At 62.0% G+C, this 54,031-nt stretch carries 35 protein-coding genes and 1 tRNA gene; 26 read left to right on the top strand and 10 right to left on the bottom strand.

Annotation, left to right across the window (positions count from 1 at the left end; translation table 11 throughout):
* Positions 1-224, top strand: a 224-nt coding sequence (locus tag P5205_18580) for a hypothetical protein (protein HSA12369.1), incomplete at its 5' end; no start/stop codon positions are given.
* An 889-nt stretch (positions 225-1,113) separates the two neighbouring features.
* Here P5205_18580 and P5205_18575 read toward each other — a convergent pair.
* On the bottom strand, positions 1,114-2,748 hold the full coding sequence (locus P5205_18575) for a phage/plasmid primase, P4 family (protein HSA12368.1): 1,635 nt from the start codon (positions 2,746-2,748) through the stop codon (positions 1,114-1,116).
* Positions 2,749-2,762: 14 nt separating this feature from the next.
* Positions 2,763-3,284 (bottom strand): hypothetical protein, encoded by a 522-nt coding sequence (locus P5205_18570; protein HSA12367.1) that lies wholly within the window; start codon positions 3,282-3,284, stop codon positions 2,763-2,765.
* Between the two features lie 1,235 nt (positions 3,285-4,519).
* Here P5205_18570 and P5205_18565 point away from each other — a divergent pair.
* The 8 genes from P5205_18565 to P5205_18530 all read left to right on the top strand — a co-directional run bounded on the left by P5205_18565 (position 4,520) and on the right by P5205_18530 (position 13,842).
* Positions 4,520-5,134: a hypothetical protein gene (locus P5205_18565; protein ID HSA12366.1), complete on the top strand. Its 615-nt coding sequence runs from the start codon at positions 4,520-4,522 to the stop codon at positions 5,132-5,134.
* Positions 5,135-5,464: 330 nt separating this feature from the next.
* Positions 5,465-5,539, top strand: a tRNA-Met gene (locus P5205_18560).
* Between the two features lie 524 nt (positions 5,540-6,063).
* Positions 6,064-7,089, top strand: coding sequence for a rod shape-determining protein (locus tag P5205_18555; protein ID HSA12365.1), 1,026 nt, complete (start codon positions 6,064-6,066; stop codon positions 7,087-7,089).
* 105 nt (positions 7,090-7,194) lie between these two features.
* Positions 7,195-7,998, top strand: coding sequence for a rod shape-determining protein MreC (gene mreC, locus P5205_18550; GenBank protein HSA12364.1), 804 nt, complete (start codon positions 7,195-7,197; stop codon positions 7,996-7,998).
* Positions 7,995-8,546: a hypothetical protein gene (locus tag P5205_18545; protein ID HSA12363.1), complete on the top strand. Its 552-nt coding sequence runs from the start codon at positions 7,995-7,997 to the stop codon at positions 8,544-8,546. Before mreC ends, P5205_18545 begins: the two co-directional genes overlap by 4 nt.
* Positions 8,547-8,661: 115 nt before the next feature.
* A complete protein-coding gene (locus P5205_18540) occupies positions 8,662-10,659 on the top strand; it encodes a penicillin-binding transpeptidase domain-containing protein (protein HSA12362.1) in 1,998 nt (665 codons plus the stop codon).
* Between the two features lie 5 nt (positions 10,660-10,664).
* Entirely contained in the window at positions 10,665-11,870 is a 1,206-nt protein-coding gene (locus tag P5205_18535) for an FtsW/RodA/SpoVE family cell cycle protein (protein HSA12361.1), read from the top strand.
* 4 nt (positions 11,871-11,874) lie between these two features.
* Positions 11,875-13,842, top strand: coding sequence for an Rne/Rng family ribonuclease (locus tag P5205_18530; GenBank protein ID HSA12360.1), 1,968 nt, complete (start codon positions 11,875-11,877; stop codon positions 13,840-13,842).
* 171 nt (positions 13,843-14,013) lie between these two features.
* On the opposite strand, the gene P5205_18525 is transcribed toward P5205_18530, so the two are convergent.
* A complete protein-coding gene (locus P5205_18525; GenBank protein HSA12359.1) occupies positions 14,014-15,567 on the bottom strand; it encodes a DUF1846 domain-containing protein in 1,554 nt (517 codons plus the stop codon).
* Between the two features lie 247 nt (positions 15,568-15,814).
* On the opposite strand from P5205_18525, the gene P5205_18520 reads away from it, so the two are divergent.
* The 6 genes from P5205_18520 (at position 15,815) to P5205_18495 (ending at position 31,859) form a co-directional block, all read left to right on the top strand.
* Positions 15,815-20,323, top strand: a complete 4,509-nt coding sequence (locus tag P5205_18520) for a cadherin-like domain-containing protein (protein HSA12358.1) — start codon at positions 15,815-15,817, stop codon at positions 20,321-20,323.
* Positions 20,324-21,141: 818 nt separating this feature from the next.
* Positions 21,142-22,671 carry a DUF2961 domain-containing protein gene (locus P5205_18515; GenBank protein HSA12357.1) on the top strand — a complete coding sequence of 510 codons (1,530 nt, stop codon included), beginning with the start codon at positions 21,142-21,144 and terminating at the stop codon, positions 22,669-22,671.
* 3 nt (positions 22,672-22,674) lie between these two features.
* Positions 22,675-24,258, top strand: a complete 1,584-nt coding sequence (locus P5205_18510; protein HSA12356.1) for a twin-arginine translocation signal domain-containing protein — start codon at positions 22,675-22,677, stop codon at positions 24,256-24,258.
* Between the two features lie 251 nt (positions 24,259-24,509).
* Positions 24,510-25,835, top strand: coding sequence for an endo-1,4-beta-xylanase (locus P5205_18505; protein ID HSA12355.1), 1,326 nt, complete (start codon positions 24,510-24,512; stop codon positions 25,833-25,835).
* The gene (locus P5205_18500) at positions 25,832-28,498 is read left to right on the top strand and encodes a hypothetical protein (GenBank protein ID HSA12354.1); all 2,667 of its coding nucleotides are present in this window, start codon (positions 25,832-25,834) and stop codon (positions 28,496-28,498) included. The genes P5205_18505 and P5205_18500 overlap by 4 nt, the downstream gene beginning before the upstream one ends.
* Before the next feature lie 184 nt (positions 28,499-28,682).
* Entirely contained in the window at positions 28,683-31,859 is a 3,177-nt protein-coding gene (locus tag P5205_18495; protein ID HSA12353.1) for a hypothetical protein, read from the top strand.
* Between the two features lie 283 nt (positions 31,860-32,142).
* Here P5205_18495 and P5205_18490 read toward each other — a convergent pair whose 3' ends face one another.
* The 7 genes from P5205_18490 to P5205_18460 form a co-directional block, all read right to left on the bottom strand.
* Positions 32,143-33,168 (bottom strand): uroporphyrinogen decarboxylase family protein, encoded by a 1,026-nt coding sequence (locus P5205_18490; GenBank protein ID HSA12352.1) that lies wholly within the window; start codon positions 33,166-33,168, stop codon positions 32,143-32,145.
* 133 nt (positions 33,169-33,301) lie between these two features.
* Positions 33,302-34,204, bottom strand: a complete 903-nt coding sequence (locus tag P5205_18485) for a transporter (protein ID HSA12351.1) — start codon at positions 34,202-34,204, stop codon at positions 33,302-33,304.
* Positions 34,205-34,252: 48 nt separating this feature from the next.
* Entirely contained in the window at positions 34,253-35,554 is a 1,302-nt protein-coding gene (locus P5205_18480; GenBank protein HSA12350.1) for a TrpB-like pyridoxal phosphate-dependent enzyme, read from the bottom strand.
* A 126-nt stretch (positions 35,555-35,680) separates the two neighbouring features.
* A complete protein-coding gene (locus P5205_18475; GenBank protein ID HSA12349.1) occupies positions 35,681-37,153 on the bottom strand; it encodes a DUF4070 domain-containing protein in 1,473 nt (490 codons plus the stop codon).
* A 168-nt stretch (positions 37,154-37,321) separates the two neighbouring features.
* Positions 37,322-39,310 carry an NPCBM/NEW2 domain-containing protein gene (locus tag P5205_18470; protein HSA12348.1) on the bottom strand — a complete coding sequence of 663 codons (1,989 nt, stop codon included), beginning with the start codon at positions 39,308-39,310 and terminating at the stop codon, positions 37,322-37,324.
* Between the two features lie 491 nt (positions 39,311-39,801).
* On the bottom strand, positions 39,802-41,694 hold the full coding sequence (locus P5205_18465; protein HSA12347.1) for a PQQ-binding-like beta-propeller repeat protein: 1,893 nt from the start codon (positions 41,692-41,694) through the stop codon (positions 39,802-39,804).
* A gap of 100 nt (positions 41,695-41,794) precedes the next feature.
* Positions 41,795-43,012 (bottom strand): hypothetical protein, encoded by a 1,218-nt coding sequence (locus tag P5205_18460; protein HSA12346.1) that lies wholly within the window; start codon positions 43,010-43,012, stop codon positions 41,795-41,797.
* 134 nt (positions 43,013-43,146) lie between these two features.
* Between P5205_18460 and P5205_18455 the strand changes: the two genes are divergently transcribed.
* The 11 genes from P5205_18455 to P5205_18405 all read left to right on the top strand — a co-directional run bounded on the left by P5205_18455 (position 43,147) and on the right by P5205_18405 (position 53,909).
* Positions 43,147-43,542 (top strand): VOC family protein, encoded by a 396-nt coding sequence (locus P5205_18455; protein ID HSA12345.1) that lies wholly within the window; start codon positions 43,147-43,149, stop codon positions 43,540-43,542.
* 72 nt (positions 43,543-43,614) lie between these two features.
* On the top strand, positions 43,615-44,403 hold the full coding sequence (gene folP / locus P5205_18450) for a dihydropteroate synthase (protein ID HSA12344.1): 789 nt from the start codon (positions 43,615-43,617) through the stop codon (positions 44,401-44,403).
* Positions 44,403-45,275 carry a diadenylate cyclase CdaA gene (cdaA, locus tag P5205_18445; protein ID HSA12343.1) on the top strand — a complete coding sequence of 291 codons (873 nt, stop codon included), beginning with the start codon at positions 44,403-44,405 and terminating at the stop codon, positions 45,273-45,275. The genes folP and cdaA overlap by 1 nt, the downstream gene beginning before the upstream one ends.
* On the top strand, positions 45,272-45,673 hold the full coding sequence (locus tag P5205_18440) for a CdaR family protein (protein HSA12342.1): 402 nt from the start codon (positions 45,272-45,274) through the stop codon (positions 45,671-45,673). Before cdaA ends, P5205_18440 begins: the two co-directional genes overlap by 4 nt.
* 12 nt (positions 45,674-45,685) lie before the next feature.
* On the top strand, positions 45,686-47,068 hold the full coding sequence (gene glmM, locus P5205_18435; GenBank protein HSA12341.1) for a phosphoglucosamine mutase: 1,383 nt from the start codon (positions 45,686-45,688) through the stop codon (positions 47,066-47,068).
* A gap of 306 nt (positions 47,069-47,374) precedes the next feature.
* On the top strand, positions 47,375-48,154 hold the full coding sequence (locus tag P5205_18430) for a response regulator transcription factor (GenBank protein HSA12340.1): 780 nt from the start codon (positions 47,375-47,377) through the stop codon (positions 48,152-48,154).
* A gap of 176 nt (positions 48,155-48,330) precedes the next feature.
* Complete coding sequence (gene htpX, locus P5205_18425) at positions 48,331-49,236, top strand: protease HtpX (protein HSA12339.1); 906 nt, start codon at positions 48,331-48,333, stop codon at positions 49,234-49,236.
* Positions 49,237-49,352: 116 nt separating this feature from the next.
* The gene (locus P5205_18420) at positions 49,353-50,216 is read left to right on the top strand and encodes a prepilin-type N-terminal cleavage/methylation domain-containing protein (GenBank protein ID HSA12338.1); all 864 of its coding nucleotides are present in this window, start codon (positions 49,353-49,355) and stop codon (positions 50,214-50,216) included.
* A 152-nt stretch (positions 50,217-50,368) separates the two neighbouring features.
* A complete protein-coding gene (locus tag P5205_18415; protein HSA12337.1) occupies positions 50,369-50,707 on the top strand; it encodes a hypothetical protein in 339 nt (112 codons plus the stop codon).
* A 212-nt stretch (positions 50,708-50,919) separates the two neighbouring features.
* Positions 50,920-52,713 carry a M20/M25/M40 family metallo-hydrolase gene (locus P5205_18410; protein ID HSA12336.1) on the top strand — a complete coding sequence of 598 codons (1,794 nt, stop codon included), beginning with the start codon at positions 50,920-50,922 and terminating at the stop codon, positions 52,711-52,713.
* 5 nt (positions 52,714-52,718) lie between these two features.
* Positions 52,719-53,909 (top strand): Gfo/Idh/MocA family oxidoreductase, encoded by a 1,191-nt coding sequence (locus P5205_18405; protein ID HSA12335.1) that lies wholly within the window; start codon positions 52,719-52,721, stop codon positions 53,907-53,909.
* Positions 53,910-54,031: the final 122 nt, after the last annotated feature.

Below are 54,031 nucleotides of genomic sequence, written 5' to 3'. Positions count from 1 at the left end.
CCATCGCTCCCCGCAATCCAGCTCGGGGCGTCCTCACCTTCGTGGTCACCCTTACCACCTTCAAGGACGTCCGCAGTTACCCGTGCCGCTCCCTGGAGAGTGCCACCAAGCTGGCCGAGCGGTTCATCGCCGGCGTCACCAGGCCCCGCCCCGCCGCTGGTGGCCCGTCCGGCACGGACCCCGAGACCACCCCCGCGCCCGAACCCCAGCCGGTGGCCGCATAGGTCTCACATCCCTGGCTCCGGTCAGGGATTTTTTTCGCTCGCGAACACAGCCCACCCATCCCCAATGCTAGACCCCTTCCGCATGCCCAAGGGGTCTTCGCCAGAGAACGCGCAAAACGCGCTACAGCGCATCGGCATTCCGGCGGCTACCGAGGTAGCCACCCGCCCAAAACCGCTATCGATAACCCCTCCACGGCCCTTCCAGCTCGATTACTGGCCTATTAGCGGCCCAGAACTCCATTCTCGACCAAATGCCAGATCGCACGATTCCGAGACTCACACACACGGCCCAAAGGCCCGTGTGTGTGAGTCTCATTCTCAGGCTCCCGGCGCGATGGTGCACTTTCAGTCAACTTTCGGTCCACCGCCAAACACCGAACTTTCACCGAACTCTTGCCCCCCCATCGCCTGCTGCATTTGTGGCGGCACCAGAAAGTGCGCACAAACTACCGCCTCCCTGGTTTCACCCTACTTTTACCCCACTCTTGCCTAACCATCCCGGATCCCAGGCTTGGCCATTAACTACTGTCTGAGCAGCCACTTCCGCACATTCCAGCTTCAGGCAACGCTGGCCAACTGTTCGACTCTCCATTTTTGACTAAACGCACGCTCCAAATCACCAGGTCATTAGCCTCCGTTTCCATCCCCGGACGATCCGGACGCATCTTTGGTACACAGTTCTATAAGAAAAATAAACTTCTCCCAATTTCTATGCAGCCGTGTACAAAAGATCCGTCCGAATCGTCCGGAAACCACGCCACTGGTTTGCCCACTTCTCACACCGACTGGAGAACATCCGTCCGGATCGTCCGGCACACCTCCCTGGTCCAACCTCCCCCCTGACTTCAAAAGATACGTCCGAACCGTCCGAGCCAACCAACTGGTCAGCTCACACATACACCTCCGTCTTGTCTGGCCCTGTCCCCATGCATATCAGCCCTCGCCAGCCTCGCTGGTTCTTCCCATTGTCATCCGAAAGGTCATGCCGCAGCGTTAGGCCAAACTGGCGCGTTACTGTGTCCCCAATCACGTTGCTGAACCGTTTCCGTGGCATCGTCACCCATCCACGCTCGTTGCAGAAGGCGACATAACCCTCATAACACTTCGCTACGGTCAGCGACGCGCCTTCTTCTCGATGCAAACACTCCCGGGCAAACACAACGTCGCCCTCAGATTCGAGCAGCAGATCATCTACAATACGTTGCTGTCCATCACTCAATTGCAGGTTCCACCCATCCGCCCGCAGCTTTTCTAGCCCTTCCAACATCCAGTTGAGCACACCCGGAGCCTCCTTGGTCAGGATTTGCTCGCTCAGGTCCGTGATCACCTTCTGCGGCTTCGGGTTCTTGTACTCCACGATCGCCAGGCGCCGTCGCCACGCCTCGGCATCTCCTTCCAGATGCACTGTCAGCCGTGAATTGCACGTCACAATTGCGTTAAACCGGCACACGATTTCCGGTCGTTCATTACTCCCCTTGAACTCCAGGGTCATCGGGTCCCCACCAATCAACGACTTGAGCGATGAGGCTCCCTTGCAGCTCAGGAAGTTCTCCGGCACATCCGCACCGTAGAGCAGTGACTTGCCCAAAAACCTCCCAACCTCAAACCGCTCGCCCAGCAACATCGGGCGCAACGTCGCCAGGTTGTCGGCTCCGATAATTCCCCGCAGCACCCGGATGAACGTGCCCTTGCCGCCACCAGCCGTCCCCGTTAGCACCATCATGCGCTGTGCCAGGTTCACCCCAATCAGCGCCAGCCCACACCAGCGTTGCAGCAGGTCCAGTTCCTCTGGACTGAGCGCCGGCCGCATCAGCAAATCCAGAAACATCGGGCAACTGGCCCCCTTCACATAGTCAACTGTTAGCTTGTTGCGCCGTCGGTATGACGCGTTAAACGGCAGCACCTCCCGATCGGCCAGTCTTAGCATTCCATTGTGGCAGGCGATGTACTCCTGCAGGCTGGTTTCAAAGTAGTCATTGCCCACCTCCAACAGCCCACGCGCCCGATTCACCACTCCCCGCAGATCCGCAGTATCCCTGAACCTGAATTTCAGATTCGTCGTGTCGCACTGTTCTGAGCAATCATTCGCGCACATAAGCAACTCCTGGCTCAGCCGTGCGATCAACTTCGGCTCGCGCACCTCCGCGAAAATGCCCGCATTGGGGTCGTAGGTGTAAAACCGGTTCTCGACCGCCATGAACACTGTCGGTGCCATGGGGGTGCCCAGTTCACCCAACGTCGCTGCCAAAAAATCCTCACACAGGTCCTTGACCAGCGGCATAGTCTCTTCATCGTCTTTCTGCTTGGGCGGAAAACCAAGCAACACCGCCGGACCATACTGCTCCCGCAAGCCCGGGAACCTCTCGTCAAACCAGGCGTCAGGCATTCCCGGCAGCGCCACCGGCACCACCACCCCGTTACCCTCAGCCCAGGCCTTGAAACCCGCGACCTGAGGATCGCTCCCGTTGGCTCTAACGTCGTGGTCGGCAACCGTCGTGGTTGTCGTCTCAACTGATGTCGTCATTGCTTCACCCATAATCACGTTCTGAAACCGGCCAGCCACCTCTCATGCACTTCCCGTCGCGTAACCCGCTTCCAGATCGGAGTCAGGTCTGGGTTGGGATTGAGGTAGAACAACTCCTGCAATTGCCCTCCTGTCCAAAGATTCGTTGGCAGCTCGTCGGCGCGCACGGGCGGCGTCCAAATCGGATCACCCGCCTCATCAAATTCCAACGGCTCATCCACCCAGCGCTTCCTGGGAACAGGCCCCTTAGGCCCCGGTGGTCCCTCCTGCTCCCGATAGCACCCCGGCAGCCGGCTCAACTGCACCGCCTTCATCGCCTTATGGTCACCACCCAGCACCATCATAAATGGCTTGAGTTGCGAGGCCATCTCATCCCACTCGGCCTTACTCCTCGCATCCACCTCTACCAGCGCATGAATTGAACGCCTGCCCGAGCTGTAGATCGCCACAATCCGCAGCGGCATCTGCACCAGCGCGGCCAGCCATTCCCGCGCCGTCGCCTCGTCCGACTCGAGCAACAGGAAACGCCATGCCACAACCGCCTCCTCGCTTCGGCAGGATCCTTTCCCACCCGACCTGGGGTTTGGATGAAACCTCCCGTCGACTGGATTGACCAGGAATAAGACCCCGTTTTGTCGCCCGTTCACGAGATAGTCCAGACAGCCCGCGTCGTAGGGCCCCTCAGTGCGTTCCACAATCACGCCCTGAGAATCCCTTCGCTCTAGAACGACAACGCACTCTCCAGGGCGGTACAAATGGTGCAGGAAACTCGCCGGCGTCTGCGTCTCCGGACACAACGGCGAACGCTCCTCCACAAAGGTTGCATCCACATTCGGCGTCAGGGCTGCTACGCGCCTGAGTATCTCCGGCACGAAAACCACCTTGGCGGGACGCGCGGCTGCAGAAACGGTCGTCACCGGCCTACGACCATTGGCTTGCCGACGAGCAACTGCCGCGCGACACCCACTCCCGCTCCCGTGGAGAAGATAACCCCGAGGTTTGCCCGAATTGCTCGCCATTGCCGACACAACCTTGTGACGCAATTCCGCTTCCGACCACGGCGGCAGACAGGTCTGGTTCCATACCCGCAGCAACCCCAGCGCCTCCTCGGCCGACAACGCGAAACCATGTACGAGCTTGCACGCAACTCGAAACGTGGTTTTGTGTCCTTGTTGCCCGCTAATGGCCGGCGGGCACTTGCTCAGATACCGCTGCGCTCGCGCGAAAACGGTCATCCCGGTGCAGCCCTTCGGTGCTATCAAAACGGGCTTGGCTAATGCCAGCGTCATTGTGCGTCCCTGTTGCCTGACGGCACCATTCGTCCCCTCACCAGGTTCCGTGCGGCCAGTGCGCTCCTTACCATCTCCAAGTCGAAGAACACCAGGTGACCAAGGCGAATATGCGGGATCGCTCTTGCCTTCGTCTGGGACCGCAACCATCGCATGCTGGGCCGACACTCCGTTTCGAACAACGCATCCAGCAACTGCTGTGCGTTGAGCAGCTTTCCCCTCACGTCATTTTCACTTACCATCTTCTGCATCACTTTCCTTTCCATCATTTTGACGGCCGACTTCACCGGCCTTCCACCGGGCGGCACCCGGTTCCACGGAACCGCCCACGTCTTCTCAAAACATATCTCGTTTGCATATTCCTTCCAAGAAAAATGTTGATCGACTTTGCGTACATGCTATTCTTTCACCATATGCGTCCATCATCCCGTTTGCACACGTTGGCTGTCCTCAGAACATTCTTGGGACTCACACAAAAGGAGATGGCTGACTTGGCCGAGTGTTCTCGGCCAACGATTCAGGCCATTGAGCTCAACAAGTTGAAACTTAGCGAGAAACTCGCCGTGTGCTTGGTGACCAAGACCGGTATCTCCCTGGACTGGTTGATGCGCGGCGACGTCGCCGCTCCGCCGATTGACACGGCCGGCAAACCTTACACTGTGGAAACCTTCGAGCGCACCCGGGCCAACGACCAATCCGATCCTGACCGGTTCATCCCGAACTATTTCGACGCCGGGAAGACCGTTGCTCTCTGTTTTGCCCTTATGCTCCGGGCGGCCTTGGCCGCGCACAAGAGCGGCCAAGTGCAGTTGCTTAGCTATCGCCTGACTTCCGCCATCACTGAGGTTGCGCAGAGATTTCCCGGCTACGAGGACCTGCTCCAGAAATGGAAGGCTTTGCTGGCCCAAGCGGCAACTGATAATCGCCGGGAAGAAGCGGTTGGCACGATGTACTTCGACTTTCTGCGCCAGCTCAACGCTGAACTCTCAGGGAGAGTCCGCATCCATGAAGCTCGGAGCACCAAAATTATCCCGATGCCACACCGCGCCAAACCAGCCCCTCATCCGCGCAAGACGACCAAGGGCCTCAGGAAATAGGCCCCGGCAACTTTCCCGCTGGCGGCAAAGAGGCGCAGATACCGCACCCGCTGCCGGTGTCCCCACCTGCGTCGGCATCGCTCGGCCTCTCCCGCGGCCTTTGCCGATACCCTTCATGACCCGTCATAGCCCCGGTCTCGATCCCTCCTAGGATTTGCCAAATTATTTGCCAAATTCGCCGTTCTGGTTTCTTTTGCCTTCCTCCGCCTGCACTTTGTTGCAGTCGCCAAGAGCCCTCGACGGCTTTTCATAAACATCGAAAAAACCCTGTAAAATAAGGCTATTCTCGCATTGACAAACACTTGGAATTTACGGATACTATCGTTGGTTGCCAGAGTAGCTCAGGGGTAGAGCAGAGGACTCATAAGCCTTTGGTCGGGGGTTCAAATCCCTCCTCTGGCACCAGCTTCGAAGGCTTCGAAGACCTCATAGAATTGAGGTCAAGCTTCACCAAGGTTCGTCCCGGGATGCAGTTGGACTCATGGCAGGGGCGCAGGTGCAACGGCTGTGCGGATTGCTAGCCTCCGGAAGCCCCGTCTGTGTCGTATTGGATGTAAGCGCCACAAGGACAACGGGTTGCGCCGGAATTCCCCAAGGATGTCAAGGCTGTATCCACGGTGTGGAGACGGTGTGGATATTGCGTGTATACGGTGAGGCTCCCTTGCGCGGCGTAGTACGGTTCCAGGTGACGTCGATCCAGATTGCCAGGCTTTCGGCAGGACTGCGAAGGACGGCACCGGTGGCCCCAGCGTTTTAGAGGTTCCCAGCAGGGTTGGCTACCGGACTAGTTCCTAACCTCTACACAGGCTTGCCGGAACAATGCGAAGTGCGGGCAACTGCGAAACCAAGGGCGGTGCAAAAAGGTTGGTTAATACTCTTGACTGCGGGGGAGGGTTACCCATAATCTCGCGGCTTGTTAGGCAGAATTCATGTTTGCGCAACTTAAGAGCCTGTTTTCCAATGACATTGGGATAGACCTGGGGACGGCCAATTCTGTCGTTTACGTGCGGGATCGGGGCATTGTTTTGCGAGAGCCCTCGGTCGTGGCAATTCAAGCCGGGACGACCAACGTCCTGGCCGTAGGCGAAGAGGCCAAGCGGATGCTCGGCCGTACCCCGGGGAATATCGTGGCCATTCGGCCCATGAAAGATGGCGTGATCGCTGATTTCGAGATTACCGAAGCGATGCTGCGCCATTTCATCCAAAAGGTCCATCATCGGAAACTGATTGCGCCGCGCGTCGTCGTCGCGGTTCCCTCAGGTATTACCGAAGTGGAAAAGCGGGCGGTTAAGGACTCCGCGACTCATGCCGGCGCCCGGGAAGTGTATTTGATCGAACAACCGATGGCTTCGGCCATCGGCGTCGGGTTGCCGGTGCATGAGCCAGCGGGGAACATGATCGTAGATGTCGGCGGCGGGACTTGCGAGATTGCAATCATTTCCCTGGCCGGCATCGTCTTCAGCCGCAGCCTGCGGGTGGGCGGAGACGAATTCGACGAGACGATCGTGGCGCATATTAAACGGGCCTATAATTTGATGATAGGCGAACGCACAGCGGAAGAAATCAAGATGCGAATTGGCTCAGCTTTTCCGCTGGAGCAGGAACTAACAATGGAAGTCAAGGGACGCGATTTGAGCGCTGGTCTGCCGAAAACGCTGACCATCCGCTCCGAAGAGGTTCGCGAAGCCTTGCAAGAGCCGCTGTCGAGCATTTTGGAGTCTGTACGCATCACCCTCGAACGCTGTCCGCCGGAGCTGTCCGCCGATTTGGTGGACCGCGGCATAGTCATGGCGGGTGGCGGATCGTTGTTGCGCGGCGTTGACCGTTTGGTGGCCGAAGAAACCGGCCTGCCGGTCCACATCGCCGACGACCCGCTCAGCGCGGTTGCTGAAGGCACCGGCCGGGTGTTGCAGGAACTCCAGTTTCTCAAGCGCGTCTCCTCCAATTCCAATTAGCTCCCTCCTGTCGTCATCAGTCGCTGGTAATCGGTAAACGGTGATCCGCTTTTGCGGGCCATTTGCGTCGTGCCGGCTGCGGATTGCCCACTGCCGATTGTTTAGATGTTTAGACGGCCACATTACATTGCATTGAGTCTGGTTGTGCTGCTGACGCTGCTGGTCCTGAACTTGCCAGCGCCGACGGCAGCCCGGCTCAAGTTGACTGTCGGCAGCCTGTTTGTCCCGCTGTTCGGCCTGGCCGGCTCCGCCCCACACGTAGCCGGCGCCGCGGGCGACGCTATTGTGCCGCGGCGGGAACTGCTCAAGCTCCTCGAAAGCCAACGCCGGGAAAACCAGCGGCTGAAGCTGCAGACCATGCAGGCCGAGGAGATTGCCCGCGAGAATGACCGGTTGCACCAACACGTCGGCTGGCAGCGGCAGGCGCCTTGGAAGCTCAAGCTGGCTCGGGTAGTCCTGCGCGAACCGGCCAACTGGTGGCGCACCCTTCAGATTGATCTTGGCAGCCGTGATAATGTGCGAGTGAACCAGCCAGTGCTGACTACTGAGGGGCTGGTCGGGCGGATTTCCTCAGTCAGCCTCACCCGCTCCCAAGTCACGCTCCTGGGTGATCCCAACTGCAAAGTCTCGGCCCGGGTCGAGAACGAAACCCGCGATATCGGGGTTGTCGGCGCAGCCGGACCGCTGGACACCGAACTCGTGGTGCTGGGTTATCTCTCCCGCACCGCCAATCTCAAACCGGCGCAACTGGTGATTACCAGCGGTGAGGGGGGGATATTCCCGAAGGGAATTCCAATCGGCCAGATCGTGGATGTGCAGCCGGTGGACTACGGCGCGCGCACCGAGGCGCGCGTGAAGTTGGCGGCAAACCTGAACTCGCTGGAGGAAGTGTGGGTGATGTTTCCATGAACTGGCTTCACACAGCGCTGGTGCTTGTTGCGGCCTACCTGGCCGTCTTCTGGGAAGCCGCGTTTGGCGGCATACGCCATGTATTCGGCGCACAGGTGGACTTGCTGCCGCCACTCATGGTCTATGCCAGCCTCTGCACCGGTCTCACCACCGTGACGCTGCTTGCCCTCTTGGGCGGACTCTGGTTTGACTCCCTCTCCGCCAACCCCCTTGGGGTGACGGTGTTCCCGCTATTCGCAATTGGACTGGCGCTGCACCTGAAACGCGAGCTGATTTTGCGCGACCAGATCTTTGCCCAGGTGGTCCTGGGCCTGGCCGCCAGCGCGGCGGCGCCGGTCTTGACGCTGCTGCTGTTGCTCACAATGGCCCGCGCGCCGCTGCTGGGTTGGGGCACACTTTGGCAACTGATTGTCCTGAGCCTGGGCGGGGCCATTGCGACTCCCATTTTTTTCGAGCTGTTCGGGTGGCTGCAGCGCACGCTGGTCCATCACGCCGATACGCAGAGCAGCTTCCGGCCCGACCGGGAAATCCGGAGGGGACGACTATGATCACTCGCGGCTTATCAGGATATTGGGATTCCGGAGCAATGGCCGAGCCAGCACCGGGCAGGCGCTCACCCCATCACCCAGGCATTCACTCACTGCCTCACTCCACTTCAAGCTGATGCTTATCTTCGATCAACTGAAGAAGGACGATCCGCAGTTGCGGCTGCTCGCGTTTGTAGTGCTGTGCGCCATGGGCGTCCTGCTCATTGGCCTGTGGTGGGTGCAGGTGGTGTCAGCGCGCGACTACCAGGCAAACCTGCAGACCCAGTCTTTCCGCACCGTGCGCATTCCCGCCGTGCGCGGCCGGATACTTGACCGGAACGGTGTTGTTCTGGCCGAGAATCGGCCCACCTACAATATCAGTTTGTACCTTGAGGAATTGCGCGGTGCGTTCGATGCCACCTATACGGAAAAGGCGGCGCGTGTCCGCAGCGAGCTGAAGCGGCAGCAGGAGGAATTGAGCCGGAAGCTCAATCGAGAACTCACCCGCGAAGAACGAAAGCAGTTCCTGTACACGCTGAAGGAGAAAGCCCGGGTGCGGCGGGAGGCGCGCTACGAGGTCGCCAGCAATGTGGTGCAGCAGGTCAGCCTGCGACTCCGCCAGCCGCTCTCCATTGATGCCACCAACTTCGCCCGGCATTATGAGACCCGCCTTGCCCTGCCCTACCCCGTGGTTACGGATTTGAACTCCACCCAAATCGCGCGCTTCGAGGAACAGTCCACCAACCCGATGGGCGTAGATCTGGAGGTTCAGTCCACCCGTTTCTACCCCCACGGCACTACTGCCGCCCATGTCCTTGGCCATTTGCGGCGGGATGACAGCTCGGTGGAGGGTGAGGAAGCGTTCTTCTCCTTCCGCCTTCCAGATTACCGCGGCACGGTTGGGGTCGAGTTCGGATTCGATAGAGCATTGCGCGGCATGGCCGGCGCGAAATCCGTTCTGGTGAACAACATGGGCTACCGCCAGACCGAGAATGTCTGGATTCCGGCTGAGCCCGGCTCCAATGTGGTGCTCACTCTTGACCTGCGCATTCAGCAGGCAGCCGAGCAGGCCCTGCAAGTTGCCGGACCCGCCGCCCGCGGTGCCGCTGTAGTTCTCGATACGCGCAACGGGGACGTTCTGGCGCTGGTGTCATCGCCGAGCTTCAATCCCAATTCCTACATTCCCAGCCTGTCGCATGCCGAGTGGCGGCACATCACCGAACTGGGAGCCGAGAAGAACCGGGCGACCCAGGAGAACTATGCCGCGGGCTCGATATTCAAACCGATCATCGGTTTGGCGTGCCTCGAAGCGGGGCTGAACCGCCACGCGACGGTGCATAGTCCGGGCTACATCTATGTGGGCAGGAAACGGTTTGGCGACCTGGTCACGCCGGGAGATTATGACTTCCGCCGCGCGATAAAGGCCTCCTGCAACGCCTACTTTATCCATAACGGCCTGCACGTGGCGGGCATCTCCAACATCGTCGAGTTGGGCCAGCGTTTCCAGCTTGGCAAGCGAACCGGGCTTCCCACCCGCCAGGAAGTCAGCGGCATCTTCCCCAGCCTCAAGACCGTCAGCTCGGGTTGGTACGACGGTGACACCGGCAACCTGTGCATCGGCCAGGGCCAAATGGCCGTGACGCCAATCCAAATGGCCGTGGCAACAGCCGCCATCGCCAACGGCGGCAAGGTCTTGTGGCCGCGTCTCGTGGACCGCATCGAACCCATGGACCCGATGCTCGGCGGGCCGACGAATTACTTCCCTACAGTCCGGGTGCGAAATGAGCTGCAGGTCAAGCCGCGCAACCTGGAAATCGTTCGGGAAGCGATGCTGGCGGATGTTGAGGATGCCGACGGCACCGGCGTCAAGGCCGCCGTCCCTGGCCTGAAGATCGCCGGCAAGACGGGCACCGCCCAAGTGAAGAATGCCGCCGGTGCGCTGGTGAACCACATCACCTGGTTCATATCTTTTGCGCCCTACGACCAGCCCCGTTTCGCCGTCGTGACCATGGTCGAAGGCGGCATTTCCGGCGCGGCCACCAGTGCCCCGATCGCCCAGAAGATCTACACCGCAATTCAGGCATGCTACCAGGGCGGTGATGGCAAAGTCGCAACCATGGCTCAAGCGCTTTAACGACAATGTTTGAAGTCAGCCTCAACGAACGTCCGTCGCGCATTGACCGGCTGCAGTTGGCTGCACTGCTGGGTTTGATGCTGCTGGGCGGGGCGTTCGTGTACAGCGCCACGATGGTGAGCGAATCGGCTCGGCTGGCGCCCTGGTACAATCAGAGCTGGTTCCGGCAGGTCCTCTGGTATGTGCTCGGGATGGGCGCGGCGGCGGCTCTCTGCTGCGTGGACTATCACACGCTGGCCCGGTGGTCCATGGTTGCCTATTGGATAGCCATGGCGCTGCTGGTCATGGTGCTTCTTTTCGGCACGGTGCGTTTCGGCGCGCGGAGATGGTTTGATTTCGGCCTCTTCAGTCTGCAGCCATCCGAGTTTGCCAAGCTCGCCTTCATCCTGGCCCAGGCGCATTTCCTGAGTCGCCCGGTTGAGGAGCTGCGCGTGGTGTCCATCTTCCTGAAGGCCCTCGGCCTGATGATGGTGCCGTTCATCCTGATTCTGAAGGAGCCGGATCTCGGCTCGGCCCTCGTACTGCTGCCGGCCGGGCTGGCCATGCTGTTCGTGGCCGGCATTCCAAGGCGCTACCTCCTGCGGCTGGTCGGCGGGGTCGGAATCCTGGGTGCCCTGTTCCTGGTGGATGTGCTGTTCGCGCCAAAGAACTGGCAGGTTACACTGGAAGACTATCAGCGGCGCCGTCTGCTGGTGTACTTCGGCATAGAGGAATCTCCGCCTCCCGGCGCGTCCAAGGCGGATCGAGCACGCCTGCGCCAGCAGCAGGCCGATTACACGCACAACATGCGGCAGGCATTGATCTCCGTCGGCTCGGGCGGGTTGACGGGCAAAGGCTGGCGGCAAGGCACGCAGAATGCCCTCGGCTACCTGCCGCGATCAGTGGCGCACAACGACTTCATCTTCTCCGTCATTGCCGAGGAGAGTGGCTTTGTCGGCAGCGTGGCCGTGCTCACGCTGTATGGAGTGGTTCTGTTCACAGGAATCAGAATCGCCGGCCAGGCACGCGACCGCCTGGGCAAGTTGATGGCGGTGGGCGTGGTAACCCTGCTCTTCAGCCATGTATTCATCAATATCGGCATGAACATTCGGATAATGCCCGTGACGGGCGTGCCACTGCCGCTGCTAAGTTACGGCGGATCCTCAGTGCTCGGCTCGTTGATCGCTATGGGCATCCTGCAAAACGTGTTTATCTATCGAAAGGCATATTAAACCTATGAGTGACAGAAGTTTTTCCCGGCGACGGCGCGGCATGCGTTTTCGCCCCAGCGGCGGGCTCGGCCATGGACAGCCCCACTCCGATCGCGAAGCCATGCAAGCTCGCGCCGAGGCATTGGGCAAGCCCGCCGGGCCTGAGAAGCTCTTTGAGCACCGCCATGCGCACGAAATCGAGCGCGCTGAAAACGTGGCCGCGGGCCTGCCACCTGAAGGTCTGCCGCGAGAAACGCCGGAGGCGAAAGGCCCGGGCAAAGGCCGTTTCCGAGAACCTCACCCGGGCACTCCCGCCGAGGTGCAGGAAGACAAACCCTTCTCCCCAGTGCCCGTTAAGGACCCGCCGAAGGGAATTGTGGAAACCATCCGCGCCGCGGCGAACACGCTCGTCAAGAAGGTCCAACGGCTGATCAAGCCAGTCAAACGCATCCACAAGGAAGTGGTCATCAATGCCGAGACGCTCGAAACCCGCGTCGCGGTCTCCGAAGAAGGCCGGCTGGAGGAATTCACCATCGAGCGGACGACCGAGGAACGGCTGGTCGGCAGCATCTTCAAGGGCCGGGTGCGAAACCTGGAAGACGGTCTCAAGGCCGCCTTTGTGGATATCGGATTCGAGAAAAACGCTTTCCTGCATTACTGGGATATTGTGCCCAATGCTTTCGACAGCGGCGTCGAGATTGTTGATCGGCCGGGGAAGCGGCGCGACAAACCCAAGATTACGCAAAAGGACATCCCGCGCCTGTACCCGCCCGGCAGCGACATCATCGCCCAGGTGACCAAGGGCCCGATCGGCACTAAGGGCCCGCGGGTGACAACCAACCTGGTCCTCCCGGGACGCTACCTGGTCCTGCTCCCGAACTCAGACCAAAGCGGCATCTCCCGCAAGATCGAGAACCAGCAGGAGCGCCAGCGGCTCAAGAAGATTCTTCGCGATCTGGCCATCCCCGACGGCATGGGCGTCATCATGCGCACCGCCGGCGAAGGCCAGCAAAAACGCTACTTTGTGCGCGACCTCGCCCTGCTCCTCGAGGAGTGGAACCAGATCCAGGAGCGCATAAAATCCCAACCGCCGCCCAGCTGCGTGTTCCAGGAGCCGGACCTCATCGAGCGCACCGTGCGCGACTTCCTAACCGAAGACGTCGAGCGCATTGTGGTGGACAGCCCCAGGGCGTGCGACCGGATGCGGGATTTGATCTCCAGAATCTCCAAGCGTTCCGCCGGAAAGATCATCCTTTACAGCGACCCTCAACCGATCTTTGACCGCTTCAGCATTACCCGGCAACTGGAGAACGCTTTCTCCCGCCAGGTTCATTTGAAGAGCGGCGGTTACATCGTCGTGGACGAGACTGAGGCGCTCGTCGCTATTGACGTCAACACCGGCCGCCACAAGGGCGGCAAAGACCAGGAATCCACCATCTTGAAGGTGAACCTCGAGGCGGCCGATGAAATCAGCCGCCAGCTTCGCCTGCGCAACATGGGCGGACTTATTGTGCTCGATTTCATTGACATGAAGTCCCGCCGTGACCAGCAACAGGTCTACCAGCGCATGAAGGAGGGGCTGCGTCGTGATAAAGCCAAGACTCATGTTTTGCCCATCTCTCAGCTCGGCCTGATGGAAATGACCCGTCAGCGCCACTCCGAGAGCGTCAATGCCGCCGTGTATGATGATTGCCCCTACTGCAAAGGCCGCGGCAAAGTCAAAAGCGCACTCACAATGAGCGTCGAGATCCAGCGCAAGCTCGGCGAAATCCTGAAGCGCCGTTCGCGCGACGAGTCGGATTTCCAGTTACGCATCGTCGTGCACCCGACCATCCTCGAACGCCTCCGCACCGAAGACGAGAAGCACCTCATCGAGATGGAGAAGCGCTATTTCGGCAAGCTCTCCTTCCGCGCCGAACCTTCTCTTCACGCCGAGCAGTTCAAGATTGTGAACGTCGCGACGAATGAAGAGCTGGCCAGCGCCGGCGGCTGAGCATAGCGACTCCTTACTGCCCTTGGCCGCGCGCAAAATTGCGAGCGGCAGCTTTGACCGTTGTTGCGCCACCCTAATGCGGTGGCGCAAGCGGGAGGACGCGGCTTGCCGCTGCCAGGGTGCCCATCCAACCGTCCTCTCGGGAGAGGCCAGGCGGAATCGTGCTCCGCGTCAGCTCACAAATAGGTACTTTGAGGCGAATTCCGGCTGGCTGGTGGCGTTCACGCCGAGCTTGCGCAAACCGGCGGCGTCACCGGGCGACGGGATATGCGTGAGGTGGACGTCACAACCGTGGAGCACTTTTAGATGTTCGATGGCGGCCTCCGCGGCCGGATTCATCAGGGCGCTGATGCTCAGCGCGATAAGGGTCTCCTCCAGGTCCAGGCTGGTCACCTTTCCCTTGAGCACGTCTGTTTTGAAATGGCTGAGCGACCGGGTCACATTAGTCGGCAGGAGATGAATCGTATCCGGAATGTTGGCAAGCATCTTAACCGCGTTGAGCACCAAGCTCGAGGCGGCGTGCATTAGCGGCGAGTTCATGCCGGTGACAATCCTCCCATCCTTCAACGCGATGGCCGCACCGCAGAAGAAACCGTCGCTCCCCTTGCCCCGCGACTGCGCCGCGCGCGCGGCCTCCTGCGCCGGAGCCACCACCCGGCGATCCGTCGTGCTCAGTTCCAGGTTCCGCATGATCAACTCCACCCGCTCCACTGAATCACGCTCTACCAGCCCCATCGCGTACTCGCAGGCGTAGTTGAAATAGCGCCGGATGATTTCCTGCCGGGCCGCCTGCCGGCACATCCCGTCGTCCACGATTCCGAAACCGGCCCGGTTCACCCCCATGTCCGTCGGCGATTTGTAGAACGACGGCTCGCCCGTGATCCGCTCAATGATCCGCCGCAGCAGCGGAAACGCCTCGATGTCCCGGTTGTAATTGACCGCCGTTTGCCCATAGGCCTCCAGATGAAAATGGTCAATCAGGTTTACGTCCTTCAGCTCGGTGGTCGCGGCTTCGTAGGCCACGTTCACCTCGTGCTTCAACGGCAGGTTCCAGATCGGAAACGTCTCGAACTTGGCGTAGCCCACCTTTCGCCCACGCTTGTGCTCGTGGTAAAGCTGTGACAGGCAGGTGGCCAGCTTTCCGCTCCCCGGCCCCGGCCCGGTGACCACCACGATCGGCCGCTCTGTCTCAATCCACGGGTTTGCCCCATAGCCTTCCTCGCTGACAATCATGTCCACGTCCGTCGGGTAACCCTTCGTCGCCCGGTGCGTATAGACGCGGATATCCCGCCGTTCCAGCTTGTTCTTGAAGGCCACCGCCGCCGGCTGATTGTCAAACCGCGTGATCACCACCGCCCGCACCGTCACGCCCCATTCCCGGAGTTCGTCAATCGTCTTGAGCGCGTCTGTGTCATAGGTGATCCCGAAGTCCGCCCGCATCTTCTTCTTCTCGATATCCCCCGCGTAGATGCACAACACCACCTCCGCCCGGTCCTTGAGCCGCTGCAAGAGCCGCATCTTCACCTCGGGCTGGAAACCGGGCAGCACCCGCGCGGCATGATAGTCCAGCAGCAGCTTGCCGCCGAACTCGAGGTAGAGCTTCTGGTTGGCACCGTCAACGCGCTGCAGAATCGCGGCGCTCTGTTGCTCCAGGTAGCGCTCGTTGTCGAAACCGGTGGTTGCGGCCATGGGTTGTTCCTTCTGCTGAATCGCCATCGCCTTCATCCTAGGGGTTTCTGCGGCCTTTGGAAAGCTACCAAATATCAAAGACATCTTGGAGTTGCTGACACTCTGTACTTTAATGAACTGGAATTGCTTCTGGCTGTAGAAATCCCTTGCATCCACAAACCCCTCCATCCACGCTCCTCATCCACAGCGATGTTGGCGCTACCGCTGATAATGAAAAAAAGACAGGGGGCTGTGGCCCTCTGATTCAAATCGCCTACCCGCGTCGGCACCACTCAACAAGACCATGAAGACGATTGCACGAAACTTGAAGACGAGGATTCTGTTATTGTCGCTGGCGCTTCCCCTGTGCGCGGAGGCTGCGACAGCTTTTAACGACGGTTTTGAAGGCGCCGCGCTGGACCCGTTCTGGACGGCGCAGCAACAGAACGGCACCATCGCCCCCTCCTCGCTCCAGCCTCACACCGGCACGCAATCTGTCCGCATGACGCGCACGACCGGCGGGCAGTTGGGGCTGAGCCTGAACCATGTCTTTGCGGAGGCGGAATTCGGCACTGCCAGCGTGTGGTTCTATGACAGCGTGTTCTATTGCTATGCGTCCTTTGTCCTGGAGAACACCACCGCGGCGAAGAGCGCTTCGATCGGGGTGCAGGATTGGGACTACGGCAATTATTATTGGAACTCGCACATTAGCAGCGGCTCTGTCGGCGCCCGCGCTCCGGGCTGGCACCTGTTTTCCATCACCACCGGCCCCACCAACCAGATCGTCACGCTGGATGGTGCGGTCCTCTTTTCCGGAACCAACGAGAACATTGGTTTCAACAAGGTCTCGCTGAACGCATCCGGCCCTGGCGGCAGCGGCAGCTATTTTTGCGACGACTTTTCCCTCACGCAATCGCCGGTGATTGTAGGGCAGCCGCAAAGCCGCGGCGTCGCCATTGGGTCTGAGGTCACGTTCGCGGTCACGGCCGTTGGCTTGGGCTCGCTGTCCTATCAGTGGCAGTTCAACAACGCCGACCTGAGCGAAGCCACTGGAGCCAGCCTCACGTTGACCAACGTGCAGTTGTCCTACGTCGGGGATTACCGGGTAATTGTGACCAACGAAACCGGCAGCGTGACCAGCAGTGTCGCGGCGCTGACCATTTCGTCTCCCATCATTACCGAGCAACCGCAAAACCAGAATGTCCCTCTCGGCTCCAACGCCACGTTCGTCGTCACCGCGACGGGCCCGGGTGTGCTTGCGTATCAATGGCAATTCAACTCCGCCAACCTGGCTGGGGCGACCAACGACGTGCTGTTGATAACCAACGCGCAACCGTCCAGCATTGGCGATTACCGGGTAATCATCTCCAACGATTACGGCAGCGCCACCAGCAGTGTTGCCACCCTGACCCTGCTGCTGCCCCCAACCGTCACGACCCTGGCCGCCAGCAATGTGAGCGCTTGGAAGGCCACTCTAAGAGGGACGGTGAATCCGCACGGCACCAACGCCACGGCCTGGTTCGAGTGGGGTGCCACGACCAGCTATGGAAACGTCACACCGGTTCAGCCCCTTGCCGGCGGTTCCAGCGCCGTCACTGTGAGTGCTGCGATCAGCAATCTGACCCATTTGGCCTCCTACCACTACCGCCTCGTGGCCAGCAACGTCGTGTTCCGCACCGACGGCACGGATGCCGCCTTCACCACCCTGGCTGCGCGGCCGGTCGTTTCCTCGTTTTCGCCGGTCGTCGGCACCCCCGGCACGATCGTGACGATCACAGGCAGCAACCTGACCGGGGTCACCTATGTGGGATTTGAGGGGATTATCGCCGAGTTCACCGTAGTTTCTGACAACCAGATCACCGCGGTCGTTCCGGCCGGAACCGCCTACGGACAGATTGTCGTGGCCGGTCCTGGCGGTGTGGGAGCCAGCGCCGGCGGTTTCGTGGTGCGGCCGACGGACTCGATCATTGCCGGCCCGTTCTTCCCTCCGCCCCTTGACTGTTCCTTCTCAGAATCATCTTCGCCTGATGAAGGCGCCATCGGGCGGACCGGTGGCAAAACCTGGTATCTTTATAACGTGGCACTGGCCAATTCGGCGGTGGTTTATTGGGGAGCCACCAACCAGGGGGTGCGCCTCTCGTTCGTGCGGTCGCCATTCCCGCAGCCGTATCTTCCGGCGGAAATTCTGAGCTACGCTTCCAATCTCTCCGATCTGCCAGGCGGGGTCCTCGTCTGGACGGGCCAGACCCGGTTGCCGCCAAACATGACGACGGTTTACACGCGGTTCACGCTGCGCGTTAAAGATGTCTATGACGCTCCGCTGTCCTTGATGAACGCCGCGGGTTTGGGGCTCCCCGACAACATCGGTGCGGTGCTGGTGGTGACTCCGGATCTGGTTTTTCAGGCGAACATGCTCTTCGAGGCGTCGTTCTCGTTGTCCGGCCCCTATTATCCGGCGTTGGAGTTCTACGACGCCCAATCCACACCCGCCGGCGGCGGCACGGCCTACACCTCTTTTGCCGGCGGCTTCTTCTACGAGAACACCCGGCCGGTGTTCACCAGCGGACCGTTTGCGGATGTGTCAGTGCCCGGAAACACCTCCGTTGGCCCGATTTACTTCACCTTCACGGATGCGGAAACGGGGGCTTCGTCGGTGTCCATCCTGCCCTGTGTCTCAACCAACCAAGCCCTCCTGCCAAATGGCAACATCCCGATCACGCGCACGGCGGCTAATGCGGCCTTTCTCCGCGCTTACCCGCTCGCCGGCCAATCCGGAAAGACCGTTGTCACTGTATCCCTCACGGATGGCGGCGCGACCAGCAGTCAACCTTTCCTGCTCACGGTCAACAATCCGCCGCGGCTTGATCGCAACGACCCGTTGTACACCACGCAAGGTGCGGCGCGGATTGTCGGAAACACGTTGCTGGCGGCCAGCGATGCCGAAAACCCCGCCGCGCAACTGACCTACACGGTTGCTCCCGGAGGAATGGGCGGGCCGCCCCACCATGGGTGGCTCCGATTAAACGGCACCAACCTGCTGGCCGGCGACACATTCACCCAGGAGGACATTAACCTGGACCGCCTCAGCTATCTGCACGACGGAGCCTGCGCCACTAACGACGATTTCACCTTTAATGTGTCCGATCCGGACGGTGGCGTAACTCCCACGGGCGAACATACCACCTACACCTTCCGCATTAACGTTGCCCCTGCCAATCATCCTCCCGTTGCGTTCAACGGAACTGCCAACGTCGGGCTTAACGCGACCTTCAACGGTGTGTTCAGCGTGACCGACACCGATTGCCCGCCCGTGCTACTGACATTTCGTGTGTTGACAAACGGCACCAAAGGAACACTTGTTCTAACCGACACAAGCACCGGCGCGTTCAGCTACACCGCCTCCATCGGCCAGACCGGCGACGATACGGTCGTGTTCCAGGTCAACGATGGGACACTGGACGCGGTCTCGCCCGGCGTGTTCACCTTTACCATCGAAAATCAAGCGCCCACTTCTTTCGCTGGTTCAGGAACGACGATGGAAGACCAGCCGTTTCAGGGCCTCTTGTCGGCCACAGACCCCGACCTGCCACCCCAAACGCTGAATTACCGGGTGGTCACCAATTCCCTCAAAGGCGCAGTATCCATCGCCGATCCCGCCACCGGCGCCTTCGTTTACCTCCCTGATCCCGGCGCCATCGGCACGGACGTCTTCAGCTTTGTCGCCAACGACGGAACACTCGATTCCGTCCCCGCCGCCTTCACCATTACCATCCGACCGAATCTGGACCCGGGGGATATCGTGGTTGCCGACGCCAGCGGGCGGCGGTTGGTGCTGATTGACACCGCCGGCGCGCAGTTTGTTCTGTCGGAGAGCAATCTCTTAACCGACCTGCACGGCATCGCCATCGAGCCGTCCGGCTCCATCCTGTTGGTGGACCAGCTCAGCGGCGTGCTCCGTGTCAACCCCGCCAGCGGGGCCCAGACTGTTCTCGCCGCCGCCACCAACTTCTCCACGACTCCGCTTGGTCCCATCGGCATTGCCGTCGAGCGCGACGGTTCGATCCTGGTGGCCGACGGCGTGGAGGGCATTAAACATGTTCACCCGGTCAGTGGCGCTATCTCTGTGCTTTCCTCGGGAGGCAGCCTGGTGTTGCCGGCTGGTGTCACCGTGGCGCCAAACGGGGATATCTTCGTGGCGGACTTGTCCGCGTTGGCCGGTCAGGCCAGCCGCATCGTGCGGTTGGACCCTGCCTCCGGCGCACAGACCATCGTCAGCAGCGGCGCGAACCTCGTGGCTCCGGTCGGCATCGCCATGGACAAGAACGGCATGCTGGTCGTTTCGGATGCGGCCACGTTCGGGGGCGGCTCTTTCGATTCCGTGCTGCGCATTGACCCAGCCTCCGGCGCGCAAACTGTCCTGGCCACGAACAACCTTTTGAGCCTGCCTACCGGCATTGCCACGGCGTCCGGCGGGCGCGTATTGATTGCCAACGGCGGTAGTGGCGCCGTGGTGCAAATTGATGGCACCACTGGCGAACAAGCCGTGCTGGCCTCCGGAGGCTCACTACTCAACCCCTTCGCCGTCGCCGTCGTTCACCGGCTCGAATTGCGGTCCCCTTCGGTCTTGCCGGATCGCCGGTTTCATTGCCTGGTCTATGGCGAGCCGGGCGAAACCTACCTGCTGCAGTCCAGTGCGGACTTGAAGACCTGGAGCACGGCAGGCTGGGTGACCAACGACGCAGTTTTGGTGGAGTTCATTGATCCAACTGCACCGGGTCAACCGTGGCGCTTCTATCGCGCCCGCCCACAGTAAGGTCGTTGCTTTGGCCTTTCAGGCACCCGCAAACTGACTGAACTGACAGATTGCTTATTGTGCGCCGGCAAAGCGATTACGGGTAACCGCTCTCGTCATGCTGTGTTATACAACCTCAATCCTCAGCGATTTGCGGAACCCACTCACCCAGCATTGAAAGGCGGGGCAGTAGCCTGCCTTTGCTAAGTGCCTGATTTTGCAGATCTTCCAGCTTATGGCCTACCCAAAACGCGGAATCAACCCAGCCATTACCTGTTAGAATCGTCTCACCGGGCTGGTGGATTCGAGAACTGCACCTCAAATCGGGTATCTCCGTCCACGCCCGCCGCCTGCCGCCCCAACTACTGGCTCCGCCCATTCCCCAGGTCTGAGGCACCCGGCCCCCAAGCCAACCCCGGCGTTGGGACGGTGCCAATCCGGCGGGACCCCGGTGTGGTTCCCATGGGGGTCGGCCCCCATGGGAACCACACCGGGGTATCGCGGGTGTCACAGCGTTGTCACACCGGGGCGGCTATTCGGTCCAGGAGTAGGGCACTGGAGTAGTGGATTGTGGTGCTGAGGATTCGGTTTGGGGCGGGCATTTCCTACCCTTACCATTGGCGGCAGTAACGAGCCGGAAAAGCAGCCGTGTTCGGGATCGGCAGGCCTAGACGCAATCTCACCCGTTGGAGAACTGCTGGGTCCTGTGCTGCACTGGCAGAGGGGCGCAGTCCGGGCCCACTGTCATTGCGACGTAGACAAACCAGCGTCAGCCCTTTAGTTTCGAAGCTCATGACTGCGAACCGGAACCTCAGTTTGTTGGACTTCTCCACGTAGCCATGAATGCTCGTTCTCTGCTCCTCGCCCTCACCTGCGTCGGCTTGGTCGCCCCCGCCGAGGCTCAGCTATCCGTCTCGGGCAGTCCTTTGGCGGGCTTGGAGCAGCTCAAGGACTTCCGCACCCGGCGGGACTCCTCCTCCGACCCGAACTGGCACTCCGGAAACAGCGACCGGCGTGGCATCGAGGCGGGCGGAACGCTAACAGTCGTGGAGTTGGAAGGTCCGGGCATGATCACGCACATCTGGTTCACCATCTCGCACAAGGCGCCGTTCTACTCGCGGCTGCTGACGTTGCGCATTTACTGGGACGGCGAGGAACATCCTAGCGTCGAATGCCCGGTGGGCGACTTCTTCGGCATCGGCCACGGAGTGGACAAACCCTTTATGTCTATTCCGATCCGCGCCACGTCGGAGGGCCGGGCACGCAACTGCTACTGGCCGATGCCCTTCCGCAAGTCGGCCAGGATCACGGTGACCAACGAGAGCAAGGAGCCGTGCCGCTCGTTGTACTACTACGTGGACTGGCAGGAGCATGAGACGCTGCCGGCCAACACCGCATACTTCCACGCCATGTACCGGCAGGAACATCCGTGCGTCATGGGCCGCAACTACCTGCTGGCCGACATCAAGGGGCACGGACATTACGTCGGCACCATTCAGAGCGTTTATCACATGTCCGCCGGCTGGTATGGCGAGGGAGACGACTTCTTCTTCATTGACGGCGAAGCCGAACCGAGCCTGCGCGGCACCGGCACCGAGGATTACTTCTGTGATGCGTGGGGATTCCGCGAACAGGACGGCCCCTTCTATGGCACGCCCTTATGGGAAGGCCAAAAGGCAGGCGACCGCGGGACGGCGTATCGCTTTCATCTGACCGACCCCGTGGTATTCACCAACTCGCTGCGCGTGGAGATTGAGCACAAGGGATCGGTGACCCTCCCGGATGGCAAGCGCAATGGGTTTATCGAGCGCGACGATCTGATGTCGTCGGTGGCGCTCTGGTATCAGACCGAGCCGCACAAGCCCTGGCCCGTGCTGCCGGCGGGGCCGGAGCGGCTTCCCTTCAACGAGCGCCCGCTGGTGGTCGGCTGGCAGGCCCTCAAGAGCGGCCGGCATTCCGACGGCGCCGCGGCAACCCAGGATCTGCGCGGCAAGGTCACAGGCGACAAGTTCCTGGCGTTCACGCCCGCCGAGGTTGACGGGTGGATGGAACTGCGCTTCACGACCGACAAAGCGGAGGCAGCGGATTTGGTCGGCCAAATGGTCCACGGGCCCGAGGGTGGCCGGTATCGTGTCCTGCTCGACGGCCAGGAAATGGCGGTGATGACCCTCGCCGGGGAAGATGTGGGCGTCACGCCGCACCGCTGGGGCATGCGCCAGTTGACCGCGGGCGAGCACGTCTTGCGGTTCGAGGCCGCCAACAGGCCCGGCGCCAATGCTGGAAGCCAGCTGGGCTTTGACTCCCTTATCGCCCGCGTGCCGGTCTATGCACGGCCGCTCAATCTCGACCTGCGTAAAATCCAACAGTGACCTATGAACAATCATACCCTCTCCCGCCGCCAATTCCTCCAACTCACCGCCGCCGCTGCCGCCGGCACCGCCGCCTGGCAGTTCACCCCGGCGTTCGCGCAAACCGATTCCGCGGGGACGCCCTTCGAAACCGCGCTCGCGGGTCCCGGCCAAGGCCACTGGCGGCGGCTCTTCCTCGATGCCTGGGCCGTCGAGGAACAGCAGGGCCTGGCCCGCGTCTTTCACGCCGCCGAGAAGCATCCCGTCCCCGTGCTCAAGAGCGACAAGCCCTGGGACAGCGTGCCCGCTGCCATCACCGGCCCTTACGTTTATGGCACCGTTGCCCGGGACGGCAGCAAGCTGCGACTCTGGTATCAGGTCCTCACCAAAGGCAACCACGTCGGGTACGCGGAGTCGATCGACGGCATCCATTGGACCAAACCCGACCTTGGCATCATCGAGTTCAACGGCTCCAAGGCCAACAATTTTTGCCTGTCCGCCGCCCAGCGCGAGGTGGGCGGTGGCGAGTGCCACAACCCCAGCGTCCTCCGCTGCCCCGAGCCCGCCGATCCGGACAAGCGCTACGCCCTGTTCGGTTTTGACGGCAAAGCCGGGCACGCCCGCGTGGCTTTCTCGCCCGACGGCTTGCACTGGAAGTATGTCCCCGAGACCGAGAAGAAGGCGCTCTTCACCTCGTCCGATGTCGTCAACTTCTTCTATGATCCTTACCAGAAACGCTACACCGTGACCTGGAAAACCCGCAGCCGCCGCGGCCGTGCCGTCGGTGTCGGGTGGTCCCAAGACGCGCTGACCTGGACCAAACCCTACGAGGGCCCGCTCTTCGCCGCCGATGATCTCGACCCGGATGCCACCCAGATTTACGGCATGCCCGTGTTTCCCTACCAGGGCCTCTACATCGGCCAGCCGTGGATGTACCACGCCCGCTACTTCAAGTCCGGCGACTATTCGGTCAAGAAGCTCCACGAAGCCCAGGAGGATTCACCTCGCACCATGGAGGTGCAATTGGCCTGGAGCTGGGACCTCATCAACTGGACCCGCGCTGCCGGGCGGCAGCAGTTCATCCCGCGCGGCGCCAAGGGCCAATGGGATGCCGGCATGATCGTCACAGCGCGCGCGCCTGTCCTTGTCGGCGACAAGCTCTACTTCTACTACGGCGGCTGCGATGGATTGCACGATGACAAGCGCGTGAATGCCGCCATCGGTCTGGCGACACTGCGCCTCGACGGCTTTTGCTCCATGCGCGCCGGCATCAACGAAGGCTGGCTCATCGGCCGCCGCGATCCCTTCCGCCGCCCGGTGGTGACCATCAACGCCCGCACCGGCACGAACGGATATGTGACGGCCGAGATCCTCGACCGGCGCAACAAAGTGGTGCCTGGATTCTCGAAGGAAAACTGCGTCACCTTCCAGGGGGATTCCGTCCGCCACGAACTGAAATGGAAATCCTCTGCGTTCACCGCGGCGCAGAAAGCGAGCGACTACAAGATACGGTTCTGGCTCAAGAACGCCGAACTGTTCTCTTACCTGCCCGCCGACCTCGACCCCGCCCAGCCCGACATCGCCCGCCTCTCCCAACCGAAGTCCTGACAGCCGACCCGGCAGCGCCGTCAGCAGTGCGTGATCTCAGCAAAGCGACGGCCGTTATGGTTAGAACTGCCCCTTGCGGGCCCCGGGCTGCTGGTGTGGCTGGTTGGGGAGGTCCGCACACCTCGGAGCAAGAGGCTAGGGTGACAAAGGAACAAGCGGCATGCGTTGCCTCCGCTTGCAGAGCAGGCGTCCTCGTCTGGCTTGAACACTTTTGGCTTTAGCCCTCAAGTCTATTGTTATTTCCTATCGCCGTGAATAGACGAGTGTTCCTCAAAGCCGGGGCCAGCGCCGGCGCTCTGCTGCTCAGCCATCCCGCCTGGGGCACTCAGGCAGAGAAGCCCAAACCGACGGACGATGAAGTCCTTGCCCAAACCCGAGCACGCATTGCGCAGCACCGCATGGGCGACGGAGATATCCTCGTCCGCAATGCACGAGGCAAGCCGGTGCGAGGGGCAAAGGTCCGGGTGGAGCAGCTCCGCCACGATTTTCTCTTCGGCTGCAACTTCTTCCTGTTCGGAGGCTGCGGCAAGCCCGACCTGGAGGAACAATATCGGCAGCGATTCGTCTCGCTGCTCAACTACTGCACACTCGGCTTCTACTGGGCGAGGTATGAACGTGAACGCGGCAAGGCGAACTATCATTACACGGACGAGGTTGCCGCCTGGGCACGCGAGCACGGCATGACCTGCAAAGGCCACCCCCTCGTTTGGGACCACCCAGCAGGCTCGCCGGATTGGCTCCCCGACAACCCGAAGGAGATCGAGCGCCTGTCCGTGGCGCGCGTTCGCGAGATCGTCTCCCGCTACCAGGGCCGCATTGACATCTGGGATGTCGTCAACGAAGCAACACACCTTACCAATAAGCCTAACAAGACGAAGATGGCCGATTGGGCGGTGTCGTTGGGGGCTGTCCCCTATGTTGCCGAGCATCTGAAAGCCGCTCGCGCGGCCAACCCGCGCGCGATGTTGCTTGTGAATGATTACCTCACCGAACCCGCCTACTACTCTATTTTGGAACGGCTGCGGGACAAGGGCCAGTTGCTGTTTGACACCGTCGGCATCCAGAGTCACATGCACGGGGGCGCGTGGCAGTTGAACAAGGTTTGGGACATCTGTGACACCTACAGCAAACTGGGTCTGCCACTCCATTTTACGGAAACCACTGTCGTAAGCGGCCAGCATAAGGGCCCTGGCCAAAACTGGGGACCGACCACCGCCGAGGGTGAGGCCCGGCAGGCGGAACGCACGGTGCAATTCTACACCGCGCTGTTTGCACACCCGGCGGTGCAGGCGATCACGTGGTGGGACTTCTCCGACCTGGGCGCATGGCAAGGCGCGCCCGCGGGCTGGCTCCGGCGGGACATGTCTCCCAAGCCTGTTTACGATCAGCTCATGGCGTTGATCAAAAGACAGTGGTGGACCCGGGCAGAGGAGTCGACTGATGCCCGGGGCAGGGTGAAGTTGCGCGCCTACTACGGCACACACCGTGTGATTGCCCAATTGCCCGACGGCCAGAACGTGGCCAAGGAGGTGCACTGGGAACGCGGGAGTAAGAACCGCTTTGAACTCACGGCATGACGAACCGCACATCACTCTCCGCGCTCGTGCTCGCAGCCGCATTGGCTGTGTGTGACGGGACACCGGCGATGCGGGTCGTGAAGGCCACGAACAGCGGCACTCCGCTGCTGGTAAACGGCGCCTTCGAAGACCCTCTTCCGGAAAAGCCGGCGCCTTGGTTTGCCTGGCAGCAGGGTTATCGCCCGGCGCCGGGGGCGGGACGCGCCGGCTCCCAGTGTGTCGTTTGCGAGCGAACAGAAGGCGGCGGCGAACATGGCATCAGCCAAACGCTCACACTCAACCGCACCAACATTGCGCCCTTCATTGTCCGGGGCTGGAGCCGGGCCGAGAACGTCAGCGGCAGCCCTGACAACGGCTACTCGCTCTACGTGGACATTATCCATGCGGATGGCACCTCTCTCTGGGGGCAGACGGCGAGCTTTTCCTGCGGCTCGCACGACTGGGAGAAACGCGAGTTTGTGCTGCTGCCGGACAAACCGGTCAGGCTATTGACGTTGCATTGCCTGTTTCGCGGTCACACCGGCAAGGTGTGGTTCGACGACGCCTCCGTGGAAGAGGTCCCAACCCCGGCAGGGGCGCTCTTGTTTCAGGGCGTGCCGCTGCAGGAGTTCACGCTTGCGCCGCCCCAGACACAAGCCCCGCAACGCAAGGTCTCCACGCGCGACGGATTACGAATGACTCTGCGCGACACTGCCATCACCTCGCTGCGAGTGGATGGGAAGGAAGTGGGGGCGACATCACCATCAGGCTTCCTGGCCCGTGATTACGCCGCGGACTCAGACGTTTACGCCTTCACCGCCGGGGGATGCACGGAACTTGGCCTCAAACTGGTGGCCGACCTGGCGCCTCATCGGGACCACATTGCCATCACCGGCTGCGTGACCGACACGACGGGCCGAGATCGCGCCGTCACGCTCCTCTTTGCGCTGCCGCTGGACGCAACCGGCTGGCAGTGGGGGGATGATGCGCGGCGGAGCCGCCGCATCGCGGGCAGCGGCGAGTTCGCCAACACCATCAACCTTCGGTGCGGCGCGAACGGCAAGATGTCGCTTTATCCCCTGGCCGCGGTGTGGAATGACCGCTGCGGCCTGGCGCTGGGACTCGACATGGATCACCCGGCCCAATACCGGCTGGTCTATCACGCCGGCACCAGGCAGTTCTTTATCGCCTATGACTTCGGGCTGACGCAGGACACCGCGAGGCTTCCCAGCGGTGCTGAGTTCCGCTTCGTGATCTACCGCTTTGACCCGCAATGGGGCTTCCGCGCCGCGCTCCAGAAGTATTACGACATCTTCCCCCAACACTTCACCAGGCGCGTCGCCCGCGAGGGCATCTGGATGCCGTTCGCCGACATCGCCCGGGTGCCCGACCACGAGGACTTCGGGTTTGCCTTTCAGGAAGGCGCTCCCAACGTCGCGTTTGACGACCAGCACGGCATCGCCAGCTTCGTCTATGTGGAGCCCATGAGCCACTGGCTGGCAATGCCCGGCGACGCGCCCCGGACTTACGAGAGCGCCATGTCGGTCTTGACCAACGATCTGGGGAGCGCCCGGGGCGAGGATCAGGCCCAAATGGCGGCGGCCACGCTCACCAGCGGTGTCGAGAACAGCGAAGGCCGGCTCTCTCTCTACCTGGTCAAGGCGCCGTGGTGCGATGGCGGCGTCTTCACGCTAAATCCCGACCCGGACCTGCCCACCACTCCCGAGCGCCCGTTCAACAAGGCAATGGTCATGCGCCAGCACATTGAGGCGGCCTTCAAGAAGAACGAGCCAAGACAAGGCCCTCTACCCCATCAACCCTCGATCCTCAACCCTCAACCAACGCCCGGCCTGGATGGCGTCTACCTGGACTCGTTCGAGATGTCCTGCGCGGAGCTGAACTACCGCCGGGAGCACTTCCGCACCGCGCGCGCGCCGCTGGTGTTCGACCGCGAGGGGCGGGTCTGCCAGTTGATGATCTTCAACACCTGGACCTTCGCGCGCGACACCGCCGCCGAAATGCGCGAGCAGGGCAAGCTGATGTTCGCGAACGCCGTCCTCTGGCAGTTCGCCTTCCCCGCCCCGCAGCTCGACGTCCTCGGCACCGAGGTCAACTGGCTGCATCACGGCGAATACCTCCCGGACCCGGACGCGGTGATGAGCTTTCGTCGCGCCCTCTGCCGCCGGAAGCCCTACTGCCTGCTGATGAACACCGACTACGCGAAGTTCACCCCGGATCTGGTCGAGCGCTACTTTCAGCGCTGCCTCTTCTACGGCGTGTGGCCCGGGTTCTTCGACCAGGAAGCCGCCTCGAAGGACCCGTATTGGCTGTCAGGCAGGAAGTGGTATGAGCGCGACCGCGCGCTGTTCAAGAAGTATATCCCGCTGCTGCAACAGCTCGCGGCGGCGGGCTGGCAGCCCGTGACCCACGCCGCATGTGACAATCCGAAGATTCTCGTCGAGCGCTTTGGCCCGGGACCCGACGAGACCGCGTATCTGACTCTGCTCAACGACACCGCTGAAACCCAGAGCGGGAGGGTGATGGTGGACCTTAAGGCACTGGGCTGGAGGCGTGTCGCAGCCGCACAGGAGTTGGTTTCAGGGACGCCCGCCAGACCCTCCCGCGCCGGCTGGCAGATCACGCTTCGCCCGCAACAGGGCGAGATGTTGCGCCTGAGCCGGTAGGCTGCCCGAGACAGGCTTGCGCACCGGCAAACAACCGCCCGTCGGCCTGAGAGTCACAGGGTTCTGCGGTCACAACCTGTGCTTACACTCGCGGTCATGGCGCGCACCGTGGAGCACACGGACGCTCTGAATGGCCTCGACATCCTGGCTTCCCGCCGCTATCAACTGCCCGCTCTGAGAAGCCATGAGACCGAACACAAAGGCCCTTCTGTTCCAGCCCCTTCGCAATTCCGTAGCCGCGGACGTCAGTCCGCGCCGTTTTTTGGGACTTGCGCCGACTGACGTCGGCGGCTACGGGCTCTGGCTGGTGGCGCTTGGCGTGATGTGCCTGGGGCTGACGCTGCGGGCCGAGCCGTTTGAGGCCGCGCGCTATGGTTTGCCGCTGCCCGGGGGCAACGGTGTGATGTGGGAGGACCCGCGCGAGATCCACAGGGTGGTGGTGCATTTCGCCGCCACGCCGCCCGCGCCGGAGCAGGTGCGGCTGGAGTATTGGGGCAGCCGCTGGCCCGAGCAGCACCTGCCCAAGGACCGCGAGCCGGGCGGCGGCAGCGTCGGCTGGTTCGAGCTGGGAAACTGGTACACCTACCAGTGGCGCACGGCGGACGCAATCGTCAAAGGCGAGGCCGGCAAGATCACCTTCACCTTCCGGCCGGTGAACGAGAAGGAGTTCCCGAAGCTCAAAGACTACCCCGCCGCCTTCCGCTACACGCTGAAGCTGCGGGTCGCCTCCGATGCGCCGCTGCCGAAGATCGAACGCATCGAGGCCTTCACCGATTCCACCATCGAGTCGCGCACGGTGACGCTGGCCTGGAAATCGGCGGACGGCATGAAGTCCGGCTTCGAGCTGTTTAATGGCGCGGTGGAGAAGCTCTTGCCTCCGGCCTCGCGCAAATCCGTCCTGATCCTGCGCCTGGCCGCGAACCCGGACCCCAATACCTTCGATCGCACGCTGGTGACGGTGCGGAACAGCGGGGGCGTGTTCACGTTCGCCGTGGACGACCTCAAGCAGGGGGCGTTGTTTGTGCCGCACGCGGAGGCGGCGGTGTTGCCGGAGGGTGACAACCGGGACTACGCGGCAGTGGCGGCGGCGCAGAAAGCCGCGGGGAACAAGACTTTGTATGACCGGGTGGCAGCCATGCCGGAACAGACCTGGCGCGCGGCCTGGGACGGGATGCCGCCCAAGAAATCGCACATTTACCTACCGCTCGGGCTGGACAGCGGGCGGCAGCGGTTCCGCCTGGACGCGGATGGCACGGTGCGGTTCCGGTCGAACGACCATTACTTGCAGCGGCGGGCGGGCAAAGAAACCCCGCGGTTCGCGCTCGAGCCGGCGCCGGTGCGGTTCCGGTTTCAGCCGCCGGTGGCGCCGGTCGTCCGCACCATCGAGGAGGCGTGCCTGCCCATCGGCCACACCATTTGGGAGACCAACGGTGTGCGCATCTCACAAACGGCTTTCGCCACGGAGTTGGGCGGCGCGCGGGCGGATGGCCCGGCGCCCGCCGCGGACACGTTCGCGGTGTTCCTGGCGAAGTTCGTCTTCACCAACATCACCGGCTCGCCGCAGACCGCCGCGCTGCCCATGAGTTACAAGAGCGGCGAGACGCTCAAGCCGCTCCGAGCGGATGCCAACGGAATGCTCTGGCTCGGCGGCAACGTGCGGGGCCAGGTTCTCAGCGACAAGGCGCCCGCGGTCGAGGGGGAAACGTTGTCATGGACCTGGGAGCTGACGCCGGGCGCTTCCAAGACGGTGCTCGTGAAGATTCCTTACGTGCTGCTCACGGAGAAGGGGGAGCGGGAGTTGCTGGCAAGGCTGGATTTCGAACAGGAACAGCGCGCGGTGGCGGGGTACTGGCGGCGGCGGCTGGACCAGAGCGCCCGGCTGATCACGCCGGAGCCCATGCTCAACGAGTTCTATCGCGCCCACGCCGGGCACCTGCTGATCAACTGCGAGGGTGATCCCGACAGCACGGGGCGGCGGTTTGCGCGGGTAGGCTCGTTCGCCTACGGCGCGTATGGGAACGAGTCGTGCATGATGGTGGTGGACCTGGAGCGGCGGGGGTATCACAAAGAAGCGCAGGAATGCCTGGACGCCTGGCTGCATTACCAAGGCACGGCGCCCCTGCCGGGCGACTTCACGACGAAACAGGGCGTGCTCTATGGCGCGGGCGGGGTCGAGGAGGGCGGCTACAACCAGCACCACGGATGGATTCTGTGGATGCTGGGAGAGCATTACCGCTTCACGCGGGACGAGGCGTGGCTGCGGCGGGCGGCACCGGGCATCCTGGCCGGGGCGGACTGGATCATCAACGAGACCAAACGCACCTCCGACCGGCACGAACTGGAGCGCGGGCTGCTGCCGGCCGGGAGCCTGGAGGACATCGGGGACTGGTGGACGTGGCTCTCGACGAGTTGCTACATGTGGCGCGGGCTGGACACTGCGGCCTGGGCGCTGGGGCAGATCAACCATCCCGAGGCCGCGCGAGTGCGGCAGGAAGCCGACGCTTACCACACCAGCCTGCTGGTGAACTTCCGCAAGGCGTCCAGCCGGTCGCCCGTGGTGCGGCTGCGGGATGGCACAGCGGTGCCGCATATTCCGTCCATGGTCCACCGGCGGGGGCGGTACTTCGGCTGGATCTGCGAGACGCTGGAAGGCTCGTTGCACCTGCTGATCTCACGCGCGCTGGATGCGCGGTCGCAGGAGGCGGAGTGGATCATCAAGGATTACGAGGATAACCGCTACCTCTCAAACCAATACGGCTACACGCTGGACGACTTCGACCAACACTGGTTCGGGCGCGGCGGCATGTCCATGCAGGCTTGCCTGCTGCTGGACGTAGAGCCTTACCTCTACCGGGACGACGTGAAGCAGGCGCTGCGGGCGCTGTTCAACGCGCAGGCGGTGAGCTACTTCCCGGCCGAGCGGATGAACACGGAGCACGCGCTGCCGGACATGGGCGACTGGGCGGGAGACCATTACAAGAGTTCCGACGAGTCCAACGCCACCGGCTGGCTGCGTTACCTGTTCGTGCGCGAGGAGGGCAACACACTGCTAGTCGGCCAAGCGATCCCACGCGAGTGGCTACGCCCAGGCACGCAGTGCGGCATTGAGCAGACCGGAACGCATTTCGGCCCGACGAGCGTTATCTACACGGGCGGCGAAGAGGTGATTACCGCCAAGCTCGAGGCCCCACGCCGAAATCCGCCGACGGCAATTCGTCTGCGCTTTCGCGAGCCAGGCGGCCGAGCGCTGTCCGCCGTCGAGGTCAATGGCAGGCCCTGGAAGAAGTTCAAGGGCGAATGGGTGCAGTTACCCGGCGACCTCGGCGCGGCGATCGTAGTGGCGCGATACTCCGAGAAGTAACCCGCTGCTCTCACCTAAGTTTATGGCGAAGGTATGGATGTGGGTGATCGTCGTATTCACCGTCAAACCGCTTGAAACCAACTCCCATTAGAACGCGGGAGCCACATCGTCGTGGATCAAAAGTGTCAAGTGTGTATTCAGCTTGGGGATACGGTGAGGATCAGTGTACGCCTAAATCCCGCCTCATTGGTTGCCGGGGCAGGATTCGGAGAAGGAATCTGGAACGAGGATGGCTCCAGGTGCTGCCCTTGGGAGCAGGCCGATCATTATTTCTACCGCAGCGCTAGCTGCGGGCGATTTCGACAAAGGTCCTGATATTCTCCGTGCTGACGCCGGGCGGCATGCCGCCGGCGCATGAGAGGATCAGTCTGGATTGGTCGGACGTCTCGGCCAGGAGCTTCCTCACCGCCGCCTGCACGTCGGCAGGAGAGCCTTTGGCGAGCACGTCGCGAGGGGGAATGTTGCCCAGAATCGCGAGGCGGTTGGCAGACATCTGCCGGAGTTCCGCGAGGGTGTTGAAGATGCCGGGGTTGTAAAGGTTGATGCCAATCTCAGGATAGTAGCCAATGGACTTGGCACACTCGGCGTCGTTGTGAAAGAACTTCACGGCCTCGTCCCCAGCGTAGAGTTCTTTGAAATAGGGCAGGGCGAATTCTCTGAAGTCTGCTTCGCCGACAAAGCCCACGATGTCGTCCAGCAGGAAGATGCCGTCAATGGAAGGGAAGGTCTCGCGCTGGAGAGCGTGCCATTTCTTGAGGAACTGGGTAATCGTGCGCAGCAGTTTATGGGCTTTGTCCGGGTCAGTCTTGAGGGCCATCAGGAACTCGGTGGTGCCCATGAGGAAGGTTGCGACGTTCAGCGGGCCGCGGGACACCGAGAAGCGGATTCTGTGGCCCATATCCTCCAAGCGCAGGCGCGCATGCTTAAGCCGGTTGAGCATGAACGGCAGCAGGCCATCAGTGGCAGGATTCGGCTCATTAAGATCGTCAATCTGCGCGACATCGTGAATGACCTTGTCGGCAAAGGGGAACTCGTTCCTGGGAAAGACGCACTTGGCGCCGAAGGCCGAAGGCTCGGTGCACATGCCGAACTCTGACCAGAATCCGGGCAGGAACGTTACATCAGGGAAAGTCTCAATGGCTTTGCGATTGGCTTGAAACCATAGGTTCTCGGAGGTGAAGTAGTCGAGTATATCGGCGCCGAACCAGTTCGGCAGCCAGGGAGAGTCAATGATGAAGCCGATGGGAGGGCGGGTTTGGGGCAAGCCGCGGACGACTGCGAGGAGTTGATTCCATTGCTGGTCAGTCATGGCTAAAGGGGTGGCGGGAGCGATACAGCCGTGGGCAGACTAACAGGTTGCGAAGAAAGAAGGCGACGGGCCGCCGGATGGGTTGCCCGTGGCTGCCGAGGCCGGTCTTCCCAAGGGATTGTGGAGCTTCAGATTAGAACCGCTTGGTTAGGGTCAGAGTGACCAGGTGCCCCTCTGGGCGCTCCACAGCTGCAAATTCATAGGCATAGCGCACCGAGGTGAACAGGCCCAGCGTGGGCCAGAAAGCGCTGATTTCCGGGCCAATGCCAACTTTGCGGTCGAGGTTGTTCGAGGACCTGTTAGCGCCGTGGTCCACAGTGGTTTGCTGCTGGTAATAACCGATGAGGCCCACATCAACCGTCTTGGATAAACCCTTGCTCAGGCCCCATTCGAGAGTAAAGACCTGGCCGGGGTCAATATCAGTCTTGTCTTGCACATGGAGAAACTCGTAGCGGTTCAGCAGCGAAATTGCCCAGGTCTTTGATTCATCAGGATACCAGACGCCGCCGAGGGTCAGCATGTGCGACCACAGCCCTTTTACGATCAGGTCGGGTCGCTCGGTAGAGTAGTCACCGGTTGGCGCCCAGAAGGCGTAGCCACCGGAGAGGTCGATCTGCTTGAAATGCCAGGAGAGCAGCAGTGGTTCGACCTGGATGTCACCGAGGCCAAACCACGTGTCCTTCGCTTGGCCCGCAGGGGTCAGGTATCTGTAATCGAGGTAGCCGAACGGCACGATGACATCCATCCCGTAAGTCGCGCCCAGGATTTCGAGAGGAGTCATCCAGATGACACGGGGCGCGTTGATGTAGCCCAGGACGTCGAAGTTGGGTGGCCCGCTCCTAAAACGGTCAGCCGAGTAAAAGAAGTTGTAGTCGCGGATATAGACGCCGAGTGGTGGCAGGGACGCGCCTTTGATGCCTTCGGCCCCGGCCGGGTAGTGACCGGCCACGACGGGCTGCGCGGGGACCAGGGTGGGAAATGCAAACAGCCCTGCGATGAGCAGAACGCCAACGAGCTTCGGTAGTTGCTTCTTCATGATCTGAATCGTGTTCTGATATTTGGTTCTGGGTTTATCGGTGAATTCCTAGACATCCTGCATCTTGCCGGTCTGGTACGTTTCGTAGGCGCTCAGGTCGAGCAGGCCGTGGCCGGAAAGATTGAAGAGGATGACCCGCTTGCGGCCAGCCTCACGCGCTTTGATAGCTTCCTCCGCGACCGCGGCAATGGCGTGGGCCGATTCGGGCGCGGGCACAATCCCTTCGGTCTGGGCGAAGAGCGTCGCCTGCTCGAAAACTTTGGTCTGGTGATAGGCTTCGGCTTCCATCAACCCAAGCTTGAGCGCGTGGCTGACCATGGGTGACATCCCGTGATAGCGCAGCCCGCCCGAGTGAATGGACGGTGGCATGAACTTGTGGCCGAGGGTGTACATCATCAACAGCGGCGTTGTCTCGGCGGTGTCGCCGAAGTCGTAACGCAGCTGCCCCTTGGTCAGTGACGGGCAGGCGGAAGGTTCCACACCGACAATGCGGTAGTTCTTCTTCTCTTTGATCTTCTTGCCGATGAAAGGGAACGCTAACCCGGCAAAATTGCTGCCGCCCCCGCAGCAGGCAATGATCGCGTCCGGCTCTTCGCCTGCCAGTTCCATCTGCTTCAGAGCTTCCTGCCCGATGACGGTTTGGTGAAGGCAAACATGGTTCAAGACGCTGCCCAGCGAATATTTCGTGTGGGGATGCTTGACGGTGTCCTCAATGGCCTCGCCGATGGCGATGCCCAGGCTGCCGGGACAATTCGGGTCTTCGGCGAGCATTTTGCGGCCGAATTCGGTCTGGTCGCTGGGGCTGGGATGCACCGTCGCGCCCCAGGTGTGCATCAGCATTCGACGATACGGCTTGTGCTGGTAGCTGACCTTGACCATGTAGACGTTGCACTCCAACTCGAAGAGCTTGCAAGCCAGAGCCAGCGACGCTCCCCACTGCCCCGCACCCGTTTCGGTGGCCAGCCGTTTGGTGCCGGCCACCTTGTTGAAATAGGCCTGGGCGACGGAGGTATTGGGCTTGTGGCTGCCCGCGGGGCTGGCGCCTTCGTATTTGTAGTAGATGTGCGCGGGGGTTTGAAGGGCTTTCTCATAACGCACCGCTCGCAGCATCGGCGTCGGCCGCCACAGGGCGTAAATGTCTCTCACCGGCTCGGGGACCTCGATCCAGCGCTCCGGACTCATTTCCTGTCGCACGAGGTTCTCGGGAAAGATCGCCAAAAGCGCCTCGGGCGGAACGGGCTGCTTGGTGCCGGGATGCAGCGGCGGGGGCACGGGTTCCGGGAAATCAGCCAGCAGGTTGTACCAGCTCTTGGGAATGTCAGCTTGTGTCAGGTCAAAGCGTGTTTGCATTGGCGATACAGATTCAGGTTTCGGACTGTGAACTCGCGAAAAATAGGGGGAGGCGCCAAACTAAGTCACGCACAAACTTTGCGAACTTGCCAAACACCGACGTGCGTGCTCCGGCATACTGGCCAGTCAGAGCCGGCTGGCGACTCGGCGGAAGTGGTAGCCAATGACAGCCAGTTCGATAGCGCAGCGAAGCTGGCCTGGCCGGCGCAGCAGCGTGCCCCAGAAGAACCGCCAGTAATTATGGCGGCCGCGGTCCCAAATGCCCAGGAGCCAGAAGGACTTCAGGAAGGCTTGAAAATCACCGGGCGAAATTCGCAGCCGCGGACCACTGGACCGGTGATGCTTCAGGAAGGTGCGGATGCGCTGGTAGTACACCTTTGGCTCGTAGAGCTTCTTCATCAGGTCGCGGTACCCGGCCTGCAGGAACTCGCGGTTGAGTCGGGGGCGGAAGTTGAGCACGGCATCGGTGTTGTTGCCAGTGCTTTCAGCTTCAAGGCGGCCTTCCCGTTTGAGCCGCTGGTAGAGTTTGGTTTGCGGCAGCGCACTGAGCAGGCCGACCATGGCCGTGACAACGCCGGAGCGCTGGATGAAGTCGAATTGCTGTTTGAAGATGTCCGGCCGGTCGCTGTCGAAGCCGACGATAAAGCCACCCATGACTTCGAGGCCGGCGCGCTGAAGGGTTTTGACCGATTCCACCAGGTCGCGGCCCTTGTTCTGGACCTTGTGGCATTCCTGCAGGCTCTCGGGAGAGGGTGTTTCCAAACCGACAAAGACCTTCTTGAACCCGGCCCGGACCATGAGCTCGCACAATTCGGCATCGTCGGCGAGATTGACGGAGGCCTCGGTGAAAAAGCCCATGTCGGGACGCACGCGCTCGCGCCAGACGATGATCTGCCGCAGCAACGCCTTGGTGCGCTGCTTGTCGCCGATGAAGTTGTCGTCCACGATGAAGACCATGTCCCTCCAGCCCCTGAGACGCAGGCCTTCAAGTTCGGCGATGAGCTGGACGGGAGTCTTGGTGCGGGGCACGCGCCCGTTCATGATGATGATGTCGCAGAACTCGCAGTCGTAGGGGCAGCCGCGGGAAAACTGGACGGCCATGGTGACGTAATGCCGGAACTGGACGAGGTCCCAGCGGGGCGTGGGCACGCGGGTAATGTCGGGGCGATCGGCGGCGCAGTATTCGCGCCGAAGAGCGCCGGCGCGCATGTCGGCGACGAGCTGCGGCATGACGTCCTCGGCTTCGCCCAGGACGAAGTGCTGGATGGCGGGAAAGGCCTCATGGCCGGTGGTGAAGAGCGGCCCGCCGGCGATCACCGGTTTCTGGAAGGCGGCGCAGCGCGCGACAATTTCATGGACGGATTCCTTGTGGATGATCATGGCGCTGAGCATGACGTAATCGGCCCAGCGGAGGTCGCTGTCCTTGAGGCGCTCGACGTTCAGGTCCACAAGTTTGAGCTCCCAATGGGCCGGCAACATGCCAGCGATGGTCAGGAGGCCGAGCGGGGGAAAGGTGGAGCGTTTGGAGACAAAGCGCAGTACGTGCTTAAAGCTCCAGAACGTATCCGGATTCTGCGGATAGACCAACAATACCCTCATGAGTAAGCTGCGGTTCGAAACTGCAACCCTGGCAACATAACACTCCGGCGAGACAACAGCACGAAGATTCTTTGGTAAGGACCCAGCGCTTCTCGGTGAACCTGGTCGAGCAGGCCAGATGGAGCGAGAGGCTGGGGCGCCGACCCTGTAACCGAGGCCAAAAGGGTGTTACTTTGCCCGCAGGCGGACGAGGACAACGCCGTGGCGAGGGACTTCGGCCTTGAACTCGCCCTCACACGAGCCCAGGTCCTTCTGCCGCCAGAGATCGCGGACAATGCGCTTGCCTTCGAGGCCGAGCTCGGCCCATTTGGCGACCACCGTCGCCGGCTCTTCGCCACGGTTGAAGAGGCCGACCGCTTTGGAGCCGTCCTCCATATCGCGCGCCCATACTTCCAGGTCGCCGTCAATAGCAACGCGGCGGCCTGGTTTGCCCAGCGGGTCCTGGTCAACCTCAATGACTTCGTCGTTGCAGAGAATGTTGAGGGTGAAATCGTCCAGCCGGGTGATATCGCCGCTGAAGATGAGAGGCGCGGCCACGAGGCACCAGAGGGAGAAGTGGGTGTATTGCTCGTTGGGGGTGAGCGGGGTGGGAACGGTCTGGCCTTTCCAATTGCTCAGATACCCGAGCAAGAGGTAGTCGGGATCGTTCCAGCCGCCGGGGCCGCCGTGCTTGTGCAGTTCGTTGCCGGAATAGACATCAAACCCGTCGCGGAACAGGGCGCTGGGAATGCCGTAGAAGGACCCGCCGAGGTCGCCCGCGGTTCGCCAACTGTGGCCGCCGACTTCCTTGCCCCATTCCCAGACCTTGCCCATGCCATATTGGCAGAGGTTCAGGACGATATCGCGCCCCTGCTTGCGCAGGAGGTCGCCCATCGCTCGATACGGCCACTGCAACTGGGTCAGGGAGGGATTGGTGGCCACGGTGCGGTAGGAGCACCAATCGTACTTGAGAAAGTCATAGCCCCACTCGGCAAAACGCTGGGCGTCGATCGCCTCGTGCTGATACGCGCCGATGTGGCCAGCGCACGTAAGCGGGCCGGGCGAGGTGTAGATGCCGGCCTTGAGGCCTTTCGAGTGGATGTAGTCCGTGAGGGCTTTCATATTCGGGAACCGCGGGTTGGAGTTGACTGCGCCCCACTCGTCGCGCGGCTCGCCAATCAGGGTCGGATCGGTGGCGCCGGGTTTGGCCGACCAGCAATCGTCAATGTTCACGTACTGGTAGCCGTGGTTGATCATGCCGCTGCTGACCATGGCGTCGGCCGCCTCGCGCATGATCTTGTCGGTGACGTGGTTTTCCCAGACATACCAACTGTTCCAGCCCATATGCGGCGTGAGGGCGAGCGTGTCGCCGCACACTATCTTGAACGGGCGCCAGGTATCACCGAGCAGATTGGATGCGCGAAAGGTTACTCTATAGGTGCCGGGTTTCTCGATTCGGCCCTGTATTTGACCGGTCTTGGAATCCACCGTCAGCCCCGCGGGGAGATTGTCCACTGCAAAGGTCATCGGGCGGTCGCCGGTGGCCGGGATGGTGAAAAGGAAAGGGTGGCCCGGCCGAACGCCGAAGATGCGCGCGCCATTGATGCGCGGGGTTCGGGGCGGCTTGGGCGTGAGAATCACCGCTTCCTCCTTGGGCGCGCCGACAATCACCGGGCGCGCCCCAGTGACGAGGAATTTGGCATCAGCCCAATTGGCGTGGCCGAAGTTGATGCTGCCGCGGGAATCGGCCAGGAGCAGGAGCATCTTGACGCCCTTGAGGTCCACCTCGACCTTGCGGGGCGGCTGACCGCGTTTGACACCGCGAGCGCGCCAGAGAACCTTGCTGTCGCCGATGATGCGGAAGGAGAGGGTAGCTTGATCGCTGGTGGCGGCGTCATCCACGCCGACGAACGCCGAGAACTTCTCCGCGCCGCCGTTGAGTTGGAGGCGTATGATGCTATCGGTATGCGTACCGAGGCCGCGCTCGAAACGCTTACCGCCGATGGATAGGGGCTTGCCCGTGACCGACTTGTCGGCCTGCGGTTGCCCCCAACCCTGGACGATGGGGGTAAGGTCCAGCGACGAGAGCCAGACCGTCTCAGGCTCGGCGGCAGGGGTTTGGCAAACGAAGGTGGCGAACACCAGGCCAGTGAAAACGGCAGGCAGGTTCAGCTTCATGGCGGACGATCTTCCCGCAGGCAGGCGCGAAGCGCCAGCGGAAAGTTCTGTGCCAGCTCAACTTGAATTCTCGGGGCATGATTCAGTTAATCCACGAACGCAAAGCCTGCCCAGAGTCCAGAACCAAACCTGGCCAGTATCAGTCGGAATCGTCTCACCGGGCAGGTGAGCTCCAGACCTGCACGGCAAGCCGGGTATATCCGGCCCCGCCCACCGATTGCCGCCCCTCCCATAGGCCCCGCCAGTCCTCCAAACCAGAGGTGCCCCATGCCGAAGCGAGCTACGGCGATGAGGCGGTGGCAATACACCGGGACTACGGTGTGTATCCCATGGGGAGCGCTCCCCATGGGATACACACCGTAGCACCACCGTGCCGTCACCGTATCTCCACGCCAAAACTACCGGTTTGAGCGGGGACTGGAGATGGCGGGGCGGCAGGATCACTGTCCCAAATTTGGACAGTGCGCCAAGTTGGGCGAGAGCCCTGCGGCTCAGGGCCGCGCTTCGATCAGAGCCACTCGGCCGTCGAAGTCCGTGGCGAGAACCTGCGTGGCGCTGAGAGGCAAGACGGTGTTCATCACGCCGGTGCCGAGCTTGTGCTGCCATTTGAGGGCGCCGGTCCGGGCGTCAAGGGCGCAGAGCAAATCGTTCTTTGTACCGTAGAAGACCACGCCGTCCTTCTCGGCAAGCGCAGCGGAGTTGATGTCGTAGCCGAAACCGGCGTTGAGCTCCCAGATCTTCTCCGGCACGGGTGCAGCGGTGGAGAAGGCATAGAAGAAGTCGTTCATGGCGCGGACATAAAAGCGGGTCTGGTCCGGCGAGAGGCCGATGGATTCGCGCACGACATACGCATCGGTGCGCCAGAGTTGCTCGCCGGACTTGGCGCTGAGCGCGGTCATTGTCCGGTCGGGAGCGACGACGAAGACCTTGCCGTCGGCGGCCACGGGCCAGCAGGCCGCGGGTGAAAGGAGTGCGCCAGGCTTGTCCCCTTTCCATTTCCAGGTGAGCTTCCCGGTCTTGGCGTCCAGTGCGTACAAGTACTGGTCCCAGGCGCCGAAAATGACCTGCCCGTCATAGGCCAGTGGTTTGGTCTCGACGAACCCAGCCAGGCCGTCGAATTGCCAGACGAGTTTGCCGGAGTCCAGATCCAGGGCGCGAAAAGCGCCTTCGCTCGAACCGACGTAGACTACGCCATCGGCGATGCGCGGGCAGGCGACGATGGGCCGGCTGGTCGGGTAGCGCCAGGCTTCCTTGCCATTCGCGGCCTTGAGGGCATAGACATTTCCATCGGTCGAGGTAAAAACGACGAGATCGCGGCTTACCTCGGGTGTGGAATAGACGGCATTCCCGGCTTTGAACTTCCACCGCACCCTGCCCGATTTCAGAGCGAGGGCGTAAACCGTCCCAGAGGCGTCGCCGACAATCGCAAGCTGCTTCCAAACAGCCGGCGTGCTGGCGATGGTGTAGCCCGTGTTGTATGTCCAGCGCGGCTTGACATTGGGATAGCGCGCGTTGACCGAGAAGTTCGGGCGGGGGTAGCGGCTGGTGCCGACTGCGTAGTCGTGTTTCTGCAATGCAACTGAGTGCCAAGGAGGCAAGGTCTGCCGGCCGATGGCACGTTCGGCGAACGTCATAGTGCCGTCCTTGATCTCGACGAGGTTAAACCCGCCGACTGGGGCCCGCACACGCAAGCTGGAACGGCCCATGACGCCGGGAACGCCCTCGAAGAGATATCGCTGATTGGCGTGGCCGTGACCGCACAAGACCACCTGCGTGTTGTATTGCTTGAGCAAGTCCAGCACGACGTGCCAGTTGGCGATGCCCTCATCAATGGGGTAATGCGTTACGAAGATGATCGGCTGATTCGGGTCCGGCAGCTTCTTCAACGTCTCCTGCAGCCAGCGCACATCCTGCGGCGCCCAATGGCCATCGCCCATCTTCATCAACGGCCCCTGGTGCAGGCCAATGAAGCAGTAGCCGGCCTGCTCAAAAACAAACCGGTCGGCCGGCCAAAGCCGGCCAAAGTCCGTCGCGCCGGATTCCGACCATTTGGTGTCATGATTGCCCGGGACGACGTAACTCGGGATCTTGAGCCCGTCGAGGATCCCCTTCGCCAGCCGGAGCTGCTCGCGGGAGCCATATTCGGTGACGTCGCCGGAGACAACGACGAAGCTCAGCCCGGTCAGAGAATTAATGTCCTGCACGGCTGCGCGCAGGTCCTCCTCACTGGTGCTGGAACCAACGTGAGTGTCGCTGAGCCAGGCAAAGCGGAGAGGACTTGTTTCCGCCCGGATCAAGATCGGGACCAGCGTCAACAGCAGGCTGAGCAGCGCGGTGCGACGGAATCGGCGGCACGCCCGGATCAATAAGCAAGGTTCTAACATCACCCCTATGGTCGCCCTCTGCGGGACAAATTTCAATTCAAGACACAAGCATCCACCGGAGCCAGAAGCTTGGGTCGCCACTGGAAGGTCTGGCGGTGCCCTACATCCGGAAGATATCGAGGAAGTTCTGGAAACCGCGCCAGCGACCGGGTTGTTCGGACTTGAACCGCGCTTCGCGGACTCGGGCGAGATCGAGTTGAACCAGCACGCCGATGCTGTGCGCGCCGCGCCCGTGCGAACGCAGGGCATCCACACCGTAGCCGTAGGCGACCATGATCTTCCAGGACGAAGAGACGTAAAGAACCCCGGCACCCACGCCGGTATGCCAATGTCCGGGCTGTTCGAGGCCATCCAGGTAATCCACCAGCGCCGTACCGGCAGTGGCGCTAATGTTCCAGCGCTTGCGATGATCCAGTGGGACAGCGTAATTGCCGCTCGCGAGAAAGAACTGCTTGGCGCTGATTTCCTGATAATAGTAGCCCGGCAAAGAGAGCGGTAACTCCGAAACCAACGGCAGCATTGAGCCCAGCCGATAAGCGCTGAAACGATCCGCGTCGAGGCTGGTTCCCGCTGTCAGGCTTACGCTGAATCTGTGCCCCAGTTCAGGCAACGTGTACCCGATCATGGCCTCCGCCCAGAATAAATGGGATTGGGGCTCGATGGAGCGGTCCCCAAAGCCGTAGGTCTCGGAACCGGTACGGAACTGGCCTTCGTACCAGCCGGACAGCTCCATAGCCATGGCGGGAAACAAGGTGGGTTCGCGTCCGCCCCAGCGCAAACCCGCACGAGTGCTGAAAGTGCCGCGGTCATCCGGGACTTGGAAATTACGGTCAGTATCGTCATCCCGCTGGTAAGTGGAGTAGCGCCCGCTGCCGCGCACCAAACCATAGAGGGGAACCGTCCGGTCAGGATTGAAAAGGTGATAGAGGCTCAGCGACGGCTCCGCCCCGTAGCCAGTGAAGGACTCGCGCGTGCGGTATTTCCCCTGTCGTATCTCGGCATAACTGTCGGCGAAGCCGCCGCCCGCCAGGCCGAGGCCCAGATCCGTGTGTTCGCCGAGGACGCGCGCGATGCCCAGTTCTGAGTCGAGGTAGGTCGGCGCCACCGCGAGGCGCAGAGTCAGGTTCGTACGCCAAAAGCCGGGCTGATTCCAATAGTAGAAAGCGTAAGCCGACAAAGGAGAGTGCCCTTGCAGCGCGGCGTTGTACCCGATCTGCAGCAGCGAGCGCCTCGCTGGATCAATCTGCCCCGGGGCAATCAATGGGCAAAGGCAGCTTGAAAGAACCAGAAGGAATACCGAACACCCGAATCGGTTCACGGCCTTCTCCTAACTCATAGGCCTGAGGGGTGCAAGCGGGATTCCGCCCGAATCTTGATTGAATGCGCGTCAATCAGGGTGGCCGGGATAGAATTGCCGATTGCCTTGCCCTGATTCCGGGCTATCGTGAGCGCGTGAGCCTGGCCAGAAAACTACTGCATACACGCTATCGCGTGAACGATCTTGAACGGACGGTCAAGTTCTACCGGGAAGTGCTCGGCTTGACGGAGGTGCGCCGGCACAAGTCACCCCGCGGCTCGGAATTGGTCTTCTTGAAAGCGCCGGACAGCGAAGAGTTGATCGAGTTGTGCTGCTTCCCGGCTAGCGGGCCGGTGCAGGTGCAGCCGGACTTGACGCATCTGGCGTTCGAGGTGGACAGCCTGGAGGGGTTTGCCCAACACCTGGCGCGGATGGGACTAAGTTACTCCGACGGACCGCATGTTACCTCAGACGGAAACGGAATTGCTTTTGTTGACGCCCCGGAAGGCTACGAGATTGAGTTGATTCAGCCGGCCAAGCCCGGCGGCTAAGGACGCCCTGTTGGCAAGGTGAAACTTCGTTGCCGCCAGTTCGAGTTCACTTTCCCGCGCCCGGCGCTGGTCATGGGCATCGTGAACGTGACGCCGGACTCGTTCTATGACGGCGGGCGGTTCCTGGACACGCGGGCGGCGGTGGCGCACGCGCTGGCATTGGTCGAGCAGGGCGCGGAGATCATTGATGTGGGAGGCGAGTCCACCCGACCAGGGGCCGTGCCGGTGGCAGAGTCCGAAGAACTGCTTCGGGTCCTGCCGGTGATTGAGCAGTTGGTTGGGCAGATCAAAGCGCCGATTTCCATTGACACGGTGAAGCCCGGCGTGGCCCGGGCAGCCCTGGCGGCAGGGGCCAGCATCGTCAATGACGTTGGGGCCGGGCGGGAGGATGACACGATGAGCCGGTTGGTTGCCGAAGCTCGGGCCGGCTACGTGTGCATGCACGCACAAGGCACACCCCAGACCATGCAGGTCAATCCCTCCTATACCGACGTGGTGCGCGAGGTTGGGGACTTCTTTTCCGCGCGGCTGCGGCGATTGAACGATTGCGGAGTGAGCCGGGAACAGATTATATTGGACCCCGGATTCGGCTTTGGGAAGACCGCCGAGCATAACTTGCAGTTGCTTGGGGCGGCGCGGAGTTTCAGCAGGTTCGAACGGCCTCTGCTGGTAGGAGTTTCGCGCAAATCGTTCATCGGCAGTCTGCTGGGGGCCGAACCGGCAGATCGGCTGCCCGGGGCGCTGGCCTGCGCCTGCGTCGCAGTAGAAGCGGGTGTTCAACTGGTCCGCGCTCACGATGTGGCGGAAACCGTGCAGGCACTGCGAATGACCGAAGCGATTCTGGCGAAGCGAAGCACTTGATGTGGGACATCACACAGTTTGACTGGCGTCCCGTTGTGGAGGTTCTGATCCTCACGACGGGGATCTATTATGCCTTGCGGTTCGTCCGCGGCACGCGCGGCGCGCCGGTGGTGTGGGGGTTCATGATGGTATTGCTGGCAATGGTGCTGGTGAGCTACCTGTTGAAACTCAAGGTGCTGCAATACTTCCTGGGCGGTTTCTCCGCGTTCTTTGTGCTGGCGGTGCTGGTGATCTTCCAGCCGGAACTGCGCCGCATGCTGGCGGAGTTGGGCAACCTGCCGCTTTTCGCCACCGCCCATGAGCAGCGCGAGAATATCGAAGTTATCATCCAGACAGTCGAGCGGCTGGCGGACGTGCGGATCGGGGCGCTCATTGCCATGGAGCAATCCATCCAGCTTCAAAAAGCAGTCGAATCCGGCATTCCTGTGGATTGCGAGGCCACACCCGAGATGTTGGAAACCATCTTCTTTCCCAATAACGCCATACACGACGGCGGGGTTATCCTCAAAGGCGACCGCATCGCCTTCGCGGCCTGCATTTTCCCTCTCACCCAACGGCAGGACCTGAACAAATCCCTGGGCACGCGGCACCGTGCCGCCATTGGCTTGAGTGAGGAAACCGATGCGGTAGTGGTGGTGGTATCCGAGGAGACCGGCGCGATTTCCTACGCCTACAAAGGCCAGCTGTTGCGCGGCGTGACGCTCGAAGAGCTGCGCGCCTTTCTTACTTCCATCCTGGTCACGCCCGCCCCGTCCCGCAACTGGTTGGGCTGGCTGCGGTCCTGGACCCGTGACCGCGCCAAGCCAGGTCCGGTCGCCGTGGAGAAAACGGACTCGACCGCCGCTGCCGCTTCCAGCGTTCCGCCCCAATGATTGCCTTCCTACGCCATCTCTTTCTGGTGGATTTCTGGTGGAAGCTCTTTTCGCTGGTGCTGGCGATCCTCGTTTGGCTCATCGTCACTTTTGCGAGTCAGAAGGAAGTCCGAGGCGGCAAGCCCGTGTCCTTCATGGTTCCAGTAACGGTCCTGTCAGCCACGGAAGACGTGCGCGGCTTCAGGGTCGATCCCGAGGAGGTCGAAGTTACCGTGCGGGGTGACAATGAGCTCCTGATGGCCGTGCAGAGCAGGGACATCCGGGCAATCGTGGACTTGACCGGTGTCTCGGCCGCCGGCGACCTGCGCAAGCCGGTCGAAGTCTGCGCTCCGGCAGGTGTCAGCCACCTGCGCGTGACCCCTGAAGAAGTGCAGGTCATTTTTCCTCCCGACCGCTGATCCGGGCCGCCCATGAGTGCCCCCAAGAAGATCTTCGGCACGGACGGCGTGCGCGGGACGGCCAACACCGAACCGGTTACGGCCGAGACCGCGCTCAAGCTCGGGCGGGCCGCTGGCCATGTCTTCAAGAATCTCGAAAGCCAGCCCCGCGGGCGCGGCCGGCACAAGATTGTGCTCGGCAAGGATACGCGCCTCTCGGGTTACATGCTGGAGAACGCCCTGTCTTCCGGCATCCTTTCCATGGGCGTGGATGTGCTGTTCATTGGGCCGCTGCCAACCCCGGGCGTCGCTTACGTCACCCGCAGCCTCCGCGCCGACGCCGGCATCGTCATCACGGCTTCCCATAATCCCTACGGCGATAACGGCATCAAGTTCTTCCGCGCGGACGGCTACAAGCTGGACGACAAAGTCGAATACCAGATCGAGAGCCTGGTGTTCAGCGGCGAGATCGAGACTATCCGCCCCACCGCCGACGCCATCGGCAAAGCGGTGCGGATTGACGACGCGCTGGGCCGCTACATCGAATATGCCAAGGCCTCATTCCCGCGGGGCATGACACTCGAAGGGATGCGCATCGTGGTGGACTGCGCGCATGGCGCGGCTTACAAGTCAACGCCCTGCGTGCTGCGCGAGCTGGGCGCGGAGGTTATCGTCTATGGGAACAAGCCCGACGGCAAGAACATCAATCAGGAATGCGGCTCGATGTATCCCTCCTTGCTGTGCCAGAAGATCCGCGAGCATCGAGCCGATCTGGGTCTGGCGCACGATGGCGACGCCGACCGGATCCTGCTCTGCGATGAAAAGGGCGCACTGATTGATGGCGACGACATTATGGCCATTGCCGGGCTGGATCTGCTGGCCCAGGGGCTGCTCGCCAGCAAGACCCTGGTCGCCACAGTCATGAGCAATGCCGGTCTGGAAGCGGCAATCGCGGCAGCGGGCGGGCGGGTCGTGCGCACCGCCGTAGGCGACCGGCAGGTCATTGATGAGATGTTGCGCCACGGCTACAACCTCGGGGGCGAGCAGAGCGGCCACATGATCTTCCGCGACTACAGCACCACAGGAGACGGACTGGTGGCCGCCCTTCAAATCCTGCGCATCATGCGGACCAAAGAACTGCCGCTCTCCAGGCTGGCGCGGTGCTGGACCCGTTTTCCTCAAATCGTCACCAATATTGTCGTGCGCGAGAAGCCGCCTTTCGCGGAGCTAAAGCGCGTCAGCCGGCTCGTGGCGGAGGCTGAAACCGAGCTCAAGGCGCAAGGCGGGCGCGTGTTCCTGCGCTACTCCGGCACGGAGCCTAAAGCGCGCCTGTTGCTCGAGGGGCGCAATCCGGCGGCGCTGCGGAAATGGGCGCGCAAGATTGCTGACGAGATCCGGAAGCAGGCAGGCGGATAAGCGCAGATTCTATCAAGGCCGGCGGTTCCGGAGAATCCCCTACGCTCCCCGGTGATTCCCCGGTAGTATTTTCCCGATTCCCTCGTATTGTCTCTTTGCGCCCCGGGTGTCAGGCTTTCTGTGCAGTATGCCTTGCTGTTGTGCGCATGACGTTTCGCGGGTATGGGCGGTTCGAGCCACCGAACCGCCCATTCCTTCTGACTCCATGCTCCACCCTCAGCCGCGCAGGAAAGGCCGATCCCAACCGGGCACCTGTGAAAACGCCCCCCCGGCCAACTTCAGACGACCCTCAACGACTGTCCCGCAATGAACTCCTTCGATATTAAAGCACTCGCATTGCCCCATCCGCCACCTGCCCCAAAGAATCAAACCAGCGTCCCGACAAGTCGTAATGAGAACCCCAGTCCCTCGCACCCCCGCCCCAGCCAACGTATCAGGCTGCTCGTAGCGGACGACCATCCCGTCGTGCGCCGCGGCATCGTCGCCTGCCTGGGGCGACACAAGAACCTGGAAATTGTGGGCGAAGCCGCCGACGGCCAGGAAGCGCTCAGCAAAGCGAGGGAGCTGGTTCCTGACGTGCTCTTGACCGATTTGGACATGCCTTATCTGACTGGCCTGGCCGTGACCGAAACGTTGCGCAAGGAACTGCCGGATATCAAAGTGCTGATCCTGTCCGGGCACACCAACCCGGAATCAATGCTGCGCTGCGCCCGGGCAGGAGCCAGGGGCTACGTGCTCAAACACGCTTCGCCTGACGAATTCGCGCAAGCCATCGAGGCGGTCAATGCCGGCCAGTGCCATTTCAGCAACGAGATTGTCCGCAGTGCCCTGAACTATTTGGTTCGGGACAATGGGCCGGGGCCCAGTCCGACCATACTCTCCAACCGTGAACGCGAGGTCCTGGGCCACATCGCCGAGGGCCTCGGCAACAAAGAGATCGCCCACAGGCTCAACATCTCCACCCGCACGGTGGAAACCCACCGCGAGCGCCTGATGCGCAAGCTGGACATTCACTCCATCGCGGGACTGACCAGGTTCGCCATCGCCGAGGGGTTGGCAACCCTGCCCGGAGTGGCGAGAGCTTAAAACGCCACCACTGGAACCCGGACACGCGACTCTGGCCGTGCGCTCAACTCTCCCACCCGCTCGGCGGGCAGCTCGTTGATCCAACGCGCCGCCCAGTCTTCTGACCGACCAGTTCCTTGCCAAGGAAAATGTTCTGCTCTAGACTAACGCCACTGAAGATTATGCGATTTGCACAGATGTCAAAACGTGTGTTGCTGCTCGTGGCGGTCAACCTCCTGGTGGTGACCACCATCTCAGTTGTGCTCCATCTGCTGCGGGTCGGGAATTACTTCCCGCATGGTGGATTGCAGGGGCTGGCTGTATTTTGCCTGGTGTGGGGCTTTGGCGGCGCCTTTATTTCCCTCGGCCTCTCGCGTCTTATGGCCAAGTGGATGATGGGCGTCCACGTGATCCCCCCGAACACCTCCGACCCGACATTGCAGGGGCTGGTCCAAACTGTCCACGCCCTCGCCCGAAACGCCGGACTGCCCAAGATGCCCGAGGTCGGCATCTACGAATCTCCGGATGTCAACGCCTTTGCCACCGGCCCCACGAAATCGCGCGCGCTGGTCGCCGTCTCGACCGGCCTGCTCCAGCGCATGGGCACCCGCGAAGTCGAAGGCGTCCTGGGCCACGAGATCGCTCACGTCGCCAACGGGGACATGGTCACCATGACGCTTATACAGGGCGTCATTAATGCCTTTGTCATGTTTCTGTCCCGCGTCTTGGCATTTGTCATCAGCCAGGCCCTCCGCTCCCGCGACGACCGTGGTGGCGGCAGCTGGCTCCAATTCCTGCTCGTCATGGTTTTTCAGATCGTCTTCTCCATCCTCGGATCGCTGGTGGTCTGCTGGTTCTCGCGCTGGCGCGAATTCCGCGCTGACGCCGGCGGCGCCAGGCTGGCCGGGCGGGACAGTATGATCAACGCTCTGCGCGCCTTGAAACGCCTCCACGACCCCGCGCTGGCCGCCGCGGAAGCCCAGCGCTCCCAGGCCTTCCAGGCGCTCAAGATCTCCGGACGGCGCGGCGGCTTTATGGCCCTGCTGGCCACCCATCCGCCCCTCGAACAGCGCATCGCCCGCCTCGAGCAAGGCGCCTTTTGACACCTGATTCGCCTCCCTGAACCTGGCAAAAAAAAGCAAAGTCGGGCTTGACTGTTTATTCCGCTCGGGCCTAACGTGGTGTTAGCAGCAACACAGTAGATACTGTATAAAGCATCATGAATCGAACGATCTCCGTTAGACAGCAGCACAGGGCTCCGCGGTCTGGCATCCCCCGCGCTTTTACCCTGATCGAACTGCTTGTCGTTATCGCCATCATCGCCATCCTGGCCGCCCTGCTCCTGCCCGCCCTGGCCAACGCGAAAGCCAAGGCGCAGCGGGTGTATTGCATCAATAATCTGAAGCAGGTCGCGATATCGTGCAAACTTTATACCGACGACAACAACGGCATACTCGTCTCGGCTTATCCGACCTACGCCGGTTTCACTAACAGTTGGTGCGGGGGCAATGCGCAGACAGGCGGACTGCCGGGCTCCTACGTCTATGGCGGCGCCGATCCGACCGGCATCCAGCGTGGTGCTCTCTGGCCTTATACCAAATCGCTCCCTCTCTACCACTGTCCAGCCGATCAACGGGTTGCGGACAATGCCTCCGTCCCGGCTCAGTTCAAGGGCAAGCGCATTCTGCGCAGCATTTCGATGAATTCCTACATGAGAGCCTCCAGCTATGGGGCTAACCCCAATTGGGTGGTCACCAATCCGAACGGCCCCCGGGATCCTTACCATCCCGTCTTTATCCGGGAAGCAGAAATCAAAGTACCGTCCCAGGTTTGGCTGGTCGTGGATGAAGACCAGGAGAGCATCAACGACGGCATGTGTCTGGTGGATGTGGGCGGAGGTGCGCGGTTCCTGGACCTGCCGGCCCGGGCCCATACGTTCGGCTATGGCATCAACTTCAATGATGGCCACGCCGAGATCTACAAGCTTCGGGACGCGGAGAGCAGGCAGTGGCACGTGAACCAGCAGGGAGGCCTGAGGGATTGGATGGTTTTTACCAATGTCACCACCCGTCCGTTGCAGTAGAGGTTGTGAAGCTCCTGGCATGGCCAGGGGGGCTTGGGCCGGCTGAGCAGCCGGGCTCTGATGAGGCTCGCCGGCAATTGCGCAACAGTCCTGTGCGAACCCTGCTTTGATGGTTTCGTCACTCATACATTAATTGGAACAGGAGCAGTCTTATGAAAAGTGCAAGCTGGATAATGATAGTGGCCTTGGTCAGCGCGTTTGCGCTGGTTGGCTGTGACAAGAAGGAAGCTCCGCCGCCCGTCATGCAGGGCGTGACGGTTGACTTGCCAAAGCTGGGGGAAACCTTCGCCACGGCCAGTGCTGACCTCCAAAACAACGTGGCCGAAGTAACCATGGGCGTTCGCTACGGCGATTACCCCCGCGCCTTCGCCGCGCTGGCCAAGCTCGATAGCGCTCCCGGCCTGACCGAGGCGCAGAAAAAGGTGGTTGGCGAGGTGGCTGAACAGATCAAGCAGTTGGCCAACAAACGCGCCAACCCCCCTGCTCAGTAAGGGAGCTGAGCGACTGGACTCGAACCGGTGCCACACCTTGACGGTGCCGGCACGAGGACGGCGCAGCCTAACGCCTCCACCCCGTATCGGCAGGCGTCCTCGCCTGCTGGTCAGGGCGGCATCCTGCCGTCCGGCCCCGCTCAACTGTTCGATCCAGCGTTCTTCTTGACCCCCCTTTCCCGACTGTTAGCCTGCAGGCACTTCGAGAAGTTATGCCTGCCAAACAAGCCAAAGGCCGGAAGCGCCAGCGCCAGACTGTAGCATCCGGCCGGAAGACGCCGCCGTCCGGCCCTGCCCTGTCGCCTGTCGCTCGCAAGATCCTGGCCCGCACCCGCACGCCCGCGTTCCAACGCTACCTGCGGGACCTGCTCGTCGAGCTGTGCCGCTTTGACACTACTCCCAATCCCGAAGTCCAACGCATGCAGGCCGCCGAAGACGGTTGCTTCCGAGTTCTGGAACGCGAGTTGCGCGGCCTGGCCTTCCCCGGGACGCGACTCGAGCGCCGGCCGGTCAATCCCGCCATCCAGACGCACCCGCATTACTCCCTGCTGCACTTCACCAAGACATCCCAGCGGCCTCAGGGCCTGTCCCCGGAAGAAACCTACGCCCACCGCTCGAATCTCGTCTGCTTCGTCCCCGGCGCCGGCGGCGGCGCGGACGGGCAGTCTGTAGCGCTCAACGCCCACATTGACGTGGTTGCCCCCTACTTTCCGCCTCGCGTCAAAGGTGGAACGGTCTTCGGCCGCGGCGCGTGCGACGACAAAGGCCCGGTGGCCAGCGTCGTCGCCGCCCTCAAAGTGCTCGCCGAGGTCATGGCGGAGGCCGGGCTCAAGTGGAACCGCAACGTGCTCGCCATGCTGGTCGTCGAGGAGGAAACTGGCGGCAACGGCTCGCTGTCTCTCGCCATGGATCGCGAGCTGCGGAAGCTCTACGACAGCATCGTCGTCTGCGAGTGCACGGGGCTCAAGTTCTACCCGGCCAACCGTGGCGCCGTGTGGTATCGCACCGAGTTGAATGCGCCACCCGGCGTATCAGCCTTCGAGCTCTTTGCCTTCGTCAACGAGGAGATGGAGAAAGAAGGCGCGGCCATTCGTGCCGAGAGCCGCCACCCGCTTTTCCCTCAGCGCCCCGTCCAAACCTGCCACGGCATCATTGGCCCATTCGGCGAGCACCCCAGCCGCATCTGCGGCGAGGTCAGCTTTGCCATCCGCTTTGGCGGGCCGCCCGGCGCGCAAACCGAACTGCTTGTCGGCGATTGCCTCGCCGCCGGCCTGGCCGGCTATGTCGGCCTCTACGGGGACAAGACCAAAGTAACCGACCCTGCCACCGGCCGGCCAATGGTGGCGCGCCATTACGATTTCCGGCGCGAGGGCAACGCTTTCATGGTGAAAGTCCACGGCGCGACCGGCCACATGGGCGCCATCCGCGAACGCGACGGCGCCATCACCAAGTTGGCCCACCTGGTGCGCGGACTGGTGGCTTCGAAGGCCAAGCTGGAAGCGAGCGCAGGCAGCCCGGTGCGCTTCGAGCTGGCCCGCCAGCCGCAAGACGCCACTCTTGTTCTGGAAGGCGGCCAGGGCTTTCTCCCCACCCACGGCATCATCGAGGTCATGGAGCGCCTCCGCCGCGCCGCCTGGCGTGGGGCCGAAAACTGCCTCCGCCGCCTCGGCCGCGCCGAACGCGGCGAAGACGTCCTCACCGTCACCTATGAGAAGCTGCATAATGTGGCCTTCGACGGCGACCCGGATTCCCCGTCTGTCCGCAACGCCGTGGCCGCGGCCAAGGCGTGCGGCATCTGGAAGGACGAACCCATCCTCGGCTGGACGGTCTCCTGCGACGCGCGGCTTTTCGCCACCGAGTACCCGGAAATGCAGGTCCTGACCTTCGGCCCCGGACAGCTCGCCTTCGCCCACTCCGATCAGGAGCAGATCGCGCTGGAAGAGCTCCGCGCCGCCGTCGAGTTCCTCGCTCTGTTCCTCCTGCGCCAAACCGGGACGCTCGCTTAGCCTTTATGCAAACCAAACTCAAACTCGGCCTCATCGGCGCTGGCTCCGTCGTCCGCGAGATCTACCAGCACCTCTACTTTCACAGCCACTACTCGCACCTCTTCGACGTCTGCGCCGTCGCCGACCCCAACGAGCAATACTGCAACTGGTTTGGCGACCTCGCCGGCATCCCCCCCGCCCGCCGCTTTGCCAGCCACCGCGAACTGCTGGCCAAGGTCAAGGTTGATGCCGTCCAGGTCAACACCCCCGACCACCTCCACTGCGCCCCCACCGTGGACGCCCTCAACGCCGGCCTCGACGTCGTCGTCCCCAAGCCCACCGCCGCCACCGTGAAGGACGCCCACGCCATGATCGCGGCGGCGAATAAGTCCGGGCGCTTCCTGGGGATCGACTTCCACAAGCGCGAGGACCCCCGCATCAAAGAAGCCGAGGCCCGCTTCCAAAAAGGCCGCTACGGCACACTCCAGGCCGCCGTCTTCTACATGCTCGACAAGCTCTGCGTCGTGAACCCCAACCACACGCCGCCCTACTTCGCCTCTCCGGACTACGCGGAAAAGAATACTCCCGTCTCCTTCCTCACCGTCCACATGGCTGATGCTCTAATGAAGATCGTCAACCTCACCCCGGTCCAGGTCCGCGCCACCGGTTACTCCCAGAAGCTCCCCTCCCTCCGGCCCGTTCCATCCACCGGCTACGACCTCGTGGACACTGAGATCCTGTTCGACACCGGCGCCCAGGCCCACGTCATCACCGGTTGGGCCGTCCCTGACAGCGCCCACGCCATGACCGTCCAATCCGGTCGCCTCATGTGCTCCGACGGCCTGATTGACCTGGGCCTCGACACCCCCGGCCTCCACGAAGTCCACGCCGACGGCATCTTCGAGGTGAACCCCCTCTTCCGCAACTTCGAGAAAGACGGCACCGTAACCGGCTACGGCATCAGCAGCCCTGGCCGCCTCTACCAGCAGATTCTCGCCCATCGCAACGGCCGCCTTTCCGCTGCCGAACGCGAAGCCGCGTCCAGCCCCATTGCCCTGGGCTTCTACACCACCCTCGTCCTGGAAGGAGCCGAGCAGAGCCTCGCCACCGGCAAGAAGCTCCCTACCGGCGTCACCCTCGGCCCTGCGGTGGACCTCCGCCAGCTCGCCACCCGCCAGCTTGGCTCCCGCGCCGCCAAAGCCTACGGCCTCTCATAGCTGCCGGTGGCAGCCGGCGCTCCATCACAGTAGAGACTCGCCCCGCGCAGCGGGTCTGCAGTTCTGAGCCTGATACGGTTTCCATAGTTGTTCACAACGACGCGGGGTGCGGCTCTCGGAAA

The sequence above is a fragment of the Candidatus Paceibacterota bacterium genome, assembly GCA_035452965.1.
Lineage (GTDB): Bacteria > Verrucomicrobiota > Verrucomicrobiia > Limisphaerales > UBA8199 > UBA8199.
The sequence above is the reverse complement of the archived record's forward strand: the minus strand, read 5'-3'. Positions and strand labels throughout refer to the sequence as shown.

What these genes read in the sequence shown, in the direction of transcription:
- htpX (HSA12339.1), top strand. Translation starts at nt 48,331, where the DNA reads ATGTCAAAACGTGTGTTGCTGCTCGTGGCGGTCAACCTCCTGGTGGTG.
- P5205_18545 (HSA12363.1), top strand. Translation starts at nt 7,995, where the DNA reads ATGAACTGGCTTCACACAGCGCTGGTGCTTGTTGCGGCCTACCTGGCC.
- P5205_18475 (HSA12349.1), bottom strand. Translation starts at nt 37,153, where the DNA reads ATGAGGGTATTGTTGGTCTATCCGCAGAATCCGGATACGTTCTGGAGC.
- P5205_18490 (HSA12352.1), bottom strand. Translation starts at nt 33,168, where the DNA reads ATGACTGACCAGCAATGGAATCAACTCCTCGCAGTCGTCCGCGGCTTG.
- P5205_18430 (HSA12340.1), top strand. Translation starts at nt 47,375, where the DNA reads ATGAACTCCTTCGATATTAAAGCACTCGCATTGCCCCATCCGCCACCT.
- P5205_18480 (HSA12350.1), bottom strand. Translation starts at nt 35,554, where the DNA reads ATGCAAACACGCTTTGACCTGACACAAGCTGACATTCCCAAGAGCTGG.
- P5205_18420 (HSA12338.1), top strand. Translation starts at nt 49,353, where the DNA reads ATGAATCGAACGATCTCCGTTAGACAGCAGCACAGGGCTCCGCGGTCT.
- P5205_18525 (HSA12359.1), bottom strand. Translation starts at nt 15,567, where the DNA reads ATGAAGGCGATGGCGATTCAGCAGAAGGAACAACCCATGGCCGCAACC.
- P5205_18510 (HSA12356.1), top strand. Translation starts at nt 22,675, where the DNA reads ATGAACAATCATACCCTCTCCCGCCGCCAATTCCTCCAACTCACCGCC.
- P5205_18495 (HSA12353.1), top strand. Translation starts at nt 28,683, where the DNA reads ATGAGACCGAACACAAAGGCCCTTCTGTTCCAGCCCCTTCGCAATTCC.
- P5205_18575 (HSA12368.1), bottom strand. Translation starts at nt 2,748, where the DNA reads ATGACGACATCAGTTGAGACGACAACCACGACGGTTGCCGACCACGAC.
- P5205_18540 (HSA12362.1), top strand. Translation starts at nt 8,662, where the DNA reads ATGCTTATCTTCGATCAACTGAAGAAGGACGATCCGCAGTTGCGGCTG.
- P5205_18485 (HSA12351.1), bottom strand. Translation starts at nt 34,204, where the DNA reads ATGAAGAAGCAACTACCGAAGCTCGTTGGCGTTCTGCTCATCGCAGGG.
- P5205_18470 (HSA12348.1), bottom strand. Translation starts at nt 39,310, where the DNA reads ATGAAGCTGAACCTGCCTGCCGTTTTCACTGGCCTGGTGTTCGCCACC.
- P5205_18440 (HSA12342.1), top strand. Translation starts at nt 45,272, where the DNA reads ATGATTGCCTTCCTACGCCATCTCTTTCTGGTGGATTTCTGGTGGAAG.
- P5205_18515 (HSA12357.1), top strand. Translation starts at nt 21,142, where the DNA reads ATGAATGCTCGTTCTCTGCTCCTCGCCCTCACCTGCGTCGGCTTGGTC.
- P5205_18405 (HSA12335.1), top strand. Translation starts at nt 52,719, where the DNA reads ATGCAAACCAAACTCAAACTCGGCCTCATCGGCGCTGGCTCCGTCGTC.
- mreC (HSA12364.1), top strand. Translation starts at nt 7,195, where the DNA reads ATGTTTAGACGGCCACATTACATTGCATTGAGTCTGGTTGTGCTGCTG.
- glmM (HSA12341.1), top strand. Translation starts at nt 45,686, where the DNA reads ATGAGTGCCCCCAAGAAGATCTTCGGCACGGACGGCGTGCGCGGGACG.
- P5205_18555 (HSA12365.1), top strand. Translation starts at nt 6,064, where the DNA reads ATGTTTGCGCAACTTAAGAGCCTGTTTTCCAATGACATTGGGATAGAC.
- P5205_18465 (HSA12347.1), bottom strand. Translation starts at nt 41,694, where the DNA reads ATGTTAGAACCTTGCTTATTGATCCGGGCGTGCCGCCGATTCCGTCGC.
- P5205_18530 (HSA12360.1), top strand. Translation starts at nt 11,875, where the DNA reads ATGAGTGACAGAAGTTTTTCCCGGCGACGGCGCGGCATGCGTTTTCGC.
- folP (HSA12344.1), top strand. Translation starts at nt 43,615, where the DNA reads ATGGGCATCGTGAACGTGACGCCGGACTCGTTCTATGACGGCGGGCGG.
- P5205_18415 (HSA12337.1), top strand. Translation starts at nt 50,369, where the DNA reads ATGAAAAGTGCAAGCTGGATAATGATAGTGGCCTTGGTCAGCGCGTTT.
- P5205_18520 (HSA12358.1), top strand. Translation starts at nt 15,815, where the DNA reads ATGAAGACGATTGCACGAAACTTGAAGACGAGGATTCTGTTATTGTCG.
- P5205_18410 (HSA12336.1), top strand. Translation starts at nt 50,920, where the DNA reads ATGCCTGCCAAACAAGCCAAAGGCCGGAAGCGCCAGCGCCAGACTGTA.
- cdaA (HSA12343.1), top strand. Translation starts at nt 44,403, where the DNA reads ATGTGGGACATCACACAGTTTGACTGGCGTCCCGTTGTGGAGGTTCTG.
- P5205_18500 (HSA12354.1), top strand. Translation starts at nt 25,832, where the DNA reads ATGACGAACCGCACATCACTCTCCGCGCTCGTGCTCGCAGCCGCATTG.
- P5205_18535 (HSA12361.1), top strand. Translation starts at nt 10,665, where the DNA reads ATGTTTGAAGTCAGCCTCAACGAACGTCCGTCGCGCATTGACCGGCTG.
- P5205_18565 (HSA12366.1), top strand. Translation starts at nt 4,520, where the DNA reads ATGGCTGACTTGGCCGAGTGTTCTCGGCCAACGATTCAGGCCATTGAG.